Here is a 57,671-nt window from a genome sequence, read left to right as displayed (position 1 = left end):
AAATAATTCTTTTTTATCTAAATAAATGAAAGCACTAAACCAAGAATTCCAATATGCAACCGCATAGAATAATACCATTGTGGCAATTACCGCTTTACTTAGCGGCAATACTATTTTTAATAAAATACCGTATGTGTTTAAACCATCAATGGAAGCTGCCTCTTCTAATTCTTCCGGCATATTTTCAAAAAAGGATTTCATTATTAGCATATTGTAAATACTAATTGCTCCAGGGATAACAATTGCCCACATCGTATTACCGAAGCCCAATGCATTGATTAATACATAGTTTGGAATCAAGCCTCCGTTAAAGAACATGGTAAAAACGGCAAACACTGTTAAAAACCTGCGGCCTACCAATCTTCTTTTTGAAAGTGCATATGCAAATATAGTTGTTAAAAACATGGATATGATTGTCCCCACTATTGTATAAACAACTGTATTTTTATAATTTATCCAGAACATATCATCACTAAGAACTTTTTGATAGGTATCTACATTAAAACCTTTTGGCAATAAATTTACCTGTCCTGAATTAATATAGGACTCACTACTAAATGACTGTGCCACAACATTTATAAACGGATATAGCGTACAAAAAATGATTACTAATAGAATACAAACATTAAAGACTTTAAAGATTTTATACTGCTTCGATTCTTTCATCTAGTCTCCCCTCCTACCATAAACTTCTTTCTGTAAGTTTTCTTGAAATACTATTAGCCGTTAAAACAAGTATTAATCCAATAATAGATTCAAATAATCCAATCGCTGCAGCATAACTGAAATTATTAGACTCTAGACCAACCCGGTATAGATAAGTAGAAAGAACATCGGAAGTTTCATATGTTAAAGGATTATAGATCAATAAGATTTTTTCAAAGCCAACCGCTAGAAAGCTTCCTATATTTAGAATTAATAGGGTAACAATTGTCGGTAAGATACCAGGAATCGTAATATGCAGTGTCTGTTTCCAACGATTTGCACCATCTATTTTCGCTGCTTCATAGAGGGATTCATCAATAGTTGTTAAGGCTGCCAAGTAAAGAATGGCTCCCCATCCCATTCCTTGCCATACTTCTGATGTAACATAAATGGTCCTAAACCATTCTGGACTTTGAATAAAGCTTATTTTATCTCCTGTGAAAAATTCTACTATTGCATTGATCGAACCGTTTAATGCGGTTAATTGTAAAACCATCCCTGCAATTATAACGATAGATAAAAAATGCGGTAAATAAGAAGCAGTCTGTACAAACTTTTTGAATTTTTTTGACTTCACTTCATTTAAAAGAAGAGCAAAAATAATCGGCATTGGAAAACAAAATAGCAGTGTTAATCCACCTAAAATAAAAGTATTTTTAAATACATTCCAAAAAACTGGATCTTCAATAAACATTTGAAAATAATACAAACCGACCCATTGCTCGCCATAAATCTTACCGCCTGGCATATACCTTCTGAAAGCGATAACATTTCCTAACATAGGACCATACTTAAAGATTAATAAATAGATGATTGGCAATATTAACAAAGAATAAAGCTGCCAATCTTTTCGTATAGCAATCTTCAAAGTCTTAAATTTGTTTCTTTTTGGCTTACTAGTAGTTTTTACCTGTGCATGAACTACTTCAGTTTCCATTAGGACCCCCCATTTCTGTTATTAGTAACTTTTTAGTCATATACAAATTCTTTAAGAAGTATTTGACTATTATAAAGCCTCATCTTACGAAGATGAAGCAAATACACTTCCTTTATAAAGCGCTTACTTTTACAAATTTTAGAAGTAATGTTACAAATTACGAAATGCTATTATGTAAAGGATATAATGTTATAGAAAATTTGAGATGAAACAATTAAATGAAGAGATTGAGAGTGATAAGATTGTATTTTTTTAGAAAAATACTAGTATGGTAGTATACCTAAAAAGCGATTATCTTTTTAAATATTTAATAAATTTGATACAATGGCTTTTCTTTGAAGTAATGAACTGGAATATGTGGAAAGTATGCTTGAACTAATGATTGGAGGTACTCCATTCCAGGTTCTTCGCTAACTGCATGACCAATCATAATAAGTGCCTTTTTTTCTCTTTGATGGATAGCATCCCTTACATATTCTGGAGCTTCCCATTCTGGACCTTCACCTGCTATAACTAAATCTAGGTGTTGATTCTGAAATAAAGGAATGACTAATTCTCCTCCACCTCGATAACCTGCCAGCACTCCGATTCTTTCGCATTCCATGAACTGATCACCAACAACTTTAACAAAAGGAGCGCCAAGCTTTTCCTTTACATACATTGCTATCTCCATAACCGATTTCTTTGGAATGGTTAAAATAGTTGCAGTAGGCTGGTTCTCTTCAACATATTTCTCCCATTCAAGCTTTCGAATCAAACCGACCATAATTCCATCTGGAGTGTAGCGATGAAAATAATCATGAAAGCGAAAAATATTAATATTTGCTTCTTCTATTACTTGGAGTTTTGCATTACAAATTGGATCTTCAGCATATGCCTCTTTCCAATTATCATGACTATAAAAGGGACCTTCATGTGTAATAATCATATTTGCTCCAATAGAAATTGCTTTTTCTAATACTTCTTGCGTAAGCATGAATGCGATTACAATTCCTTCAACATCAACATTAGCTGAACCTTTTACTAATATATCCGTTGTTGATTCAAATCTTCTTGCAGGTTCGATTAACTTTTCAATTACTCTTTGAATATTCGTCATTCTATCTCCCCCATCAAGTTAATCAAATTATACCATGATTAAGTTCGTTCATTCAATATACAAACTGTTTTTTTACAAGTTTTTCTATAAATTTTTCTTTCACGATAAATTTCGTCTCAAACTCTACTTATTCCGTGATGATTGTTTGTTTTCTGGTTTTGCAATCGCTGAAAAATGAATAGACCACCTGACATTAGTATACAAGCTATTGAAACACCGCTGAAAAATGGTAGAAGACCAGGTAAATAAATTAATAGAAAAATATCTGCAGCTACTCCAAGGATTACTAGAATCAATAGATGGAGATTTAATACCCCTAGAAAAAAAGAATATTTAAAATACGCGATAAAATTTAATTGAAAATGAACATATACAGGAAAGAAGAATAAAAGTGTAATAATATACAAGCAAGAAATTAGTAATAAGATACTTGTTGATATAATACTGATTATTCCCTCTAGATTTAAAATTAGATAGTAATCTAGATACAACATCGCTCCAGCCATTGCAAATACTATGCCAAAACCATTACTTTTGATAAATTCACTTTTATAGACAGAGAAGAATGTTTTCCAGATGGGTATCTCGGTTTCTTTCATAAACCATTTCCGAACAACAGTAAATAATGCTACTGTCGCAGGCATAAAACCGAATAAAATTAATCCACTTAATAGGAACATAATCCATAGTAAATTAATATAGGCTAGCTTCATAATCCATTCACAGATGGTATATAATTTTCCCATTGGTTTTGTTGACATGCAATTCCCCTCTACTTTCTTCTTTCCTGCTAACTTTCTGCCTAATCTTTATTATCTTTCTTGCAAACTAAGAGTAAATCTCTCTGGCAAATAACTGTAAATAAAGGAAATGGGGCTACATAAGCTCCCATTCCCCCTTTCCCTAGGAATGCTTTTTTCACCATAGTTACTTTTTAATGCTGTTCCTCCAACCACAAGATGCTAGTTACTCCCCGTGGATAGTATTTACTTCCTGCGATTTCACCTGCTATTATTTGATCGCTCCAGCTCCAAACAGATAACTCAGGATGTGTTAGCCATTCTACATGTGCAGCATCTGCTTTTGCCCCTTTTTCATCCCATTCCCAGTCTAGAATTTCTCGAGCGATAAATTGGCATAAATAAATTTTGCTTAGCCATGAATTATTACTTGTAGAGGAGATTTTCCATCCTCCATCCTCAAATAGACAAACACCTTCTGTTAACACTGTTTCAAGATGTGTCTTTAATGCCTGAATATAGGTGCCATATCGTCCGTGTTCATCTAACGCTTCCTTACAATTTGTTAAGTATGGGAAAATCAGTCCTTCTATTGCAGGGATAATTTTCGAGTCATTTCCTTCTCCAATGACAGCTGGAATATACCCATCTTCGGTAACATGCTCGACAATAGTTGCTGCGCATTTTTCTGCTTGCTCACCTGCAAGCTTAGCTAAATCTTCTCTTTCATTTTCCGTAAATATTTTTTCAAGTGCAATATAGGAAGCCCATATTTTTCCTGCAAGATAAATATTGTTTCGCGCTTGCCCTAACGACACGTCAAGACTGTCATAAGTGGTAATTTCCGCACCGCCCATTACCCTTGAAGAATCTAGCCCCATTAAACCATTTCGCTTATCAGGTTCTGGATGATCTCTGTTTAGTATACTTTTAAAACATTGTTCCACTATCTCCAGATTTGCATCCAACCATTTTTGATCACCTGTATGATGAACATAAAGGGCAGCACATAATACCCAGTTTACTAGCTGTTCATGGGTCATATGCGAGAAGCAACCATCAAGTCCATACAACTCATAGGATGAGTATTGCGGACGAGAAATTGTATTTGCTACACCCATATCATGAGTAAAACTTATCCCACCAGGATATTCTGTATCATCATTTGGAAAACGAACAGTATCTTGATAACTAAATCGTTGGACAAACATATCTAATTCATTTTTTACTGTCCATGGATTCATTCTTAGCTCAAAGAAAATTTGATCAACCGTTAAATCAAATGTATTCATCATTCTATATTCCCCTTCATTCACTACCCAGAAGGGTTCACCATTATAATCTAACAATTGTGTAGATCCATAATAGCTGCGAATCGAGTGAATCAACATAAATTTTTGATCTTCCGATAAATGATTTGTACTATCTATTTTTTTATTCGCATTTTTCGCTCTGTCTGCAAGTAAATCGAAGTTTTCAAGCGCATATTCAGCAACAGACTCGATATTATTAAAGAAGTTTGTATAGTAATAAGAAGTATCCATTCCTGCAGTTACAATCCCACCTCTATAAAAACAGATGGCAAATTGGTATGTTCTTTTTTCTCCTGCTGGAACATCCATAACAAGTGCTCCTAAAGGTCCTAATCCAAATGTCCAATTCTCTTCTTCAGGAGTTGTTAGAATATTTTCCAAACTAAAGTGCATTGCTGATTTCACATCAGAATTATTGGATACAATAGCAGTCAATCTGCCTTGACCAATACCTGCAAAACCATCCATTGTATCATCGACTCTTCGCATCGATGAATAAGGATCACTCCCCTGATAGCCGAAAAAAGCACGTCTATTTCTTGCTCCGTTTGTATTATCTACTGTCAATTCAGCAAGTACAGCTGGCAAAATAGTACTTTTCAATTCTTCTTCATTTGCAGCTTTTGGATCTGGAACACCTTCTACTTGGGAATAAATAGTAAAAGTTAGATCCTCTGATTCCCATGTATCTGTTCCAAGTTGAAAATTACGTTTTATTTTATCTTTAGAGATAGGAAAAATTATATTAGGCTTATCAGGATCTGGGTCCATATTTTCAATATCATATCTCTTACTTTCATCATCGGCTTGATATGCAAAGAACGGAAAAGCTTCATATGTCCCTTCTTTATCTAAAGCTTCAGCACCAATATAAATATTTTGCTTTGGAGAACGACCTAATTCTAAATCTAATCCACCACCAGCTCCAGGAAATCCTAGCGTAAAGCTAGAGAACGCTCCTATTGGAGAATGATGAGCATTAAAAAATAAATTTTTTGGCATCGTGATTATTTCCTCCTTTTTATCCTTTTACAGAGCCGGCAGCTAATCCTTCGACAATCTTATTACTTAGGATGATGAAAGCAATTAGAATTGGAATAATACTTATCATCAAGGTAGCGCCAATAGCTCCCCAATCTGTTAAATATTGACCTACGAAATTATTAACACCTACGGTTAAAGTCTTCCATTTATCAGAACTAATGAACGTATTAACGAATACAAATTCATTCCAGTTATAAATCATATTGATAATAACAACTGTTGCCATAACAGGAGTTGTCATTGGTAGTGTGATTTGAAAGAATATGCGATGGATCGAACAACCATCCATTACAGCTGCTTCTTCCAGTTCACGTGGTAACGCTTGATAGAATCCTAATAAAATCATGATGGTAAGCGGTAGGTTAAACGCTGTATACGATATGATAATTGAAATCGGATTATCGATTAGTTGCAATTGATTAAAGAAACTAAATAAAGGAATTAAGGTGGAATGCAATGGAATCATAATTCCAACCATAAACAATCCAAGAACAAGTTTACTTAGTTTCCAATGCATTCTTGTTATTGCAAAAGTAACAAAGCTTGCTAGAATTACCGTTAAAACTACTGCGACAATAGTAATCCACACACTATTAAAGAAATATTGGCTTATATTCCCTTGAGTCCATACTTTTACATAGTTCTCCCACTGTGGATCTTTTGGAAGAGCAAATGGAGATAAGCCAAAAACTTCTTGATTCGTTTTTAAAGAAAAGAAGAATAACCAAATAAGTGGATATATTTGAAAAATGGCAATTATTCCTAGTACTAGATACAAAATTCCGTATCCTATTTTACTTCCAATTGATCCTCTTGTTTTAGGAGATGTGGATAAATTAGTTTTATTATTTTTTTGTACAACTACTTCACTCATGATCCTCTCTCTCCTTTAATACTGAGCATCTTCTTTTGATGCTGTTAATTTTTGTATCACCCATGTCATCACTAGGCAGATTACTAATAACGCAAAGCCAATAGCACTACCATAGCCAAAATTATATGTTTTAAATGCTTCCTTATACATATAAGATGCCATTACTTCACTAGCACCATTAGGTCCGCCGCCAGTCATTACATAGATTAAATCAAAGTATTTTAATGAACCTACAATTGCTAAGACTATCGTTACTTTTATTACTGGAGCAATCAGTGGGAGCTTTATTTTATAAGCAATTTGTAAGGGGGTAGCTCCGTCAATTTTAGCTGCCTCAATAATTTCATCTGGCACCCCTTTTAAAGCTGCATAATAAATAATGATATAAAATCCTGCATATTGCCATACAATTGGAATGAATATCGAATATAGGACCAAATTAGGATCTGCAAGCCAAATCGGTGTATTTTCCACTCCAAACATTTCCAAAAGCTTGTTCAGCATTCCGTTTGTTGGATCGAAAATTTTTAACCATAACTGAGCAATCGCTACAGAGGATAATAGCATTGGAATTAAGTAAATTTTGCGTAAAAATCCTGCTCCCTTAATCTTACTTGCTAAAATTAACGAGATTACTAAATATGCTACTAGGCTTATTGCAGAAAATACTGCTAATAAAACCGAATGATACGTACTAGTCCAGAACATTTTATCTTTCATGAGCTCTATATAATTTTCTAGCCCAATAAAGGTCTTAGCCCCTATACCGTCCCAATCCATTAAGCCATAATATCCTGTTAATACAATAGGAATATAGATTAAAATTAAAATGAGCAACAGTGCAGGGAGCACATACAGAGTGATTACCCATTTATTCGACATCACATTTTTCATTTTTCTGCTCTCCCTCCTTATTGATTTGTAAGGGCTTTGTCAAATGATAATATTGGGTCTTCTAATGTGAATTTTTTCTCAAACCAATATTATCGTTCAACAAAGCCTTCTCTTAAAAATCAATAATGTGAATATCCTAATCAAATGATTATTTTTAAATAGTGGAATCCATCTATTTCCCTATGATGGATTCCACTATTTATTTGTTATTCTTCCTCAGCTAACGCTTCTTCTTGCTTTGTTGTAAATTCTTTTGGTGTTGCCTGACCGCCAAATAGTGATTGGATCATATCTAAATGAACTTGAGCAACACTTGAGCTCATTTGAACGTCAGCATATAATGTTAAGTTAGATGCTTCTCCTAGATCATTTAAAATATCAATATACATTGGATCAAGATCAATATTGGAAGTATCTACAACAGTTGCTGGGATAACTCCTGCATCTTTAACAGAGGTTTTGCCCCATTCTTGGACTAGATATGCTACAAAATCTTTCGCTTCTTCTTTTACTTTAGATTTTTCAGAAACAAACAGTCCAACACCAGGACCACCTACAAAGCTGTTAATATCGCCTTTACCGCCTTCATAAGTTGGGAATTTAAAGTATCCAACTTTATCTTTAAATTCTTGTGTAACATCTGGGCTTGTTGTATAGTTTGGCAACTCCCAAGTAGCCATTAAATACATAGCAGCTTGTTCGTTCATAAAGTATCCTTTTGCCTCGTCATTGGATAATCCGTTAAATCCTTTTACAAATGCACCCATATCTACTAATTTATTAATTTCTTCTGCAGCTTGAACAAGTGCTGGATCTTCAAAGCTTCCACTACGATTAATCGCATTTGTTAATACTTCTGGTCCACCAATTCTATCTGCTAAGTACATATACCACATTGAACCAGTCCAACGATCTTTATTACCTAAAGTTATTGGAGTAACATCATTATCTGCTAGTGTTTTTACAACATTCAAGAACTCATCATATGTTTCAGGAACTTCTAAATTATATTTTTCAAAGATTTCTTTATTGTAATATACAGGTGTAATATTTAATTCAAGTGGAAGTCCATATGTTTTACCATCCATAGCAAAGGCTTCTGTTGTACCTGCTACAAATTGATCTTTAAAATTGCTATCAATGACATCATCTAATGATGCGAACATTCCACCCTTAACAAATGGCTGCATGTATCCTGCTGCCCATGTAACTCCAACGTCTGGAAGCTCATTAGAAGCTGATAATACTTTAATTTTATCTTTATATTGCTCATTTCCTAGTATTTCCGTTTGAATTTTCACATCTGGATGGTCTTTTTCATATTGCTTAATGATATCGTTTACAATTGTGAACTGAGCTTTTGAACTTCCCTCTGGCCACAAATGCATAAATTTAATAACTGTTTTACCATCACCGTCTGAAGCGCTTTCATTATTAGAAGAAGTGGATGAAGAACAGCCTGCTAAAACTAAAACCATTAATAAAGCAATCGATAGTAATGCTGACATTGCTTTTCTATGAAACATTATAACTACCCCCTATACATTCTATTTATTTATTTCTTTCTTACAATTAAAGTCTATCATCATTGGATTTCCGAAAAAAGGTAACAATGATTAGAAAAAGTTCAACTATTTTTAGAAAGCCCTTTCAAAATTTACTTTTCGATAGGCACTCGGTGTTATTCCTTCTAATTCTTTAAAAATTTTTATAAAATATTTAGGGGTTTTATATCCTGATTCTTCTGCAATATCAGCAATGGAAAGCTTTGTTGACATAAGTAGATTTTTAGCATGCTGAATTCTCCTTCTCGTTATATATTCACTAAATGTTAAATGAATTTCTTCCTTGAACAGCACGCTAAAATAACTTGGATTTAAAAAAACATGGTCAGCTACTTCACGTTGATTTAAATCTTCTTTTAAATGCTTATCAATATATTTCAATGCCTTCTGTATTGGTTCTCGAGGGGATTCATTCGTTACGGTGGCATCAATTAACTTGTCATCAACAACTTTTGAGATAATATTGGCTCTTTCTCTATTTTTATCGATCGTAATAGCATCTTCCACTGCTTCTATTAGTTTCTTTTTACTTATTGGCTTAAGTAAATAATTGATAACACCTAATCGAAGAGCTTCTTGGGCATACTCAAATTCAGAATAGGCAGAGATAACAATAACTACAGGTAGATGTTCTTGACTTTTTATCGTTTTTAACATCGTTATACCAGTTATTCTCGGCATACGAATATCCGTTATAAGGATGTTTACTTTTTGTTTTTTTATGATTTCAATTGCATCTTCCGCATTTGCTGCCAATAATATTTGAAATTGGCCGTTAGACCAGTTCTCTAATGTTTTTTTTATCCCTTCCCTTGATCTTGGCTCATCATCGACAATCAATATTGTTTTCGTATTCATTTTTACATCCCTCCATCTTTTGGAATTTCAAAAGAAATTAGTGTTCCTTTATTTTCAATACTTTCAATAATTAGTCCCTTATGTTGCCTTTCCTGATAATAGAGTGTAAGTCTTTTATATACATTGGAAAGAGCCATTCCCTTGCCTGCTGTAGATGTAATGCCTCCTTTTTCCATTGATTCTTTAATACTTTTTAATTTAGACGCATTGATGCCAATTCCATCATCTCTAATACTAACTCTTATTCTGTTTTTCTCCTCTGCTTGTTCAACAATAACATCAACTGTACATTGGCCAAGCTTATTTTCTGCTCCATGTAATACAGCATTTTCAACTAATGGCTGTATTAAAAATTTAGGAATTCGTACTTCTTCAAACGCTTTAGGTAGCTTTATATGCCATGTTAACTGCTCTCCAAATCGCATTTTCATTATTTCCATATAGTCCTCGATATGTTCTATTTCATCTTTTATACGGACCCACTCATCCTCTGAGGACCGAGAAATAGTATATCGAAATAAATTAGACATCGTAACAACAAGTTCAGCCAGCTCTTCCTCCTCTTTCTCCTCTAATGTCCAATGAAGGGCATCTAAAGTATTAAATAAAAAATGAGGATTAATCTGAGCTTGCAGTGCTCTTAATTCACTACGGCTTCGAATTATTTCCTTTTGATATACCATTGTAATCAAATGATTGGTTTCTTTTACAAGCTGATTATATGTACTGTTTAATTCGTTTATTTCATTTACAGAAGAGATATTAGGTGTCGATGGCAAAGAGCCTTCACTTGCAAATCTCATCGTATTTGTTAACCGAATAATTGGTCTAGTAATAATATTGGATAGAAAAAAAGAGCAGACGAAATATATTAGTAGTCCAATAAATCCAGCTAAAAGGATGCTTGTTCGTACCACAGTTATTCCTTCTGTTAACGTATTGAAGGGAGTTAGGATTAGTACTGTCCAACCAGTTACATGGGAAAAATTCTTGGTAATCATGTAATCCTTTTCATTTATTCGAACAATTTTTCTATCACTTTCCACGATTGACTTACTTGATTGCTCAAAATTTGTAATAATCGGTTTATTTGTTTCATCTAAAAGCATAAAATATTGATTTGTTTCATCTGTAAGCGTTTGATTTGCAAACTTAAAATAATTACCATAAATACTAAAAAGTAAATATCCTCCATTTGCAAAGCTTCGATTAAATAGGTTTACCCTTCTGATAACCAGAAAATAATTGCTGTCATTGGGATCCTCACCAATCCATACAAGACTTCCTTTTGCGTCATCCGCCTTTTTCACCCATCTAGTTTCAAGACTAGTCATTAGATTGGCATCATCCAGAGGCAAAATTCGCGTATGATTCCTAGTAAATAATTGAAAGGAAAAAATGCCATCTGAATTAGCGGTTATTGTATTAACCGTCCCCATCAAATCTTGTTTCTCTTGAAAAGTTACATGTTTTTGATCATATTCTTTCGTCAAAAGCTTTTGTACTTTATCATTAGTGGCTACAAGCTTTGATGCCATATTTAATTGTTCATATAAGGTTTCGATTCTGCCATTTGCTTCGACTGCCACTTGCTGTATTTGTTTTTCAGCATTATTTTCTAATAATGAAGATACCTGATTAAATATCAATATACTAACAAATAAAAGAACGACTATCATAACAGATAAAAAAACAAACAAGATTTGATTTCTTAATGTATTCCATTTTCTTAATAAATTGAGCATCTATTTATCGCCTTTCTCTTTATTTGCACCATTATTATACCAAATAATCACAAACTTTGTTTATTCGTTATACAAATAAACATTAGTTACAAAAAAAGAGAGTCTGTTCCATTCTTTTGTAAGAAGTTCAGACTCTTTCTTTATTACTATATATCATTATTTATTCCTTTTTGTCTATACTTATTGAATAATTGTTACTCTATTTTTCTTTTGCAACTTTCTTTGTATGCCCCTCATTAAGAGTAGCTTTACGCTTCTTCTTGTAGGAGGAATTAACATAATAGCTCCTACAATATCTGTTAAGAATCCAGGGAAAAGTAATAGTAATCCCCCAATTAAAACGCAAAAGCTATCTAGTATAGCGTCTCCAGGCACGATTCCTTGATTTAATTGAACCTGCACATTACGAATTGCCTTTAATCCCTGTTTCTTTAATAACATAGCTCCAAGAATTCCTGTTCCTATTACAACAAATAAAGTTTCTGGTATTCCAATTAAATTCCCTGCTAAGAGAAAGATTATAAGCTCTATTATTGGCAATAGTAGCAAGCTAATGAAAAAATTTCGCAAAAATTGTCACCGCCCTTCTCTTGTCTACCTACTTATATTATACCTTTATTCCTTTGCTGGTGATAGTAGACCGCCTTTCGTCCTACTGTTTATTTATAGAAATATTATTTGGGGTGATTAGGCTGAGGCGATCTCTAGGAGGTGTAATGTTTCAATGGGCGGTGAGGATGAAACTCTATTTACTCTATTTTTCTTTCCAACTGCTATCATGGCTTTCATCCAAATGCTAATCTTTCCTAGCTATAAAAAAAGAAGAATATCCCTTGCCTTATGAGCAAGAATATTCTTCTTCTTTTAATCATTTTTTATAGTACGCTAGCATGTCCGCTATAAACATATCCACTACGGGAATCAACAGTAATATCTAGTCCATCTTTTAAGATACTTGTTGCGTTTTCTACTCCAACGATAACAGGAATCCCAATGTTTAAACCTACAACAGCTGCATGGCTTGTTAAGCCGCCTTCTTCAACAATTACCGCACTACATTTTTCTAATGCAGGTACCATATCCCGATCCGTTGCATTTGTCACAAGAATTGAACCAAATTTAACTTTATCTAGTGCTTCTTTAGCACTAGTAGCGATTACAGCTTTACCAAATGCTGTCTTACGGCCAATTCCTTGTCCTTTAGCAAGTACATCTCCAATTACATGAATTTTCATGATGTTTGTTGTACCTGCTTCTCCAACAGGAAGACCTGCTGTAATAACTACTAAATCACCATGTGTAACAATAGAGCTGTTAACACCTTCTTGAACTGCTACATCTAGCATTTCATCTGTTGATTCTGATTTTTGGCTTAGGCGTGGATATACTCCCCAAACTAGCGCTAATTGTCTTTGAATACTTGCATCATATGTCACAGCGACAATTGGAGCTTCTGGACGGTATTTAGAAATCATTCTTGCAGTGTGACCGCTACCAGTTGGTGTAATTACTGCTTTTACTTCTAAATTTAATGCTGTATGGGCAACAGATTGTCCGATTGAATCAGTAATGGAATGCTCAGAATCTTTGCTGCGTTTAGATAATATTTCTTTATAATTTAATGCTTCTTCTGCTCTTGAAGCAATATTATTCATTGTTTGTACAGCTTCTACTGGATAGGATCCTGCAGCTGTTTCACCTGATAGCATAATTGCATCTGTGCCATCAAAGATTGCATTTGCTACGTCACTTGCTTCTGCGCGAGTAGGACGTGGATTACGTTGCATAGAATCTAACATTTGTGTTGCAGTAATAACAGGTTTTCCTAAAGTATTACATTTTTTAATTAATAATTTTTGTACTAATGGTACTTCCTCAGCAGGGATTTCTACTCCTAAATCACCACGAGCAACCATTAATCCATCAGAAACCTCTAAAATTTCATCAATATTATCCACACCTTCTTGGTTTTCAATCTTTGGAATAATATGGATATGAGAAGCGTTGTTATCTTCTAATAATTGTTTAATTTCTAAAACATCAGATGCACGGCGTACAAAAGATGCTGCGATAAAATCAATTCCTTGTTCAATACCAAAACGAATATCATTTGCATCTTTTTCAGTCATACCAGGAAGCTTTACAGCTACCCCAGGAACGTTAACACCTTTTTTGTTTTTTAATGTTCCTGAATTTAAGATTTTTGTATGTATTTCACCAGCTGATTTATCTATTTTCGTTACTTCTAGACCAATTAAGCCGTCATCCAATAAAATTTTGCTACCTGGTTCAACATCATCAATTAATCCTACATAAGTAACAGAGAACTTTTCTGTAGTACCTTCCACTTCTGTCATAGAAACGATGATATCATTTCCAGCAACTAATTCAATTGCGCCGTCTTTCATGTTATTTGTTCTGATTTCTGGACCTTTCGTATCTAAAAGAATCGCAATATTGTTTCCAGTAATCTCTGCTGCTTCACGAATATTTTTTATTCTAGCACCATGCTCTTCAAAATCTCCATGAGAAAAGTTAAGGCGAGCAACATTCATTCCAGCTTCCATTAATTGCGTTAATTTTTCCACGCTTTCACTTGCAGGACCAATAGTACATACAATCTTTGTTTTACGCATTAATAATTACCTCCGATAAATAATAGTAAAAAAATAATAGCTAATTTCACAGCATTTTAGGAATTTATGAGTTATCTGTACAATTAAATATACGAGATAATCATAAATTCCTATCGATTTATTAAATAGATAATTCCTTTGATAAGTGATATAAATTACTATCAATCGTATGTTTACGCGCTAAAGCTTCAATGATATCATAATCAACAAGTTGATTTTTCTCGATACCTACAGCTCGACCACCTTTACCTTCTACAAGAAGCTCAACTGCATAAGCACCTAGGCGGCTCGCTAATACACGGTCTTGAGCAGTAGGGGAACCACCACGCTGCATATGACCTAACACAGATACACGTGTATCGAAATCGGTATTTTCTTCAATTAATTTACCAATTTCAACACCACTTGCAACACCCTCAGCAACGACAAGAATACTATGTTTTTTGCCGCGTTCTTGCCCTTTTTTCAATCTGCCAACAATCTCTTCTAAATTAAAGCCTTCTTCAGGGATAAGAATTGTTTCAGCACCACCAGCTAAACCAGCCCATAATGCGATATCGCCAGCATTTCTCCCCATAACTTCAATAATAAATGTTCTTTCATGAGAAGTTGCAGTATCACGGATTTTATCAATTGCATCAATAACTGTGTTTAGTGCTGTATCAAAGCCAATGGTAAATTCTGTTCCAGGTATATCGTTATCAATTGTACCAGGAACGCCCACACAAGGATAACCTTGTTCTGTAAGCGCCTTCGCACCCATATAAGATCCGTCTCCGCCAATAACAACAAGACCATCAATATTATGTTTTTTTAATTGCTCAATTCCTTTTTGTTGTCCTTCTTTTGTTTTGAATTCTTCACAACGTGCAGAAAAAAGGAATGTTCCACCACGATGAATTATATCGCCAACAGAACCAACTTCTAACTTTCTGAAGTTGCCGCTAATTAGTCCCGCATAACCACCAATAACTCCATATACTTCTACTCCATGAAAAATCGCTTTACGAACTACTGCTCTAACGGCAGCGTTCATTCCAGGTGCGTCACCGCCACTTGTTAATACACCAATTCTTTTAACTGTCATTTCCTCACCTCATAATTTCTTAACAAATAAATTATGTAGCATAACATACATATACTATTATATAACAAATTATCTGTCTGCAACATTTTTCACAAAATTTACATATATAATTTTATGTAATGCTAACTTTTGTAAATTAATCTAGAAATTGTTTATCCTCTATTAATTCCCGATATTTGTATCCAATTCTCCATTAAACAATACTACCATATCATGAAGAATCGCGCATCTCAACTTAAACTATGAAAAAAATAAAAGACGGAATAATCAGCAAATTGAAATCGTTTTATAATAATACGTATTTTTGATCTTTCCCTATTTCTATCACTTTAAACCATAAGAACAAAATCATTTAAACAGTTTTATCATACACATTTCACTTTTTTTTATGTATATGTTTTCTTAGTTTATTGTAAAATTATGTCTAGCATTCACTAGTTTTACCCTACATACAACTGAAAGCGTAAATTCTAAATAGTTACTCCTATAGTTTCATCAAAAAGACTGTAGACAGTTTTTATCTATGTCTACAGTCTTAATGCTTGTTATTAGCGTTTTAACTATTTTTATATGCTCCGATATTTTTAAACTTATTATAACGATGATTCACAAGTTCTTCCTTTGTCATCGCTTTTAATTCTTTCAGAGATGCATATAAAACCTCATCGATTTGCACTGCTTGTTCTTTTATATCATGATGTGCTCCACCTTTGACTTCTCTTATAATCGAATCGATAATACCTAATCCTTTTAAGTCTGGAGCTGTAATCTTCATTTTTTCGGCAGCTTGTTTTGCCTGTCCAGCATCTTTCCATAAAATAGATGCTGCACCCTCAGGAGTAATAACCGAGTAAGTAGAATTCTCCAGCATATGGATATGGTTACCAACACCAAGAGCTAATGCTCCACCACTACCACCTTCCCCAATTACGATACAAACAATTGGAACTTGCATGGATGCCATTTCAAATAAATTTTTTGCAATGGCTTCACTTTGTCCTCTTTCTTCGGCAGCTTTACCTGGATATGCACCTTTTGTGTCAATAAAACAAATAATGGGACGATTGAACTTATCCGCTTGCTTCATCAAACGAAGCGCTTTTCGATATCCTTCTGGATGGGGCATTCCAAAATTCCTACGGATATTTTCTTTCGTATCCTTCCCTCTTTGATGACCAACAATTGTTACAGGCAAACCTCTATATTTTGCAATTCCGCCTACAATTGCCTCATCATCTCCAAATCCTCTATCGCCATGCAACTCGATAAAATCTGTAAATAAATGAGAGATATAATCTAGAGTCGTTGGTCTATTTGGATGTCTAGCAATCTGAACCCTATCCCATGGCTTCATATTATCATAGATATCATTTTCAAGTTTTTTTAAGCGAAGCTCCAATTTTTCAATTTCTGTACTTAAATCAACATTTGCATTTTCCGAGAAATCTTTCAACTCTTTAATTTTATCTTTCAAATCATTTATAGGCTTATCAAAATCTAATCCTACCACTCTAAATCACCACCATTTTGATGCATTTCCAGCACTAAGCTAAGCTTTTCTTTTAACTCTAATCTAGGTATGACTGCATCTAATTGACCATGCTTTAGTAAAAACTCTGCTGTTTGAAAATCCTCAGGAAGTTCTTCTCCAATTGTTTGCTCAATAATTCGACGTCCTGCAAAACCAATTAATGCACCTGGTTCAGCAAAATTATAATCTCCAAGCGAGGCGAAACTTGCAGAAACTCCTCCTGTCGTTGGATGTGTCATAATCGTTATATATAAACCACCGTTATCACTAAATCGTTTTAATGCGGTACTCGTTTTAGCCATTTGCATCAAACTTAATACGCCTTCTTGCATTCTTGCTCCACCTGAAGCAGTAAAAATGATAAACGGTACTGAAAGCTCGTCTGCCTTTTCAATAGCAAGCGTTATTTTTTCTCCAACTACCGATCCCATACTCCCCATTCGGAAAGAAGAATCCATTACTGCTATTACTACTTTATTTCCATTTATTTCGCCAGTGCCAGTAACAACAGCTTCATTCATATTCGTTTTCTTAATATCTCCAGCAATCTTATCCTCATAGCCAGGAAAATGTAACGGATTTCCTGTTTTCATGTCCTCATTTAGTTCGATAAAAGTTGCTTCATCAAGGATACTATCCATTCTTTCATATGCTTTCATTGGTAAATGATACCCACAATTCAAACAAACCTTTAAATTCTTCTGTAGCTCACGTGTATACATTATTTTCTTACAATTAGAACATTTTGTCATAATACCTTCAGGAACTTCATTTTTCGATAATTCTGAAGGCAATGTAGCATATTTAAGTTTTTTCGATTTCGAAAATATCCCCTTTATCAATATGGAAACCTCCCCATAAGTAACAATTTAGATTTGAATCGGATTCCTGTCATTTCCATGCACCATTATTCATTTAAAGTTATTGTAACTACCATACACATCCCATAATTTCATTTGATCCTTATCATGTAATGCATCTAAAAGAAGGAGGAAATCTTCCCTCCTCCATTTTTTTGTAGGAATCGTTAAGGAGTGGTAATAGTCATTCAAAATTGTCCATAAACGATGGACCAAAAAATTATCAGCTATTTTGATTAACTGAAAGAAAAATTCACTTTCTGATCGTTCTTGCGCTTTCACCCATTGTTTTAAATATTCAATTTCATCTGCTGTTATTTTTTCCATCGCAATATATAGAGCGTTTAATTGAATATAATTCTTCGTCTCCAAAACATCTTTCTTTGCTTTATCATTCTGCAAGATAAATGTACTGATCAGTTCTACTAGTTTATGACCTTGGAAATCACGAAGAAAGGTTCCTTCCCCTTTTCTTGTTTCAATAAGTCCAAGTAGCTCTAATGCCCTCAAGGCTTCCCTAATAGACGATCTTCCAGCTCCTAGCGTTTCACTTAATACCCGTTCAGATGGAAGCTTGTCCCCCGGCTTAAGACCATTCTGATCAATCATTTCTCGTAAATGATTGACGATATCCACATATAATTTGGATTCCTTTAAAGATGATTCTTTCACCTTATGTCATCACTCACTTCTTTCTTGCCATAATAGGGCAAATATAATTAGAAAATAAATAAAGTATAAGTACAATAATCCAACCCCAAAAAATTCCACTAAGTGGTCTGACCAGTTAGCTTATTAAACAATATACTATCTTTGAAAAGTTGTAAAGTTTTATTCGGCTAAGACAACTTGATTAGTACCAAGCAGTGCAGTTAATTCTTCGATACATTCCTTACTTGGAGAAATTTTATATTCTTCGCTCAAAATTATATTTTTTCCTGTTTCTTCATAATGAATAATAACAGGTGTGATTCCTGGATATTTCCTAATAATCGTAAGAAGCTTTGCTTTTTGGTTAATCATTTTTTTCTCACTCATCACTTTAATAAATAGCTTATGATTTTTTTTTGGAAGTGATTGGACTATCGTTCCAATCGATTCAACCATTTGAATAACTAGTTGTTTCGTTCCATTTCTGTCTTCACATTTCCCTTCCATATAGACTGTATCACCTATTTTTAGCAGTTCATGATATTTTTTAAAGACAAGTGGAAAAATAACGCCTTGAATGTCACCACTTTGATCGCTTAACTGTATAAAAGCCATCGGTTCGCCTTTTTTTGTACGTATTGCATTCAATTCTGTAATATATACAATACATCTTTGTTTCTTCCCTGTTTCTAACTCATTAATGGGAGTAGTTTGTAAAGGAGTCTGATACTGTTTATAAATAGATACAGGGTGGTCTGACAAGTAAAAACCCAATGCATCTTTTTCTAAAGTTAATTTATCCTCGACTTTAAGTGGCTCCACTTCTACATATTTCGGCTTAAAAAAGAAATCATCATCACTAAACAAATCATTTTGGTCTGTATCCTCTGGATGTACTAATTGTGCATGCTGAATGGCAACATCAACGGTAGCAAGCAGTGTAGCCCGGTCTACGCCAAATTCATCAAAGCTTCCTGAATAGATTAGCATTTCCATCACTTTTCTATTTATCGTCTTTGGAGAAACACGAATACAAAAATCAAATAAATCCTCAAATTTTTTCTGATTTCTTGCCTTTATTATTTCTTTCATTACGTTTCCGCCAATTCCTTTTATCGCAACTAAACTATAACGAATTTTGTTCTTTTCGACTCGGAAAAAGTAATTACTTTTATTAATGGATGGCGGAGCCACTTCGATATTCATTTGTTTTAATTCTTGGATATATTGAAGTATTTTCCCTGTATTTCCAATAGACGATGTCAGTAACGAAGCCATAAAATATAGGGGATAATTAGCCTTTAAATAAGCAAGCTGATAAGCAATCATACTATATGCCACTGCATGGCTCCTATTAAAACCATAATTAGCAAATCGTACTATTAACTCATATATTTCATTCGCCGTTTTCTCGTGATATCCTTTTCTTTCCGCACCTTTTACAAAATGAATCTTTTCTTGTTCTAAAATATCTTTTTGTTTCTTGCTCACAGCTCGTCTTAACAAATCTGCCTCTCCTAGCGAAAAACCAGCCATTTTAGAAGCAATTTGCATTATTTGCTCTTGATAAACAATTACTCCATATGTGCTGCTTAATATTTCTTCTAAATCAGGATGATAATAGTTAATCGACTCTTTGCCATGTTTTCTATTGATGTAATGAGGAATATTTTCCATAGGTCCTGGACGATAAAGCGCATTAACGGCTACTATGTCTTCAAAATCAGTTGGCTGTAGCCTTTTTAACACATTGCGCATTCCTTCTGACTCCAACTGAAATATCCCAGTTGTCTCCCCTTTACTTAGAAGACTGAACACAGCTGAATCATCAATCGGTATTTTTCTAATATCAATTTTTTTCTTCGTTGTTTTGTAAATCATTTCAAGAATGGATTCCATAAAAGAAAGATTTCTTAATCCGAGAAAGTCCATTTTTAATAAACCAAGTTCTTCTAAATATTCCATGCTATACTGTGTTAAGTATATATCTTCATGCCCACTTTGAATCGGAATAATTTCCACAAGCGGTTGCTGACTAAGCACTACGCCAGCAGCATGAGTAGAAGTATGCCTTGGAAGCCCTTCAATTTTACAAGCGGTATCAAATAGTTTTTTATTACGAGGAGATGATGCAACAAATTGCTGCAATCTGGTTGATTCTTGATAGCTTTGTTTAAGATTGATTCCTAACTTGGATGGAATCATCCTTGAAAGTTCATCCAACTCTTTTACAGAAAGACCAAACGCTCTGCCAACATCTCGCAAAGCAGCTTTAGCTGCCAATGTCCCAAAGGTAATAATCTGTGCAACATGAAGTTCTCCATATTTATTTTTCACGTATGAAATAACTTTTTCACGCTTATTATCCGGAAAATCAATATCGATATCAGGCATGGAAATTCTCTCCGGATTTAGAAACCTTTCAAAAAGCAATTGATACTTAATAGGATCTACATCTGTAATATGTAAAACATAGGCAACGATTGACCCAGCGGCCGATCCTCTCCCTGGACCTGTTAAAACACCATTTTCTCGTGCGTACTTCATAAAATCCCAAACAATTAAAAAATAGTCGCTATAATTCATTTTTCCAATTATACCAAGTTCATATTCTAACCGCGCTCTATGTTCTGGAGTAGGCTCTAGATATCTTTCATTTAATCCAGCATTACATAATTCTTTTAAATAGCTTAGTGCGTTTTTTTCTGCAGGTACAGTATATTTAGGCAAGGTAGCAAGTATACCTTTCATCTCTATCTGGCAAGATTCTCCTACATTCCAAGTATTCTCAAGAATCTCTGGAACATCATGAAATAGTTCTATCATTTCTTCTTTATTTTTTAAATAATGCTGATTGGAATTCCATTCATTTTGCTCTAAATCTGATAGCTTTTCCGAATTTTTAATTGCCTTTAAGCATTCATAAGCAAAATGATCCTCTTCCTTTAGGTAAAGTACATTATTTGTTGCTACAAGCTTCACTTCTTCTTCGATAGCTAATTTCCTTAATTGTTCATTGAACGTTTCCTCTATGGATAAACCATGTCTTTGGATCGATAAGAAGCATTGGCCACGTTCAAAAATAGTCTTCCATAACAATAATGTATTTCGTGCCGATTCCATATCATCCTTCAGAATACTTTGTTCCATTTCTCCCTCGAATCCTGGGGAAATGGCTATCAAGCCCTTTGCATAATGCTTTAGCCACTTCACCGGAATTCCTTGTGGATTCTTTGTTTGAATGGCACTGGTAATTTTTAATAAATTTTTAAACCCAAGACTATTTCTAGCTAATAAGATTAATGGATATGCATTTTCCTTTTCCCTTTCACTTATTACATCTACTGTTAGTCCAATAATCGGTTTTATTCCTTGCTTCCATGCTTCTTTATAGAAAGAAGCTGCACCATACATAACATTTCGATCGGTTAAAGCAATGGAATGATACCCTTGCAATTTAGCATTGCTGACCAACTCTTTTATCGAAAGAGTACTAGATAAAAGACTATATGCGCTAGAAACCTGAAGATGTACAAAAGACATAAATTCACCACTTTTCTTGTAAATTTTTCAATTTCCTATTAACAGAAAATATATTATTATGCTCATTCCTTTAAAAAGAACGAATTTCAACCGAAAATCTTCGGTTACCGTCCTTTTAGGATAATTTTTAAAAATATCATTTTCCCCTTAAAAATGTTTGGGGAAATAAACCTTTTTCCTTTCATTATAGTTGTTCACAGCAAAAAAAGAAAATATGTTCTCTTTATGGAGCTTTCCGAGTATTTAGAAATATTCCCATTGCATTTATAGGAAATGGGATACGATTTATAATCAAAAAACGATGCAAACATCCCCCCTTTAAAACATATAAAAGGAAGTTGTTAAAAACACTCATAAAACTGATAGTTTGTCCATAGTAATAAGAATAGAAGAATACTAGATAACGGTTTTACCATTTTTCAAAAGTGTTGCTAATAAGCGTGATGAATACGACAAACAATCTTTAGTCCTTGCTAATAACTTTGCGGTCTTTTTAGCAATGGACAAAACTAAAAAAGATAGAGAGGGTAAACATATGAACCAACAGCCATTCTTCCCTACCTTCATTGAAAGTTACTTTATTGCATTAGGCGTTATATTAGGTGGAGCACTTTTAGGCGGTCTCGCCGCATTTCTAACAGGAAAACCACTCATCACAGAAATCATCCGTGTATCTGGAATCATAAAAATCTGGGCAATCGTCACCGCAATTGGTGGTACATTTGATGCGATTGATACAATTGAAAAAGGAATTTATGATGCCGGAACAAAGGATTTATTTAAGCAAATCTTATTAATTGTCTCTGCTTTTGGTGGCGCGCATACTGGAATAACGATTATAAAATGGATAACGCAGGAGTATATTTAAAATGAGAATTCCACCATATTATAAAAATCAGGCAGTGCAGCGTTTTTTTGCCGGGATGGTAATCGGCGGGATAATCAGTTGGTGCATTTTTGTCTTTATTTTTGGCGTATGGCAGGAAAGATATAGTTCAGAAATTAAAACACAAAAAGCTACCATTGAAGATTTAGAAAGAGAGAAGAAAATTTGGCAAGAGGAGTTTGCTGCACAAAACAAAACAACCGAGGAAAAGCTGACAGTTGAAAGCATTGTTGTAAAAATAAACAATACAGATAAAGAAAAATATGACATTAAGCCATTCAATGCCCTTGAGATGGAAGATGCGATGAAAGAAGATTTATCGACCATTATTGCCAAAGACCTTGATATGGTATATAAAAGTCGGGCATTACTGAAAAAATCAATCGAAAACAAAGTAGTAGAATCTGATAAGAAGCGCTATAAATTTAAAGTAACAGAGTTGATTATCTATACAACAGTTCATGTTGAATTAAGTGTTACCTTTGCCGATTAAAAAGCAGCACGAGAAGGAGCAACCTTTCCTTACCAAAGAATTGTTCCGTTCATGAAGTAAATGAAGATAGTTCACTAAAAAACGACACTTACTTAGCTTTTGAAATAAGGTGCTGCTCCATAAAAATGAGACAGCACCTCTTTACTAGTAAAATTTATTTACAAACTTCCTCTAAATCTCTTATTACTGTACCTACTTCATCCCAATGATATATTGTTGCACCTGAAGCTAAAGGATGCCCTCCACCATTATACTTTTTTGCAATACCATTAATAACTGGTCCTTTCGAACGCAGCCTTACTCGTATTTGATCAGACTCCTCTATGAAAAAGGCCCATGCTTTTAAACCTTTTACACTTCCAAGACTGCTAACAAGTAAAGAAGCCTGTGCTGGAGTAGCATGAAATTGATCTAGTATCTCCTTGTTAATCATCATGCTTGCAACACCATTTTCATGAACATTAAAATTCTGGAGCACAAATCCACTCAGCTTTACAATAGAAGGGTCAAGTTCGTACATTTGGTCATATATATCTGTACGCGAAAACGAATACTTGATTAATTCTCCAGCATAATGAAATGTTTTTTCTGATGTGCTAGGATATAGAAATCTCCCTGTATCTCCAACAATTCCAGCATAAAGAAGCCTAGCAGCTTCATCACTCATCTTTAATCCTTGATCTTTTCCAAACAAATAAAGCTCATAAATCAACTCGCTAGTTGAACTAGCTGTAGTCTCTACCCAAGCAATATCCCCATATGCATCATCATTTGGATGATGATCTATCTTAATCAGCATTTTACCTGTTTGATATCGCTGGTCACAAACTCTTTCTTGATTAGCTGTATCACATACAATGACTAAAGCATCTTTAAATGTACTATCATCAATCTCATCTAATCTTCTAAGAAAGTTTAATGAGATTTCTTCTTTCCCTACGGTGTACACGTTTTTTTCCGGAAAAGAGGCTTTAATGATTTCAGCTAATCCCCCTTGAGATCCATATGCATCAGGATCTGGACGTACATGTCTATGAATAATGATTGTATCAAACACTTTAATTGCATCTAGTATTTGCTGTTTCATTTATTTCTCCCTTCCTTAATGACGGTCAATTAATTGACACATCATCATCGCTTTTCCTACAAGGATCCCATGGTTAAATACTTCCACATCTACCTTCCCAAATTTTCGTCCAACTTCTAGAATTTTTGGGGAAATTTCAATAACACTATCCATTTGAACAGGCTTGATAAAATAGATTGTCATATTTTCTACAACTAAATCCCCTTTTTTAAAACCTCTTAGTATTCTATTCGCTGCTTCTGATACAATTGTTGTAAAAACCCCGTATGAGATAGTGCCTAAATGATTTGTCATTTGCGGTGTCACTTCACAGGAAAAGGTAGTTTCCCCCTTATTTTTCCCTTTTGCCAACAATACATGCTTTGTTACAATATCATCAATTGTTTCCCCGATTTGAGGCTGCCTTTGGTTCATTTGCAATGCCTTTAATACATCTTGTCGACTTATGATTCCTTCTAGCTTATTTGCTTCATCTACAACAGGTAGTACTTCGATACCTTCCCATACCATCATATGAGAACAAGAAGCAACACTTGTTTTCCCACTAACAGTCATTGGATGCTTTGTCATGACTTTATCAATAGTCATATCCATCGATTTTCCGATAATATCCTTAGAAGTAATCATTCCTTGCACTTTAAAGCTTTGATCAACTACTGGAAAGCGTCCATGCAAAGTGTCTTTATTATATTGATGCCACAATGCAACATTATCTGTTGTCTTTAAATAGATTGTATCTTTAAGTGGCGTTAAAATGTCTTCCACTAAAACAATCTCTTTTTTTATTAGCTGATCATAGATTGCTCGATTTATCATTGCTGCAACAGTAAATGTATCATAGCTTGTTGAAATAATGGGCAGCTGCAATTCATCTGCTAATCTTTTCACATGATCCTCTGTATCAAATCCGCCCGTTATTAAAACCGCTGCTCCTGCTTTTAAAACATGCTCCTGTGCACGGACTCGATTCCCAATAATCAAAAGATTACCAGCACCCGTGTAACGCATCATTGCATCTAATTTCATCGCTCCGATAACAAAACGGTTCAATGTTTTATGTAAACCAGCTCTTCCGCCAAGAACTTGTCCATCGACAATATTTACTACTTCAGCGTATGTTAATTTCTCAATATTCTCTTTCTTTTTCCGTTCAATTCTAATCGTACCGACTCTTTCAATTGTACTTACATATCCTTTATTTTCTGCCTCTTTAATTGCTCGATAAGCAGTACCTTCGCTTACATTCAATGCTTTTGCGATTTGACGGACAGAGATTTTCTCTCCTACTTGTAATTCATCAATATAGTTTAATATTTGCTCATGTTTTGTAGCCAAATTACCACCCTCTTTTTAAGAACAGCGCATTGCATCCAATCTAACCTTTAAAAAGTCCTGTTCTTTTGATAAGGAAAGGAAACTTCTTGAAGTTTAGGCTAGACGAGAACGACTTGCACTAGACATTTTAATACCTTTTTTTCTATTTATCTGAAATTATTATCATTCAACTATTGAAAAGCTTACATATCTTTATTATAGAGTGAACTACTAGGGTATTCAATGACTTCTCGACTAATCGGTATAAAACATTCCAACATATATGGAAGTTAAAGGGGGGATGGTGTGGATTGAAAGATTTTACTTTAATCAACAATTATTATAAAAAGCAAAAGCTAGTAGAAGGTTCACCATACTAGCTTTTTTCACTTTATTGATAATAATATATTTTTTTCTTTTTCTGTACTTTTTTAGATGATTTTTTCACTATTCTTGATTTTTTGGGAGTATATAGTAATGCAGTTAAATTTCCTGCTATCACCATCAAGGCAAAGGCTAGCCAAGTAATCGAGAATATTCCTTCTGCTCCTTCGGAAAATGGGGAAAGTCTTGGCATGCCATAGTATAAAAAGACTCCACACAATAAGATACATAATAAATATCTATTTTTATTCATAGTCGTAAAACCTCCTTGTTTCCATACTATGCGGACAAGGGTTAAAAAAGTATTTAAAAATCAGCAAATTATTATACTAACAATAATTAGCATAACGATCTGAAAAAATTTAGGGAAGCTCAATATTTACATGCTTGATTTTAGTTGTTACTCTTATAAGATAAGGAATGCATTCACCTAGTCCTACGGATAAAACGTAAGAATAACGAATCCTATATTTTTTAAGAAACACGGAGGTTGGTTTAATTGGAACAAAAATTAGAGTCTTTAGCGAATTGGATGAAGCAAGAAGAAATTGATTTCACTTTTCTCACATCAACAGATAATATTTTTTATTTTAGCGGATTTTATAGTGACCCACATGAAAGATTATTGGCTTTGATTGTGTTCCCAGAAAAAGATCCCATATTGGTTTGTCCTTCTATGGAAAAAAATGATGCGAAAAACGCTGGTTGGGATCATGACATCATCGGATATAGTGATACCGACAATCCTTGGGAAACCATTCAAACTATGGTTGAAGCTCGAACAAGCAGTAGAAATAAAGTAGCTCTTGAGATGGATCATATGAATGTTGCTAGATATCACGCACTGCAGACTTCTTTCCCTACTATCCAATCATATGTTTCTGCCGAAGAAAAAATTAATACCTTACGTATGATTAAAACTGCTGATGAACTAGCAAAAATAAAAGAAGCTTGTAAATGGGCGGATTATGCTATAGAAGTTGGCTGTAATGAAATTGCGGAAGGTAAATCAGAGATGGAGATTCTCGCAAGTATTGAATATGAATTAAAGAAAAAGGGGATCGGCAAAATGTCCTTTTCTACTATGGTACTTACCGGTATAAATGGTGCTTCTCCTCACGGTAATCCTGGAGAAACTCAAATAAAAAAAGGGGATTTAGTTTTATTTGACTTAGGGGTAGTTGTGGATGGTTACTGTTCAGACATTACTAGAACTGTTGCATATGGAGATATTAGCGAAAAACAAAAGGACATCTATGACACAGTTTTAAAAGCACAGCTTGCCGCAATTGAAGTATCTAAGGCTGGAGTTTCATGTGCAACCATTGACCAAGTTGCACGTAACACAATTAGAAATGCAGGGTACGGAGAATTTTTCCCACATCGTTTAGGTCACGGATTAGGTATTAGTGTTCATGAATTCCCTTCCTTAACGGAAACAAATCCCTTGTTACTACAAGAAGGCATGGTTTATACAATTGAACCTGGAATTTACGTTCCTAATGTTGCAGGAGTTCGAATTGAGGATGATGTCTACGTTACAAAAGAAGTTGTGGAAATATTAACGAAATTTCCTAAAGAGCTTCAAGTAATCTCATAAGCTATAACAAACCTTCATGTTCCATAAGGAATAGCTAATTATTTCCTTATGGAACACCCTTCTTTACCTTTCATTCTATTTCATCGTTACTCTTCTATCATACGAATTTTCTATAATCTGTCTCCATTTAGATGCGGTACTTGCACTTATTTAAAAAATACATCATAAAATACCTAGACTTTAAGGGGAAGAAGGGTAAATAGAATGGTGAAATATATGGATTATACAGATCCAAAAACATCATTTACTTATGATGTAAATAAGAGCAATTTTTTTAAAAGAGATAATTACAACTATATTAATGTCTTAGGAGAGCAACAATTAAATTCATTGGAAAATGTATCATTACTAGATATTTATTTAAGTAAAGATATAGTAGTGGAACCACATGTACATCAAAATGCTGCTGAACTCGTTTATTGTATTTCTGGTTCTGCAACGGTGTCGCTATTAAATCCATTTTCGAAGGAAATCCAAAACTATACAATTACAGCAGGTCAAGTCGCGAATGTTCCTCAAGGATGGTGGCATTATGAGATAGCGAATACAAATAATACTCATCTTTTAGCTATATTTGACGCACCTACACCTGAAGCTATCTTTGGCTCTGATTTACTTCGTCTAACACCACCCGAAATAATGGCTCATACTTATTCCATGGACGTAAATAAATGGAAATCTACTATCTCGCCTATTAATCAAACAACCATTCTCGGTCCATCGATTAACAGAAGTAGTCAAAGGGACAATTACCCAGCTCACACTTATCCTCCCCAGCCAACTTATCAACATCCTTACCAATTCCCAAGATATTATTAATAATAGAATCCATACCCTTGATTAAATCTGTGCAATTTCTACTGCTCCATTAAATCTGATTAATCGAAGGAAATTACACCTAGCAATAAAATAGACTGAACACCATTTGTTCAGTCTATTTGTTCTTTCACTCACTATGAAAGTTCACTTTCGACTCTGTTTCTTTTCAGGATCCAAGAAAGCATCAATAGCACCATCATTATAGGATTCCATTACTTGTGCGGTTACTTCTTCTCTTCCTTTTTCATCAAATTGAAAATCATGGTTGGTACTTCCGTTTAGTTTATCCATTTTCTATTCCTTCTTTCCTTAATTTCTTATCTATTATCTGATTGAAAAGTTAAACTTATGCATGAAATGGGTATATAATAGAAGTAGATTAAATAAAGGAGTGAACGCTTATGAACGTAAACTATCAAAACATTATTGTGGCAGTAGATGGTTCAGAAGAAGCAGACAAAGCAATGAAGAAAGCGATTTCAATCGCGAAAGAAAATAACTCTAGGCTTGTCATTGCTCACGTTATTGATACAAGATCGTTCGCAACAGTGGCTGCATATGATCAGTCCATTGCAGCGAAATCAGATGAATTCGCAAATGAGTTATTAGATAAATATGTAACCGAAGCAACAGCTGAAGGAATACAACATGTAGTAAAAGCAATTGAATTCGGATCACCAAGAGCAGTAGTTCCACGAGAGGTTGCAAAAAAATACGAAGCAGATTTAATTGTTTGTGGAGCAACTGGATTAAATGCAGTTGAGAGATTTATCATTGGAAGTGTTTCGGAAGGAATAACAAGAAACGCACCTTGTGATGTGCTAATTGTGCGAAATAGTTAAGTGAAAAATTAAGTATAATAGCAAATGCACAGGGCTATACGGCCCCTTTCTAGCATACAGCAATCAAGAGAAAAGATAAGGATACTTATTATAGGGAATGGATTGTGGCAAGAGGCACCATCGCTCAGCTCACAGGTATTTACACTAAACGTCAAATATCCTTTAAAATGCATATCCTTTCGAACGGTAAAAAGGAATATTCTATTCGATTGCAAAGTTGCATTCAAATAGAATATTCTTTTCACTTTGCAAACAAATTATTACTTCACTTCTTCTTTTTCTAAAATGCAAAGCTTTGCCTTTTCGATTGCTTTCTCGATTTGTTTAAATCCAGTTCCTCCCGCACTATTTCGTCTTTCTACTGCTGTTCTTGGATTTAGGACATGGTAAATATCATCTTCAAATAAGCTGCTTGCCTCTTTTAACTCATTTATACTTAAATCCTGTAAATAGCAATTTTTATTCACACAATACAAAACCAATTTTCCCACTACTTCATGTGCTTCTCTAAATGGCATCCCTTTATCTGATAAATAATCAGCTAGTTCCGTTGCATTCGAAAAGTCATTTTTTGTTGCCTTTTCCATTCCTTGTTCATTAACCTTCATTGTTTGAATCATCCCTGCAAAAATACGCAACGAGCCGACAACTGTTTTTACTGTATCAAACATTCCCTCTTTGTCTTCCTGCATGTCTTTATTATAGGAAAGAGGTAGTCCTTTCAGTACAGTTAATAATCCCATTAAGTTACCATAAACCCGTCCCGTTTTTCCTCTGATTAATTCGGCCATATCCGGATTTTTCTTTTGCGGCATGATACTACTTCCCGTCGAAAAACTATCGTCCAATTCAATAAATTTAAATTCTTGAGAAGACCAAAGGATAATTTCTTCACTAAAACGGGAAAGATGCATCATTAAAATAGAGCTAGTTGACAGAAATTCTAGGATAAAATCACGATCACTTACTGCATCCATGCTATTTTCATAAATGGAATCAAATCCAAGTAAATCAGCACTATATACACGATCAATAGGAAAAGTTGTTCCTGCTAGAGCACCTGCACCTAGTGGAGACAGATTGATTCTTGCCAAATTTTCCTGATATCTTTGTTTATCTCTTTCAAACATCCAAAAATACGCCATTAAATGATGTGCAAAAGAAATAGGCTGTGCACGTTGAAGATGTGTATAGCCAGGCATTACTGTTTCGATGTGATTTTCTGCCTTTTCTAAAAGAGCAACCTGCAATTCATTTAATAATTGAATGATTAATTTCACTTGTCTTCGTAAATAAAGATGCATATCTGTAGCTACCTGGTCATTTCTACTTCTTCCAGTATGTAGCTTTCCACCAACAGGACCAATTAAATCCGTTAACTGACTTTCTAAATTAAGATGAATATCTTCTAGTTTTACAGAAAACGTTAATTCATCATTTTCTGCTTGTTTTTTTAGTGTTAGCAAACCATCTTTAATTTTTTCCGCATCTTCAACAGGCAATATTCCTGTTTTAGAGAGCATAGCCACATGGGCTATGCTCCCTTCGATATCTTCTAATACTAGTTCTTGATCAAAGGAAATGGAGGCACCAAATTCATCCACCCATTCCTCCGCAGATTTTGTAAATCTGCCTCCCCATAATTTCTTCACACAGTCACCTTCTTGCCATTTTCCACAATGCTTTGAACCTTTGTTGGAAGTCCCCAAAGTTTAATGAAACCTACTGCTGCTGCATGATCAAACTCATCGTCTGAAGTATACGTAGCAAGTTTTTCATCATATAAAGAATTAGGTGATTTTCTTCCTTCTACTATCGCATGTCCTTTAAATAATTTCACACGAACAGTTCCCGTAACATTTTTCTGTGTTTCTTGCAAGAACGCTTGTAAAGCTTTTGTTATTGGAGAGAACCAAAGTCCTTCATAAATAACTTCTGTAATTTTCTTTTCAATTACTGGTTTAAAATGCGCTACTTCTTTGACAAGTGTGATATCCTCTAATTCTTTATGTGCTTTAATAAGTGTCAAAGCACCTGGACATTCATACACTTCTCTAGATTTAATTCCTACTAATCTATTTTCTACATGATCTATTCTACCAACACCATGTTTTCCAGCAATTTTGTTAAGCTGAAGGATTAGCTCAGAAAGGGAATAAGAGATGCCATCAATGCTAACTGGAACACCTTCTTTAAATTCAATTTCAATAACATCTGCTTGATTAGGTGCATTTTCAAGACTAACCGTTAAATCATATGCCTCTTCTGGAGGAGCAGCCCAAGGATCTTCTAGAATACCACATTCATTGCTTCTTCCCCATAGATTTTGGTCAATAGAAAATGGACTATCTAAGTTAACAGGTATCGGAATATTTTTATCTTTTGCATAGGCAATTTCTTCTTCACGAGACCATCCCCATTCACGAACAGGGGCTAGTACTTTTAAATTTGGGTTTAATGCTTGAATCGATACTTCAAAACGCACTTGGTCATTTCCTTTTCCCGTACATCCATGTGCGACTGCGACAGCATTTTCCTTTTCGGCCACTTCTACTAATTTTTTCGATATTAAAGGTCTTGATAATGCAGAAACTAGTGGATATTTCCCTTCATAAAGGGTATGTGCCTGCATAGCAGTAAGTGCAAAATCCTGTGCGAATTCTTCTTTTGCATCAATTACATAAGATTGAACAGCCCCAACTGACAATGCTTTTTGTTGAATAAAGTTTAAATCTTTTCCTTCCCCAACATCTAAGCAGCAAGCTACTACATCATAACCTTGATCTTGTAACCACTTTATTGCGACAGATGTATCTAATCCACCTGAATATGCTAAAACAACTTTTGGATTTGCCATTACCTAATTCCTCCTATATGCGAATAAATATTCATTTATTTATATTTTTATTCAAAAACTATATGTATCACTTTAACAACTTTTTCTAATAATTTCAATAGAATTTTTATAAAAATATAAATTATTTCATTTTTATACATACCCATTTCTTTGTCATCCTAATTTATCTCATTGTACAGCTAAATCATTTTAAATCCTTCTATCTCGAAGTCTATAATTTATGCATGAATTTATACATTTTCTCATTAGAAGTATAGATACTTTTATTTACAATGAAAGATATATCTTTATTCAAACAAAAAAAGGTCAGCAACCTCTTATATAAGAGGTTGCTGACCTTACTCATCCATTACTTATGCAATTCACTTACTACATGGCTTAATTCTGGAAGAACTAGCTTCTTCATCGCAAGGCGTACTGCCCCAGTTGATCCGGGAGTTGAAAAAACGACCTTATTATGGATGGTACCAGCAATTGCTCTTGATAAAATGGCACTAGAGCCGATATCTTCTGTGTAGCTTAGCATGCGAAAAAGTTCTCCAAATCCATACAATTCTTTTGTCAGAAGTGGCTTTATCGCTTCAACTGTCACATCTCTTGGAGAAATGCCCGTACCTCCGTTGAGAAGGATACAATCAATTTTCTCTGATTGTACTCCTTTAACTATTTCCTGTTGAATTCGTTGTTTATCATCATTAATAATAATGTAGTCTTCTATTGAGTGATTATCTTGTTCTAATAATTCAATCATCAGTTTGCCACTCTTATCGGTTTCGGTTGTTCTTGTATCACTAACCGTTATCACTTTACAGCCCACTTGCCAGTAATGATCGTTGATATGTGTTTGTTTATTCATACCTTCCTCCCTTTAATTCTATCTGTTTATCTCTACTGTATAATGCTGCTCATCCACTTTATCCAATAATAAATCTGATTTTTCCCTAGTAAATAAATGAAGTCGGTGCATTGGTCTTGTCATTGCTACATATAATAGCTTTAAATCTATTTCTTCTTGTGTAAAACTCTCGCTTAGGGTGAAAAGAAATACTGCATCAAATTCTAATCCCTTTGAAAGATAGCTTGATACAATGATCAAATAATTTTTTTCTAACTCTTCATTTTCTCGTAAGAATTGAACATTTGGAATTTTTCTGTTTTGCATTTCTTTGAATATAGTCTTACACTCTGCTTCTGTTTTGCCAATGATAGCAATAGAGTGAAAATCTTCATCCTGTAAACCCTTTGCTAATTGAACTATTTTATCTACTAAAGCTTCTTTATGCTCATACAAATGAACAGTTGGTTTTTCTCCATGACGTACAACAGGTTTCACCTTTGGTAAATCTTCATCTAGTAAATGCAGAATTTCATTTGCCAAAAACATAATTTCGATTGTAGTACGATAGCTTTTTTGCAAGGTCATATAATTAGCTCGTGGAAATACAGCTTGCTGCAGTGTATTCCAGTTTTGTAACCCTCGATACGAATGAATGCCTTGTGCTAAATCTCCAACGAGGGTAAACATATCAGTCTCCAATCCTGCTTTTAGGGCATATAATTGAAATTCGCTATAATCCTGTACTTCATCTATCACGATATTCTTAGCGCGATATTCTTTATCAATACCAAAGATTTTATATTGCAAATAAAATAATGCCCCAAGATCCTCGATCTCTACTTTCTTTTGCTTCAATATCCGCTGCTGAAAGGCAATCATATAATCCAATTGCCTTTCTGTTAAGGCATCCTCTGTATATTTTCGAAGGAGCTCCTTATCAGAAAATAATCGGCTATAGTATCCATATAAATCATTTGTCTGCATCGTTTTCATATAGTTTCTAACGGCAGTCGAAGCTTCTTTTTTGACATTGGCTAATCGTTCTTGCTTTGTATCCAAAAAATAGACTACCCTCTCTTTTCGCTTATCATCCTCTTTAATCCGTAAAGCACGATCCAATGCATCTTCATATTTATCTTCTAGCTTACTTAAAATCACTTTCTTTTTCCGCTTTAAATCTGCTTGCAATATCCCCTTTATTTTCTCTTTCCGTTTGATTAAGGGAAGGTAATCATATTCCTTCTTAAATAATCGTTCTAATTTTTTTGCCCCATATAAAGGGAATTTTTCCACACGGAACTCTTGCTTTGGGCTCATTTCATTGCAAATATCAATCAGATAATTATCCATTACTTTTTTATAAGCTAAAGAACCTTTATAACGAGAAAGCCACTTGATCATTTCTTCTTGTTTATTCTCATGATTAATAAAAGATAGAAGTTTTTTATTGGACTGGATTACTTTCATTTTTTTCCCAATGCATAATAGGACATAGTCCAGAAAAGTCGTTTGGCGTATCTTCTCTACGCCTAAGTCTGGCAATGCCTCTGCTCTATATATCCTATAAACATATTATTTGGCGCAATAATCATTAGCTGCTCTGGTTGAAAGTATCGAGCATAGTTATATATAAAGTAAGATATTCGGTGTAAGGCAATAGTCGTTTTCCCACTACCTGCAGCTCCCTGCACTATAATCGGCCGGTTTAAATCCGCCCGAATGATTTCATTTTGTTCTGCCTGGATAGTGGATATAATTTCAGTTAGACGCTGATCAGCTTTTCCGGCAAGTGATTGCTGTAATAACTCATCCGTTGTTGTTAGGTCAATATCCTGAAAATGAAGCAATTTTCCTTTTTCGATTTTAAACTGTCTTTTTAAGGATAAATCCCCTTCGATTGTTTCTTCATTAACTTCGTAAGCAACTTCTCCAAGACGTCCATCATAATAAACATTCGCAATCGGGGAACGCCAGTCTACTATAATTGGTTTTTGCGTATCTTTTTCGTACAAAGAGGTCTTCCCTAAATAATAAACATCTTTTTGTGATTTGCCCTTCATTTGATAATCAATCCGTGCAAAATATGGTGCATCTAAAATCCGTTTCAAAATATTTAACTCTGTTGTTGCTAGCTGTAAAAACTTACTGTTTGTTAAATAATTGATATAACTTAAACTACTATCAAGAGCTTCTTCATTACTAATAGCATCTCTTACGGTTTCCTGTAATGCACCTTGATTAATTTGAGCCTCTTTTAAGACGATATTCATGTAGTTTTTTGTGTATTCAAGTCTACTTTTTTCCTGTTCCAGTTCATCTAATGAGTAATCTTCCATGTTTATTCCTTTCTCCATTTATCCATTCTCTTTCCGTTTACTTAATAAATAGCATTTTTGATAATAATGATGTGCTAATTCTGTAATATTTCTCGTAAATCGATAGTTTGCCGCAGTCCCAATTACAGCTCCGGTAAGGGACCCTTTATAAAACTGAAGAAAACAAAGCTTTATTAGCTCTGTCATTAACGTATGCAACATCTTTTCTTGGACAATTTCATCGTTTCCATTATAAAAGAAAACATGTTGTTCCTTCTCCTGCTCAATCATTAATTCATCCCAAGCTTGCACTCGGTAAGGATATGGCAAGCATCCTGCACAGAATACTTTCAATGTAGTCATAATTTCATTCGGACTATCTGCTGGTCTCCCATATATTGAAGCTAGAACCTGTACAGAGCGAAGATTGATAATAACCATGGAAAGAAAATCTCCCAATAGAAATCCTGTATGCTTCGATGCTAATGCTCCTTGAGCGGAAGCAAGTATTCTATAATTTGCCATTTGTTTATTTGCAATTGCATGTAATTGGTCAATATTTAATTTTTTCATGTCTTTTAATGTGAAGATGGATTCATTATGCACTCTTGCCTGATGCATTAATTTTTGTGCGGTATTTCGTTGAAAGGTGGAATTAAATAAGATGGCATGAAGATGAAATAGGATGTTATCAAGTGATTGTAATATTATTTGTTTATGCATATCTGGAATATAGGATAAACTGGCATTAATATAATCGGAATAAATATAAAAGAGTTTATTTGGTCGCTGGTTGATTAATTCATTTTCCCATTGCTCTATTTTATCCAAATAAAAGTTTTCTGCTTTCGATAGCATGTAATCCCCCCAGTTTCATAACGAATCATTCCTTATTTTACTAAAAGAATCTAAGGAAAGACAATATTTTTGTTATTTCAAATTGGATTCCTTTTTTTCATACAGGAAAAAGACAATCTACCTCGTATATTGTTCTACGAGTAGATTGCCTTTTAATTAATAATGATACAAACAAGATTTTTTATTTAGTTAACTTAGATACCAGCTAATCTGCAAACGTCTCTTGCAATCATTACTTCTTCATTTGTTGGGATAACCATTACTTTTACTGGAGAGTGAGGGTAGTTAATGAATGACTCTTCCCCAGAAATTTTGTTTAATGTTGGATCCCAGTAAACGCCCATAAATTCAAGACCTTGAAGGACTCTAGCACGAACGATTTCGCTGTTTTCACCGATACCAGCTGTGAAGATGATTGCATCTACACCATTCATGCCAGAAGCATAAGATCCGATGTATTTATGGATGGTATCTGCAAAGATTTGTAAAGCTAGTTCAGCACGGTCATTTCCAGCTTGTGCTTGTTCTGTAATATCACGTAAATCACTTGAGAAACCAGAAATCCCTAAAAGGCCACTCTTTTTATTTAATACTTGGATTACTTCCTCAGCAGATTGATCCGTTTTTTCCATAATAAATGGAATTAACGCCGGGTCAATATTACCTGAACGTGTTCCCATTGTTACACCTGCAAGTGGAGTGAATCCCATAGAAGTATCAACAGATTTCCCACCTTCAATAGCCGCAATACTAGCCCCATTTCCTAAGTGACAAGAAATTAAACGTAGTTGTTCAATTGGACGACCTAATAATTCTGCCGCACGTTGTGACACATATTTATGGCTTGTTCCATGGAAACCATATTTACGAATTCCGTATTGCTCATAATATTCATATGGAAGGCTGTATAAATAAGATTTTTCCGGCATTGTTTGATGGAACGCTGTATCAAATACTGCTATAGCTGGCACATTTGGTAATACATGTTGGAATGCACGAATACAAGTTAAGTTTGCTGGTTGGTGTAATGGTCCTAATTCGCATAAAGCATCAAGTTTAACCATTACTTCCTCTGTGATTAAAACAGAATCAGCATACTCTTCCCCACCATGTAATACCCGATGTCCAATTCCATCGATTTCATCAAACGATGCAACAATTCCAAGGTCTGTTAATTTTGATAATAGAATTGTTACCGCTACTTCATGATTTGGGATATCAGATATTTCTTTGATTTTTTCGCCATTAAAATTAATATTGAATACTCCATCATTTAATCCAATGCGCTCTATTAAACCTTTTGTAATTACTTCTTCACTTGGCATTTCGAATAATTGAAACTTTAATGAAGAACTACCAGCATTAATCGCAATAATTTTTGCCATAAAATGTTTTACTCCCCTTTTGTATAACAACTTTTTATTTACTTTGTCTGACATTGAACAGATCGAATCATACAACAGACAAGATTTACTTCTTTCAGTTTTTCATTAAAACATTCTACTAGAAACATTTCAAGCACATTATGCCTAGTTATTCATTTTTTTTTGGATTTTCGTCGATATTTCAAAAAAAAGACAAATTTTTGTCGATTTCCTACTATATAATAGAGAGAATCTGTTTTATAACAATAATTGATTTACCCAGAAAATTTTCCGGTTAATCTTTTTTATTTGTTTGAATCCAAGTGTCCAATTCATTTAAAACTTTTTCCATTCCACGCATATTGGAGAAGCTAGGCACTTTTGCAAGTAAAACTTGTTTCGGTGCAACTATATTATTCCCCTTTTTCTGCAGAATCAATATACTTTTTGCCGACTGTTTATTTTTGAAAAGCGTTTCCGGCAATTGCATAATCCCCTGTATGTGTACTTCTTCTTTTATATAATCATGCAGATTTGCGGCTTGTTCGGATTCAAATAAATTGTTTGGTATAACGAAGAATGCATAGCCACCTGGTTTTAGATAATTCATGCTTTGCTCTATAAATAAATGATGTGCATATGTATGCCCATTATTTGATTTGACTTTAAATTCATTAGAACGAACATCATTCGGATAATAACCAACTGGTAAATCACTTACAACAACATCTACTGGATCAATAAATAAATGCTCTAAACTATCTTGGTTAAAAAATTCAATTGGCTGTTCCTGTAGATTTGCATTTACAAGTGCTAGTTGTAATAATAAGTCATCAACATCTACACCGTATGCAGCTATATTCTTCCCTTGCTGGTGATTCATAACAGTAGTTAATAAATTACCGGTTCCAACCGCTAAATCTAACAAACGCAGTTCCACTTTCGTACAAAACTTTTGCACTAAATAGCCAAAAAGAATGCCGATAGAATCAGGTGTCATTTGATGATTTGGTTGTGTATTTTCTTTCATCCCTTTTAAAATGACAAGTTGAAAAGCTTTGCGAATTTCTTCTTTTGTGTATTTGGCCAATTTGATTTCTTCATAGGCGTTTCTTAATCTTTTCTTACTTAATTCACTTAATTCTTCTTGTAATATAGCTTCTTGAAAGATATTTTCTCCTGTTAAAGCTAATGATTCTAAATACGTATATTCCAATTCTTCTTGAATAATTAATGCTGTTTCATTAAATACTGTAAATAATTCTTCTACTGGAGAAATGTTCATCTATTATCACCTAATTTATTGTAGATTTCTAAACATAAATTTTCCGTTACATAACTATCTCTGAATTTTGCATAATAGGATACAGCCAAATAAAAAGAGCCTGTCCTTTATATAGAAGGCCAAACTCTAGCTTATCATACGGTTAAAAATTTAACCAGATAATCGATTGTATTACCTATAAGTTATTATCGTTATTTCGCTGCTTTCACTGCTGCTATCGCTGCCTCGTAGTTCGGATGGTTGCTGCCCTCACTAACATATTCAACGTAAGTTACAGTATCAGTTGAATCAACAACAAAAATAGCACGAGCTAACAATCGCAATTCTTTCATCGCCACACCATATGATTCTCCAAAAGATAAATCCCTGTGATCTGATACAGTAATAACATTGTCCAAGCCACTTGCAGCACACCATCTTCTTTGAGCGAAAGGTAAATCAGCACTTACTGTTATTATCTCCACATTCTCAAGTCTAGCTGCTTGTTCATTAAATTTTCTTGTTTGAGTATCACAAACACCTGTATCAATAGAAGGGATAACACTAAAAAGGCGGACCTTTCCCTTTGAGCTTGCTAATGTTACCTCTGACATATCATTTGCTAACACGGTAAAATCTGGAGCTTTGTCTCCGACTTTCACTTCATTTCCAATCAATGTTACCGGGTTATGCTTAAACGTTATATTTGCCATTGCCTCTCCTCCATTTTCGATTTCATTCTATGTATTTACTACCATAATATCGATAGTTTTTTTTATTTGCAAAAAAAACGTACTTTCTTAAGAAATATAATTGGCTTTTTTTATAAAAAAAAGGAAACGAGTCCACTATTTTGTGTGAACTCGTTTAAACTACATCTAATTGATTTTTTTAAAACTCAATATCTTCTTTCGGCTGGTTTGTATGAGCGTTGTTGTTGCTTGATTCAGAAGATGAATCTTTTTTAGCGAACATTTGTTGAATCTTATCAACAGCTTGTGGAGCAATGTCCAATATTTTTTCGTATAGATGGGTACTTTCATCTAAATGCACCATTTTTACGCCCTCACCATTTACAATAAGAAAAGCAATTGGAGTAATACTTACTCCCCCACCACTTCCCCCTCCAAAAGGATGTTTAGTCAACGAATCATTTAATGAATGATTTTCAAGTGTGAATTCACTACCACCAGCAGCAAATCCAAATCCCACTTTAGATACGGTTAAGATGACACTGCCATCAGGTGTTTCAACAGGATCGCCAATAATCGTATTGACATCAATCATTTCTTTTAAGTTTTCCATTGCAGTTGTCATTAAGCCTTGAATTGGATGATCTGACATTTTCCCATTCCTCCGTTGCTATTGTTTACTTGGAATAGATGGTTCACTTGTTTTAAACTTTGGAAAACCATCTTTCCAATATTTAACCAGTTTAATTCCTGCCATCATAGCATGCCCTATCCGAAATTGAATCATACAAGAAAATAATGTTTCAGAGGCCATTCCTTGAAATTGTGGATATATGTTGATTTTGGGCATGTCTTTAAGCTTCATATAATTACTAATAATGCCAATAATACTTCCTTTAACAGCCCAAATAGCACCAGAAATCATTCCAGTATGTGCTGCATCTCCTAGACCAACAATCGAGCTCCATTCGATATGCTTAATTGTTAGTTTTGCTAAAAATGACCTTACTATGCGATGAAACTGTACAACATGGTTTAATAATTCTTTTGAATTAGATAAAAAAATTAATAAATCAGAGGCGGAAAATTGCTTTGTTTCCTCTACAGTTTCCTGTTTACCCTGTAATTCCGTCTCCTCTTTCATCACCAGTGTTGGAGAGTCCTCATCTATTTTTATCAAAGGAATGGTTTTTTTGTATTTTATGAGTCCAAACAATGCTCGAAGCTCTATCTTTAAATCATCATTATCTTTCTTATGATAATAGCGTATATGTATCGTTAATTTTAAAAAACACAGAAAAATAAGCACTAAAAAAAGAGCACCAATAATAAGACCAATTATGGAAAGAACTTTCACTTTGGTAACACTTCCCTTCAGCCTATTATTATTGGATAAAATATGAAAAAATAAACCTATTTCTTCCTGATTCTTTTCTATGCTATGGAATTAGTATTCAAAAATAAAAACTAGGATGTGACAAAACGAAATAACCAATTTACTTTTTTAAAAATCATCTTTCCAAAACACAAAAAACGAACACTAATGCATACCAACTGCATAAATGTCCGTTTTTATTATTAGTTAAAACTTATGTCCCAACCTCGGTTCCTATTATCGATCATGAATGACTGCTGTATCAGCAAATAAATCATGAAGACCTTGTTTCTTCGGCAAGAAGGCAACTAGCGCATATAAAATAATAAAGCTGCCAGAGATAAATCGACCAATCCATTCACGGAAAAGGATAGTGTCCCATGTTAATCTTTCTTTGTTCATCGGTATAACCTTCAAGCCAAAAATCATCTTTCCTAACGTTTGTTTTAAAAACAGTGTCATTAAAACAAAATATAAATAAAACGTAATGGCCGTACAAATGTTAACGGTAGAAAAAATACTCGATTCATGTAACGGTACATCTATTATTCTTAAAATCGGATAAATAAGAATACGATTAACGCTCGATACAATCACTATATCTGCTAAATAAGCCCAAAAGCGCATCCAAAAGCCGGCATATACATACGAAACTTTGCCTTTAGAATCTAACTTACTATCACCAACATTCAGATTTTGTTCCTTTGATTCAACGGTTTCATTTAATGATACCGTTAATTCGGATAGTTCCTCGTCCTTCAGGGAAGATTCTGATTCTATATTTTCACGGTTATTACTCATTTGTCCCCCTCCTATTCTGCATATAAATACATTAGTCGAGGCGAGTTAGCATTGGTGACAATCTTTAGTATATTTGCTAATTCTTTATCCTCACTTGTAATTAATTTTTTGGCAGTCATTCCAAATAGGGAAGCAAAACCAGTATTGTCGGTATAGGTAACGACAGCTGCGTCCTTTAAATCATAGTCATTTTTCATCTGTTCTACTACATCATCAAAATAGCCAAAATCGTCGATTAAATTTAGTTCCTTCGCCTGTCTACCATCGTAAATCCGTCCATCAGCGACTTTCTTCACTTCTGCCTCTGTCATTCCTCGACCATCAGCAATGACTTTAACAAAACCGGCATAAGAATTATCAATTAAATTTTGTAAAATCTCTCTTTCATCTTCTGTCATTTCTCTTGTAGAACTCATGATATCCTTATATTTCCCACTCTTAATTGTGACAAACTCTACTCCATACTTTTCAGCAAGCCCTTCGAAATTATATCCACTCATAATAACTCCAAGTGAGCCTGTTAATGTTTCCGGACTAGCAAAAATTTTATCAGCAGGTGCAGAAATGTAGTACCCTCCAGACGCTGCCATAGATCCCATTGATACGTATATTGGTTTTTTTGATTCTTTTTGAATTTCTACTAATTTATCATGGATTTGTGCACTTTCTACAACTCCTCCACCAGGAGAATTTACTTTCAAAATTACACCTTTTACACTAGGATCCTCTTTTATGTAATCTAATTTTTCGATAAAGGAAGTATGATTATAACCTACTGTCGAAAAAAGAGATTCGGCATCTCCAGTATCTTGAATGGTCCCAGACACTTCCAGTACAACTATCTTCTCAGAGAAATCTCCGTCCTCTATGTATTCTTCTACATATGGCCCTTCCCCTTCACTAAGAAATTGTCCAAATAAATCTTCTACGTCCGTTGTGAACGCTACAGATACCATACTGGTAATAATGGAAAAGACAAAAATAATACCAGCTATCCCTAAAGCTGCCCAACGTTTTCCACTCATTACTTATAACCCCCTATTATTTCTTTCTATTTCTTATACGTATAAGTACCGATATTGTTTCAGGAAAATGTCGGATTACTTAAATAGATTCTTTACGCTATTCCCTTTGCTTGCTGTTGCTTTTTTGAATTAGAGAATAGTTTTGTTTGTGATAAAGAATAAATGGATAATGCTGACCAAATAAATATAAATGCCAATAAATGAGAGGTTGTAAATGGTTCATGATAAACGAATACCCCAAGTATTAGTGTTAATGTAGGTGTTAAATATTGAATGAACCCGAGCATGGATAGCGGAATCCTTTGCGCTCCTTTTGCAAAAAACAACAATGGCACTGCTGTTAACACACCAGAAATAATTAATAAGAAGTCTAAACTAGTAGATACAGCTAAAAATGCATGATCTCCTTTTAAAAATAAATAGCCAATATACATTAAGGCAAATGGAGTAATAAACATGGTTTCCAAGGTTAATCCTACATCCGAATTAATTTTGATTAATTTCTTTGTTAATCCATATAAGCCAAATGTTAATGCTAATGAAATAGCAATCCATGGAAATGCTCCATGAGCAAAAGTAATAATACAAACTCCAATTGCAGCTAATCCTACAGAAACATACTGTATTTTAGACAATTTCTCTTTCATTACAAAAATGCCTAATAATACACTTACCAGTGGATTTATATAATACCCTAGACTCGTTTCGATTATTTTATTCGCATTTACAGCCCAAATGTAGATAAACCAATTGCAGCTTACTAATATAGATGCAATAAACAGCATGATACCCTGTCTTTTCTGGTGCTTAAATGATTTTAATGTTTGAAAGAATAATTCCCATTTACGAGTAAATGTTAGTAAAATGCACATAAAAATAAATGACCAAAAAATTCGATTTGCGAGAATTTCATCTGCCCCAACTCCTTGCAGATGCTTCCAATATATCGGGAATAGTCCCCATATTAAGTAAGATATACCAGCAAATATTACCCCGTTTTTAATGTTGTTTTTCTCCATCTTCATCGCTTCTTTCCATATTCGAAATATTCCATATTATATATATTATTTTGGTAACTGGCAATCTTTTTTAGAAATGTTTGTCAAATACAGCCAAAAGAGACTGGGACAAAACTAAATAACTAATCTTTAAAGACGAACAATCTCTAATTTAGCTCTTAAATAATGCTACACTATCTATGTTTTTAAATATAGTTAAGTGTATAAAATAAGTCGTTCATTGTGCTACAGATGCACGGATGCGCCGGAGAGGAAGCTGAGCCTCACTACGCGACCACTGAAAAACAGATAGCTATTGATGATTGGTCGTAACCGCCTTTTAAACTTAGATGTGCAAATTGTTTTCCAAGGTGACCACATGACTCATTGGGGCGAGCGCTGAGCCGCTTCGTCGCTCCGCTCCTGCAGGGTCTCGGACTTTCTCGCTGCTCCCATAGGAGTTAAGCGGTCACCTCTCCAAACCAACTTAATATTCGCTTTCAAATAAATAAATTCTTATTTAATTTGGAAAAACTATACTTTTTCAGTGCCCTCATCACTGCGTTGCTGGTTCTAAAGCGTCTCTAATTCCCGCAAAAGTCGAGCGTCCTCTGCTCCATTTCACTTCGTTTTTAAACCTTTTTCTAAAAAATAAATACGAACTATAATGTAATCTAATTACATTATAGTTCGTATTTGTTGTTGGTTGAAATACTTATGTCCCTGCCTCTTTCACTTGTTATTACTTTAATCGATCATACATTATTTCATTTCCAACAATTGTTTTTGTTACTTCTATTTTATCTATTTCACTTGGACTTACTTCAAAAATATCTTTATTCAATACAGTAAAATCTGCTAAATAGCCTTTTTCAATTTTCCCTCGATCTTCTTCATGACAAATGGCATAAGCACTTCCTTTTGTATAAAGGCTCACTGCTTCATATACTGTTAACGCCTCTTCTGGAAGGTATCCGTTTCCTTCTATGTCTTCTGCATTAGTTCTTGTAATAGCTGCTTGAATTCCTACTAAAGGATTTGCACTTTCAATTGGAGCATCAGAACCCCCTGCACAATGTAATCCCTCTTTTAATAATGTTTTCCAAGCATAACAATAGGCAAGATTTTCTTTCCCCAGTCTATCTATTACCCAAGGAAAGTCTGAAGTTACAAAGCTAGGCTGGATATCTAATATTAACGGCAAGTCTTTCATACGTTCCATTAAATCCTTGCGAAGCATCGTTGCATGAATAAGGCGATCTCTTCCAAATCCTTGTAAAGGATGTTGTTCAATAGCTTGTAAGACCATTTCAAAAGCTGCATCGCCTATTGCATGTACAGCAATCGGAACTTCTCTCTTCCTTGCCTTTTCTACTAATTCATTTAATTGTTCTTGTGAAAAAATGCTTACTCCATTTGTTGAAGGATCATCAAGGTATGGTCTACTTAAAAGAGCGGTTCTTCCACCAAAAGCACCATCAGCAAATATTTTCATACTGCCAAGCTCCACCCATTCGGTACCACCTAGATATTTCCCGCCATCATGTATCATCTCATCAAATACTTCATGATGCACAAGCAAATGGGCTCTAAAGTGATTTCCTTCTTCTTCAATTACTTTTTTATAGGAACGATATGTTCCTTCATAGCCATGATAATAGTGTAAGTCTTCAGTATGAGCTCCAGTTAGTCCTAACTTATAGGCATCTTTAATACCTGCTCGCAATGCTCTTTCCACATATTCATCGGTTACTTTAGGCAAGACTCTTGTTATTAACTCTTGTGCTTGATCTTTAAAAACTCCAATAATCGTGCCTTCCTCATCCTTCTCCATAACTCCACCAATTGGAGAGGAAGTATCATTTGTAATATTGGCAATTTTTAAAGCATATGAATTTACTGCAATTGCATGCTTACATATACGATTTAGGAGGACTGGATGGTTTGGAACATACTGATCAATATCTATAGAAGTCAGTACCTGTTGCTCCTGCCACATATTTTCATTCCATCCATCTCCTATAATCCATTGCCCTTCTTCTATATTCTCTGCATAATTAGCTAGCAACCGCAAAGCTTCCTCTTTTGATGTGCAAGTGGATAAATTTAATCTTAATAGCTTTTCCCCATGCCCAACTAGGTGCATATGACTATCTACAAATCCCGGAAGGAGAACTTCACCTTCTAAGTCTATTTTTTCTTGTATCCTTCCTTCGTATTTTTCTTCCAAGTACTTTTTATCGCCGAAATCCACGATATATTGCTCCTCTGTAAAAATTGCCTCAACTACTTGTCCTTCCTCTTTAAGCGTATACATCTTCCCACCATAAATCAGTTTCCCCATGCAAATCCTCCTACTATCTTAAATTTCGATTGAATGGCAATAAACTCTATAAATCATCAGTTCTGTTTTATTAAAAAGGACACTAACTTTAGTGCCCTTTTTAATACCTTTCGCACTCTGTTTTGAGAACGAGAAGTTTATTTTCTTCTTTAGTTGCTACGCTCTTCTTTCTCTCGTAATTCCACTCTTCTAATTTTCCCTGAAGTCGTTTTAGGCAATTCTTCCATAAATTCGATTTTACGTGGATACTTATATGGAGCCGTTAATTTTTTTACATGTGTTTGCAGTTCTTTTATTAATTCTTCTGTTCCTTCTATTTTATCTCGAAGAACTATAAATGCTTTCACGACATTTCCTCTAATTGGGTCTGGACTTGCCACTACCGCACACTCTTTAACTGCTTTATGCTTAACTAAAGCATCTTCTACTTCAAAAGGTCCAATCGTGTAGCCAGAGCTAATAATAATATCATCTCTTCTGCCTTCGAACCAAAAGTAACCATCCTCATCTTTCTTAGCACGATCACCAGTGATATAGTAATCTCCACGGAATTGATTTTTTGTTCTTTCTGGTTCTTTTAAATATTCTTTAAATAATGCAGGAGTATCTTTGTGTACTGCGATATCTCCAACTTCCCCTACTGAACAAATTTCTCCATCTTCATTTATGATTTCGACGCTATTTCCTGGAGTTGGTTTCCCCATAGATCCAGGGCGTAATTCTACTCCCTTTGTGATCCCTACTAATAACGTATTTTCCGTTTGTCCATATCCATCACGGACATCTAGTTGGAAATTCGCTTTAAATACATCAATAACTTCTCTATTTAGTGGTTCTCCAGCAGAAACTGCGCTTCGTAATTGATCTAATTGATACTTTTGAATATCTTCCACTTTTGCCATTAAGCGATACTCTGTTGGCGTACAGCAAAAAACATTTACTTCATATTTCTCCAAAAGCTGCAGATATTTATCCGGGTTGAATCTTCCATGATAGACTAGTCCAATTGCACCAGATCCTAAAACAGATAATAGTGGGCTCCAAACCCATTTCTGCCATCCTGGACCTGCCGTTGCCCATACAAGGTCACCTTCTTCAATATTCAGCCAATTTGGTGCTGCTGTTCTGAGGTGAGCATATGCCCAACCATGCGTATGTACGACACCTTTTGGATTTCCAGTTGTTCCTGATGTATAGGAAATAAATGCTGTATCTGACTTATGTGTACTTACCAGTTCTAGTTCATCTGAAACCTCCAGTACTCGCTCATCTAAAAGCATCCAACCTTCTTTTGCTTCACCTAATACAAAACGTTTAATAGTATGTATTTCTTCCACTAATTCTAATTCCTCTAAAAATGGATAATAGCTAACTACCCCTTTTACTTCTCCATGCTTAATGCGATATTGTAAATCTTTTGCGCGAAGCATTTCTGAACTTGGAAGGACAGTTATTCCCAGTTTTAAAGCTGCTAAGTATACCTGATAGGCTTCTATTATCCTTGGAACAATAACAAGAACAACATCTCCTTTTTGTAGGCCCTCTTCTTTGAAAACATTTCCTATTCTATTTGCTGCTTTCATTAAGGAGGAATAAGTAACTTCCTTTGTTTCGCCCTCTTCATTCTCCCATTTTAAAGCAAGTCTATCTGTATTTTGGGCAAATTTCTCAATCTCCGAAACAAAATTATATTGTTCTGGAGCAATTAAATCCTCCGTCCGCATATGTAGTCTCCTCCTGTTTCTAAAAGTAAATACTTAACCCATTATACTACCCTATCTCCAATTTTTGAATTAATTAAATTTCGTTCCTTTAAGGAGCCAATCTTTTACCAATAAAAGCAAAAAATAGGCCTACATAAAGAAGAAGCAAGGCATGATGCCTTGCTTCTTGTAGCCATTACTATTCAATTATTTAGAGAAACCGCCGCCTAATTGTTGTTCAGCCATTTGCACTAAACGTTTAGTGATCTCACCACCAACAGAACCGTTAGCACGAGAAGTTGTTTCAGCACCTAAGTTTACACCAAACTCAGTAGCAATTTCATATTTCATTTGATCTAGAGCTTGAGAAACCCCAGGTACTAATAATTGATTTGAATTGTTGCTGCTTGCCATGTGTATCACCTCCTTGTGATAATAGAATGTGTAATACACATAGCATTCATTCGTTCTTTTTACTGGTAATTGTTCACAAAAAAACAGGAAATTTTTGTATCATACCACTTCTCCCTTATGGCGGTCATGCAAAACACTTTAAAAAAGTGAATCTATTTCGGTCTCCTTCTTCTTCTCTTCCCTTTTAAGGATAATCGTTTCAATATGATTAACTGCTTCTTCAATCAATGGTTCAAAGTCAGTAAAGCTTTCATAATATTGTATTTTTTCTTTTTTTGGTTTAGTCTTAGGCGATGCCGGCACAAATACCGTGCAGCAATCCTCATATGGACGAATAGAGATATCATGTGTATCAATTTTTTTTGCCCATTCGATTATTTCTGTTTTATCTGTAGTTATTAAAGGTCTTAAAATAGGTGTGTTTGTTACATCGTTGATTGCATACATACTCTCTAATGTCTGACTAGCAACTTGCCCTAAGCTTTCGCCCGTGATAATAGCCAGCGCTTCTTTTCTTCTGCGAATTTCATCTGTTATTCTTAGCATAATTCTTCTCGTTGCGGTCATTGTATAATTTTCTGGAATCTGCTTATGAATTAACTGCTGAATAGTTGTAAATGGAACAATATGCAACACAAAGTGACCATTAAAACTTGCAAGCTTTTCCGAAATATCAATTACTTTTTGTTTTGCTCTTTCACTTGTAAACGGAGGACTAAAGAAGTGTACCCCTTCAACTTTTAATCCTCTTTTCATAGATAAATATCCTGCTACCGGGCTATCTAATCCACCAGATAACATTAGCATTGCTTTCCCGCTCGTTCCTGAAGGAAGCCCCCCCGCCCCTGGAATATTTTCACAGGAAAGATAGATTGCTTCTGTTCTAACTTCAATCTGAACATTTATATCAGGATTTTTAACATCAACTTTTAAACCAGAGATATTTTTTAGCAAATGCCCACCAATCGCCTGATTAATTTCATTTGTATCTAGTTCAAATTCTTTGTCAGCTCGTCTTGCACTTATTTTAAAGGTACATCCCTCTTTATATAAAGAAGAAACAATATCTAAAGCAGCTGCTTTTACTTTCTCTATATCCCGCTCAAGCTTTACTGCTGGGCTAAAGGATTGAATACCAAAGATGTTTTTAAGCACTTTAGAAATTTCCTCTTCCTTTTCACCATTTAACATTACATACATTCTTTCTCTTTTTGCTTCAATTGAAACAGATGGATAGCCCTCTAGAGACTTTGCAATTGTTCGTTTTAGTTTATCTACAAATTGCTTTCTGTTTCTCCCCTTCGTAGATAGCTCTCCATAACGTATTAAAATACGATCATATTTCACTTCATTACCCCTCTCAACCATTCCTGAATATCTTTTATAGCTGCAATTACGCTTTCCATTTCTTCTATTGTATTCTCATAGGATAAGCTAATTCGGAACGAGCTTTCTGCAAGCTGTTCTGGTACTCCTATTCCTAATAATGTTTTACTAATTTTATTTGTCTTTGATGAACAGGCACTTGTAGTGGATATATATATATCACGTTCTTCTAATGCATGAACAAATACTTCTGCCTTTATTCCTTCGATGGAGAAGTTAACAATATGAGGTACACTTTTCTCTGCTGCTGGCGTATGAATGGAGATACCTTCTATCTTAGATAATTCCTCACGCAAATAAACATTCAACTGTTTCAGAATAGGCAGTTTCTCTTTTTGATTTTGCAGCTGCATTCGTAATGCCTTGGCAGTAGCAACTGCACCAGCAACATTCTCCGTTCCGCTGCGAAAAGTATTCTCTTGCCCGCCACCTGCCAATAAAGGTTCTATTCTTTTTCCTTCTTTTATATATAAAACCCCATTTCCTTTTAAGCCATGAAATTTATGGGCAGAAATGGTATAAGCATCTATGTTTGCCTTATTTATTGAGAGGGCTTTTTTCCCAATTCCTTGAACACCATCTACATGAAAAAATATATTTGGATAATTGGTTAATCGTTTACCGATTTCCTCAACTGGCTGAATAGATCCTATTTCATTATTTACATGCATAATAGAAACAAGGATGGTTTCTTTGCGTATATTTTTGATTATATCCTCGATTGATACTTGACCAAACTCATCGACAGGGACATAAGAAATAGTGAAACCGTCATCTTCTAATTGCTCCATTACTTTGTGAATGGAATCATGTTCAATTGCTGTGGTAATAATATGATTCCCTCTACTTTTATATGAACGAGCAATTCCTTTTAAAACGGTATTATTTCCTTCTGTACCACCTGAGGTAAAAAATACTTCATTGCTTTTCACTTCTAAAAGTCCCGCAATTTGTTCTCTTGCTTGTATTAACAGCTTCTCTGATTCCATTCCTATTCGATGGATTGAGGATGGATTTCCAAAATATTTTTGGGATACAGTCGTAAAAGACTCAATAACCTCTGGAAAAGGCTTAGTTGTTGCACTATTATCTAAATATATCATTACATTGGAATTTCCTTTCCATTATAAAAATTCGTTAATCCGCTTTTCCTTTAGCGACAATCATTTTCACTCACATAACGTTATAATTGTTACGTCTTTAACTCTCTACTTTATCCTCTATAAAGCGGAATAATATTCACTAATCGAAGTTTCACTTTATTATGCTACCAAAAAACTTTTTCAAATAAAAGAATAAGCTTCATAAAAATTCATTATATCTATTCTTACTGGAAATAAAATGTTAACTCTTTCCATAACCGGAGAAATTTTTCGCTTTCCACAAAAAAAGTCTGAGACATGTCCCTCAGACTTTTTTCTACTTATAATGGAATTAGATGTTACTCATCATTACTTTTCATTTTCTTTCCATTCATGTGACCAAGCTTGAATCTTATTAGTACTTCCAGGCTCTATCTCTTCAATGGTTGCTGCAGCATATTGCAATGCTTCTTTATAGCGATAATTTCTAAAATGTGCTTCTGCCTCTAATAAGCCTTGATGGACTTTTTGATATTGGCGACGATACCTGTTCCCATATTGAATGATTTTCTCTGCTAAATAAACGGTTTCTACCAATTCAAGTGTTGCATTAACTAGCACCGTCACTTTTTCTTCTGTCACTTCTATTATGTTCTTCACTTCAACCATATTTAATGGTGTTCGATCTAACATTCTTTTTGCTTCATCAATACTTTCTTTTGCTTCTCGTACTAGCTCATTATACTCATCTGTCACACCTGGCAAATTGCTATTAGTAACACTTCTAATAGCTTCTGCCACTTGTTTACTTAGTTCTCTTATACGATTATGTGCAGAAACTTCATCTTTACGTAGAGCATGCAGCCTATCAAATAATTCTTTTTGTTCTAAAGAGGCATTTTCTAATTGCCCTTTCAGTTCCTTAAGTTCTTCTCCCAACAGAGTATGTGCTGCTGATTCAGTCAAGAGCTTATGTTCTAATACTTCATATTGCTTATAGAGATGATTTAATTTCTTCTCAAGCTTAAATTGCAGTTCAATATCTTCATTATCTAGATTATAGTTTGTCTGCAATAATCCAACTTCTACTTGAAGCTGTGCGTTTCCTTGCTGAACATCTTCTAAGATTTCCTTGGTTACGTTGATATTATTACTACAATAATTTTTTGCAAGTACTTCTTTTTCTAATAAATCATATAGCAAATCCAGCTTTTCCTGTATTTCTGCAATAACCTTTTCTACTGCCTCAACTTTTCCTTCTCTTAAATCATTTTCAGTTGATGCAAGTTCATTCATTAAGTTTTCGATTGCTTCTTCCATTTGCAAATGTTCCAAGATGTATCCTTGCTCCAACATATCTACATAGCCATCTTTTAACTCATCAAGTTGTTCTGGCAATTTTGTCTGACATTCAATCAGTAATGGAGGAATTTTTTCCATCAGATAAGTAATCGTTGTTAAACGTTCTTGCATTTTATAAACAATCTCTCTTGCTTCCAAATAATCCCCATTATTCGTTTTTTCATCATAAGTTATAAATAATTCCGCAACTTCGTGAAGCATTGTTTCAATCTTTTTCTCTGTCTCACCATAAGTATGACGATGTGCTAAAAGATTTTTTTTGCTGACACGGTAGGATTCTTTAAGTTCTTCAATTTCCGATCTGTTCTTTTCTTCACTACCAACTAGATTATTAAGTTCTTCTAATATAGTATCAATTCTTTTATCTACACTTTCCATTTTAAAGCGAATAGTATCTTGTGTCTTCTTGGCTTTCGGAAAGTTATATTTATCAATATAATTTTCCGTATCAAAAAGCAATTCCTCAATAGTAGGCAATTCGGTAGTAACAATGTCATCCCATTCTTTTCTCCATCTTTCGAACAACTCTTCGGTTTGTCCAATCATATTCAATTGTTTAACCTTTGCAAGCTCTTCTAATACGGGACGATTCATCATGTCTATTTTCCAATTTTCTAATTCATCGACACCATTATAATATTTTCGTTTAATAAAATATCCCGCTACAAATAGGCAAATAACTAAACCTATTCCACCAATTATGTAATTCATTTGAAGCCCCCTGTTCATACACCGGCCATAATTCCGTATCTATTTTAATTAAGCTAATAATTATCTAATAGTAAAGAGCAGTATTCCACAAAAATAATACGCATAAAGGTAACTGCCGTAAAAAAAAGATTACTTTTTCAAAATCCAAGCAAAATGTTTTAAGCTATATTAGATATCTCCCTTTTTGCAGGTAAATTTCTTTGTATTTATGATAACATGTAAACGACATTTTTTGACTATTATTTTACGTTTTTTTCATAATTTCGTTTACTTTTTTCAAAGTTCGCTAGATAACTTAAATTATATAAGTATTTTTCAAAAATAACACGTATAACTACTTCTTTATTAGTCTTCCTGCTATATTAGGTATATATCAATATTAGCAAATATAGAAAGGGTGATTATTCCCATGCAAAAAGACGGACATATCCATACTCCATTTTGTCCACATGGTTCTAAAGATTCTCTTAAACAATACGTAGAACAGGCATTAGCCCTTGGTTATAAAGAAATGACATTTACCGAGCACGCCCCCTTACCAGAAGGGTTTATCGATACAACACCAACGCAAGACAGCAGTATAACAATCGAAACATTACCCATTTATTTAAAAGAAATACAGTGTATCAAAGCAGAATATGAAGAAACAATCAAGATAAATGTAGGACTAGAAATTGATTATATGGAGGGATTTGAACTAGAAATAAAAAACTTTCTAGCAGATTGGGGTCATTTATTAGACGACAGCATTTTAAGTGTACACTTCCTGAAAAATCCTTTAAACAATCACTATGATTGTGTCGATTACAGCCCCGAGCTTTTTGGAAATATTGTAGAGCAGTACGGAGGAATATCAAAAGTATATGCTACTTATTACCAAACACTTTTGAAATCGATTCAAGCAGACTTAGGTCCTAACAAACCAAAACGAATAGGTCATATGACGCTGATACATAAATTCCAGCATTTGTATCCCATTGACCAAGACTTTCAAACTGTTATACTCACCATTTTAGACGAAGTGAAAAATAACAATTATGAACTGGATTATAACGGAGCAGGAGTAAATAAGCCATATTGCAAAGAACCATATCCTTCAAAGTGGATAGCTGAAGAAGCGGTTAAACGTGGTATCCCCTTAGTATATGGTTCTGATGCTCACCAGGCAAAAGATTTAGGACAAGGCCGGAACGTTATGTTATGGAATAATCGATAATTCATTTTCATTCATACAAACAACGTCATGTATCCATCGATGGATCTCTTCTGAATATTTTCTTTTGAAATAATCTTCATTTAGAAAAATATGAAGAACCTCGGTAACATAGAAAGAGTGAATAAAAGGCATGGAGAGTAGCCCTTTTAATTGAATGATACTATAGGAAATAGACTGTTTCCTAAATTCTTTTTTCTCTATCCCTTTTTCCAAAATTTGTGTAAAGATATATCTTTCTTTCACATAATAAGTCGACATTATTTCCCTTACAACTTGTGAATCAATCGTAACTTCTCTTAATATAAATCTGGTTAATTGAGGATTTTTGCATTGATAGGTGATAATACTGTCTACTAATTTTTTTAACTTTTCCGTTGGATTGCAGGATTGTAAATAAACTTGTTCTAACAATTCTAAATAGGTTTCGAAAAAATTCATATAACAATATTCTAACAATCCTTGCTTACCATTAAAATAATAGGAAATATTTGCTGTATTCACTTTAGCCAGCCCAGCTATATCTCGGATAGAAGTACCATGATAACCTTTCTGATTAAATAACGAAATGGCAGCTTCTACAATGGCATCCCTTGTTGAAATTTCTTTCATCTAGCCTAACCTCTTTTCTGTTGCGAATCCTTAAAAAGTATGGTTGAATTATTAAAAACTTCGCTTTATGATAAAGACTGTTTTTTCAAGGAAGAGTGTGTATGAGTTTCCATATCAGTATTTTGGAGAACAGCCATTAAATCTACAAATATGCTATTCCTTACACTTCTTTATAAAGAGGGAGAATCCTTTAAAAGATTACCGACAAAGTATGGGTTCCTTCTGTATTTATCGTCAAAAAACAACAAAAAAAATGAGAAAGATTGGTGATATACATGTTTAGCGTCGAAACATATAAAGGTAAACGAGAAGAACAGTACCAATTAGTTGAAAAACAATTACGTGCTTTATTAGAGGGAGAACATAATACAATTGCAAATCTTTCTAATGCATCAGCATTATTAAATCAATTTCTAGAAAAAACCAACTGGGTGGGCTTTTATCTAGTTGAAGACAATGAGCTTGTTCTTGGACCATTCCAAGGCTTACCTGCTTGTGTCCGTATTCCATTGGGAAAAGGTGTTTGTGGTACCGCAGCCTTTAATAAAGAAACAGTAAGAGTTGAAGATGTTCATCAATTTCCAGGTCATATTGCCTGTGATGCAGCCTCTCAATCCGAAATCGTCATCCCATTAGTCAAGGAAGACGGTACTTTAATAGGCGTCCTTGATATTGACTCTCCAGAAAAGAATAGATTTGATGAATTAGATCAAAAATATTTAGAGATTTTTGTATCTACATTAGTTAAGTTTATAAAATAAATCGGGATGTACTTCCAAATATAAAAAGGTGTCCTGCCCTTCTTCATGAGAGGCAGAACACCTTTTTTATTCGCTAACAAGGAGAGTATTTTGGATAACTACCTTGTCTTTTCCTGTTTCCTTTGCTATATACAATGCTTTATCTGCACGCTTAAAAAGCGTATTATACGTATCATTAGTTTGCTTATTCCAATAAGAAACTCCACAGGAAATGGTAACAGATGGCTTAGAATAATCCCTTACCTTTTTCACCAATCTTTCAGCAATCGTAACACCTAAAGAAAGAGTGACTTTTGGCAAATAAATAGCTAGCTCTTCTCCACCCCATCTGGAACCAACATCTGAACTCCGAATATTTTCTTTAATAATATTCGCCACTTGAATGATAATATCATCGCCAATTTGATGTCCATATGTGTCATTTATTAATTTAAAATCATCAATATCGATTAAAATAAATGTTCCTTCCTTATCTTCTATTAAGGACCTTTGAATCTTTTCATCCAAATAACTTCTAGAAAAAAGTTTTGTTAAATGATCTGTTACGACCATTTTTTCCAACTCCTCTCTTAACAAGGAATTAGTTAAGGCAAGAGTAGAATGATGTATTAAAGACTGTAACAGTTTAAATGTATCAAATGAAAAATGGTATGCATCTGGGTGCATTACTATAGCAAACCCCTTTAATACCCCTGTTTGCATCATAGGCACAGCCATTACAGACTTATACCGAACATCCTCAAGCTGCATACTGAAATCTCCTAAAAAGAGGGAATCTTTCTCCATTTGAATTTTCTCTTTAAAATAATCAATATAATTCTTCGATTCCGGCTCAAAAAAGAAAGAAGAGCTTCCTTGTAGCACTTTTGTTGAATCATTTTCGATGGAAAACAGAATAAATCCTACTTCCTTTGCATTAAAACTCGCAGATATTCTTTCACAAATATATGTCATCATTTCATTTAAGCGTAAATTAGAATTTAATTGATCCGACGCCTCATTTATTAACTGTAAATCAGTAACTAATTTTTTTGATTGCTGATACAGCTGAGCATTTTCCAATGCACCTCCTGCCGTATTTGCCAATAAAGAAATAAATTCCACTTCATTTTTCGGAAAAGAGCTAACATCTGGAACAATAATTTGCAGAACTCCGTATACTCCTTGTTTTCCTTTTAAAGGAGCATAGATAACAGAACTTTTTTCTTCTTTCAAATTTTCGAATTGCAATTCAGCCGTAACATATGCTTCCATAGCGGCCATGTTTTCACTGTCATATTCTAAATCCTTTATTGGCAGATCCATTGGACTATTATTATCATGTGATAGCAAAAGATAATAATGATACGAAGGATACACTTTTTTTAAGGTAAAAATAACCTCTCTTAATACATCTTCCATTTTCATAGAGGAATGAAATTTTTCAGTCACTTTAAATAACTGCTTATATTTCTTCTTATCTCTATTAACATTTAACATATTTTGCATATTTCTAAATAATATTCCGACTTCCTTTGCTACCATATCGAATAAAGAAATTTCTCCATTTGGCTCGTCCAATAATTCCTTCTTGATCTTTATTGCTAGAATATAGTCAAGTTTCTCCTTACTTTTCAGGGCTAGCATCATATAATCATGTATTGTATCTTCCGTAATAGGCAACCGGAAAAATTTATACCCACTTGCCAATTGTAAATTTTCCTTTATACAGGTATTCTTTCCTAAATCATCTCTACTAGCTGTGGTGGATACGATTGACCAATTCAAATCCCATTCTTCACTGGTATATAGAGTAACTTCAACAGCCCCAAATACTTCTTTTATCGCTTGGAGCGCTTCTTGGATAATTATGTCGTAATCATCGTTTATTAATTTAATATCATACAATTCAAAAAAACGACTTTTTAATATTAATATTTTTTGGTGGCCAAGGAAGTCCATGTATTTATCACCTAATTCACCTAACTATTCATTCTTTGATTTAGTAATTCTTATTTAAAATATAAATACGAGATAAATTTAATAAAGAGTAAAAATTAATCGAAGCACTTTTCCAAGGAACAATCTTTATTTTATATCTCAACTTTCGCACCAAAAAAATAAGTGCAAATCGTTAGTTGTATTGCGTCTATGGTCTATTAAATATGTTGCTTGACAGTGTTTAATAAAATGAAATAACACCTCATTCT

General features: G+C 34.2%; 50 protein-coding genes (1 of these 50 running past the window's edge). 7 read left to right on the top strand and 43 right to left on the bottom strand.

Features of this window, described 5'->3' with window-relative positions:
- From ACTQ5K_RS15445 to dnaE, 17 genes are all read right to left on the bottom strand, one after another.
- A protein-coding gene (locus ACTQ5K_RS15445) for a carbohydrate ABC transporter permease (protein WP_031534880.1) crosses the window boundary here: on the bottom strand, positions 1-666 show its 5' portion. It extends 204 nt beyond the left edge of the window; only the first 666 of its 870 coding nucleotides appear in the window; its start codon is at positions 664-666; its stop codon lies beyond the left edge, outside the window.
- Positions 667-679: 13 nt separating this feature from the next.
- The gene (locus ACTQ5K_RS15440) at positions 680-1,642 is read right to left on the bottom strand and encodes an ABC transporter permease (RefSeq protein WP_441994047.1); all 963 of its coding nucleotides are present in this window, start codon (positions 1,640-1,642) and stop codon (positions 680-682) included.
- 307 nt (positions 1,643-1,949) lie between these two features.
- On the bottom strand, positions 1,950-2,741 hold the full coding sequence (locus ACTQ5K_RS15435) for a Nif3-like dinuclear metal center hexameric protein (RefSeq protein WP_441994046.1): 792 nt from the start codon (positions 2,739-2,741) through the stop codon (positions 1,950-1,952).
- Between the two features lie 116 nt (positions 2,742-2,857).
- The gene (locus tag ACTQ5K_RS15430; RefSeq protein ID WP_441132199.1) at positions 2,858-3,502 is read right to left on the bottom strand and encodes a YesL family protein; all 645 of its coding nucleotides are present in this window, start codon (positions 3,500-3,502) and stop codon (positions 2,858-2,860) included.
- Positions 3,503-3,675: 173 nt separating this feature from the next.
- Positions 3,676-5,796: a glycoside hydrolase family 52 protein gene (locus ACTQ5K_RS15425; RefSeq protein ID WP_441132197.1), complete on the bottom strand. Its 2,121-nt coding sequence runs from the start codon at positions 5,794-5,796 to the stop codon at positions 3,676-3,678.
- Positions 5,797-5,815: 19 nt separating this feature from the next.
- Complete coding sequence (locus ACTQ5K_RS15420; protein WP_441132195.1) at positions 5,816-6,712, bottom strand: carbohydrate ABC transporter permease; 897 nt, start codon at positions 6,710-6,712, stop codon at positions 5,816-5,818.
- Between the two features lie 15 nt (positions 6,713-6,727).
- Positions 6,728-7,606 carry a carbohydrate ABC transporter permease gene (locus tag ACTQ5K_RS15415; protein WP_441994045.1) on the bottom strand — a complete coding sequence of 293 codons (879 nt, stop codon included), beginning with the start codon at positions 7,604-7,606 and terminating at the stop codon, positions 6,728-6,730.
- 206 nt (positions 7,607-7,812) lie between these two features.
- Entirely contained in the window at positions 7,813-9,132 is a 1,320-nt protein-coding gene (locus tag ACTQ5K_RS15410; protein WP_441132192.1) for an extracellular solute-binding protein, read from the bottom strand.
- Positions 9,133-9,243: 111 nt separating this feature from the next.
- A complete protein-coding gene (locus ACTQ5K_RS15405; protein ID WP_441132191.1) occupies positions 9,244-10,029 on the bottom strand; it encodes a response regulator transcription factor in 786 nt (261 codons plus the stop codon).
- Positions 10,030-10,031: 2 nt separating this feature from the next.
- A complete protein-coding gene (locus tag ACTQ5K_RS15400; protein WP_441994044.1) occupies positions 10,032-11,774 on the bottom strand; it encodes a sensor histidine kinase in 1,743 nt (580 codons plus the stop codon).
- 180 nt (positions 11,775-11,954) lie between these two features.
- Complete coding sequence (locus ACTQ5K_RS15395) at positions 11,955-12,344, bottom strand: FxsA family protein (protein WP_441131626.1); 390 nt, start codon at positions 12,342-12,344, stop codon at positions 11,955-11,957.
- 305 nt (positions 12,345-12,649) lie between these two features.
- Positions 12,650-14,410: a pyruvate kinase gene (gene pyk / locus ACTQ5K_RS15390; RefSeq protein ID WP_441131625.1), complete on the bottom strand. Its 1,761-nt coding sequence runs from the start codon at positions 14,408-14,410 to the stop codon at positions 12,650-12,652.
- A gap of 121 nt (positions 14,411-14,531) precedes the next feature.
- Positions 14,532-15,497 carry a 6-phosphofructokinase gene (pfkA, locus tag ACTQ5K_RS15385; RefSeq protein ID WP_441131624.1) on the bottom strand — a complete coding sequence of 322 codons (966 nt, stop codon included), beginning with the start codon at positions 15,495-15,497 and terminating at the stop codon, positions 14,532-14,534.
- 556 nt (positions 15,498-16,053) lie between these two features.
- Positions 16,054-17,007 carry an acetyl-CoA carboxylase carboxyl transferase subunit alpha gene (accA, locus tag ACTQ5K_RS15380; RefSeq protein ID WP_441131623.1) on the bottom strand — a complete coding sequence of 318 codons (954 nt, stop codon included), beginning with the start codon at positions 17,005-17,007 and terminating at the stop codon, positions 16,054-16,056.
- Positions 17,001-17,870, bottom strand: a complete 870-nt coding sequence (accD, locus tag ACTQ5K_RS15375; protein ID WP_441131622.1) for an acetyl-CoA carboxylase, carboxyltransferase subunit beta — start codon at positions 17,868-17,870, stop codon at positions 17,001-17,003. Before accD ends, accA begins: the two co-directional genes overlap by 7 nt.
- A gap of 69 nt (positions 17,871-17,939) precedes the next feature.
- Positions 17,940-18,560: a FadR/GntR family transcriptional regulator gene (locus tag ACTQ5K_RS15370; RefSeq protein ID WP_441131621.1), complete on the bottom strand. Its 621-nt coding sequence runs from the start codon at positions 18,558-18,560 to the stop codon at positions 17,940-17,942.
- 159 nt (positions 18,561-18,719) lie between these two features.
- Positions 18,720-22,082, bottom strand: coding sequence for a DNA polymerase III subunit alpha (dnaE, locus tag ACTQ5K_RS15365; RefSeq protein WP_441994043.1), 3,363 nt, complete (start codon positions 22,080-22,082; stop codon positions 18,720-18,722).
- Between the two features lie 535 nt (positions 22,083-22,617).
- On the opposite strand from dnaE, the gene ACTQ5K_RS15360 reads away from it, so the two are divergent.
- Positions 22,618-22,950 (top strand): YtrH family sporulation protein, encoded by a 333-nt coding sequence (locus ACTQ5K_RS15360; RefSeq protein ID WP_284561240.1) that lies wholly within the window; start codon positions 22,618-22,620, stop codon positions 22,948-22,950.
- Between the two features lies 1 nt (position 22,951).
- The gene (gene ytrI / locus ACTQ5K_RS15355) at positions 22,952-23,461 is read left to right on the top strand and encodes a sporulation membrane protein YtrI (RefSeq protein ID WP_284561239.1); all 510 of its coding nucleotides are present in this window, start codon (positions 22,952-22,954) and stop codon (positions 23,459-23,461) included.
- Between the two features lie 154 nt (positions 23,462-23,615).
- Here ytrI and ACTQ5K_RS15350 read toward each other — a convergent pair whose 3' ends face one another.
- From ACTQ5K_RS15350 to ACTQ5K_RS15340, 3 genes are all read right to left on the bottom strand, one after another.
- Positions 23,616-24,548, bottom strand: coding sequence for a DHH family phosphoesterase (locus ACTQ5K_RS15350; protein ID WP_284561238.1), 933 nt, complete (start codon positions 24,546-24,548; stop codon positions 23,616-23,618).
- Positions 24,549-24,563: 15 nt separating this feature from the next.
- A complete protein-coding gene (locus ACTQ5K_RS15345; protein ID WP_031534921.1) occupies positions 24,564-25,883 on the bottom strand; it encodes a CBS domain-containing protein in 1,320 nt (439 codons plus the stop codon).
- A gap of 370 nt (positions 25,884-26,253) precedes the next feature.
- Positions 26,254-26,499, bottom strand: coding sequence for a hypothetical protein (locus tag ACTQ5K_RS15340; RefSeq protein WP_284561497.1), 246 nt, complete (start codon positions 26,497-26,499; stop codon positions 26,254-26,256).
- A gap of 246 nt (positions 26,500-26,745) precedes the next feature.
- Here ACTQ5K_RS15340 and ACTQ5K_RS15335 point away from each other — a divergent pair, with 246 nt between their 5' ends.
- Together ACTQ5K_RS15335 and ACTQ5K_RS15330 are read left to right on the top strand one after the other, a co-directional pair.
- Complete coding sequence (locus ACTQ5K_RS15335) at positions 26,746-27,846, top strand: M24 family metallopeptidase (protein WP_284561498.1); 1,101 nt, start codon at positions 26,746-26,748, stop codon at positions 27,844-27,846.
- A gap of 204 nt (positions 27,847-28,050) precedes the next feature.
- Positions 28,051-28,665 (top strand): cupin domain-containing protein, encoded by a 615-nt coding sequence (locus tag ACTQ5K_RS15330; RefSeq protein ID WP_284561499.1) that lies wholly within the window; start codon positions 28,051-28,053, stop codon positions 28,663-28,665.
- A gap of 144 nt (positions 28,666-28,809) precedes the next feature.
- Here the strand turns inward: ACTQ5K_RS15330 and ACTQ5K_RS15325 are convergent, their stop codons facing one another.
- Entirely contained in the window at positions 28,810-28,956 is a 147-nt protein-coding gene (locus ACTQ5K_RS15325) for a hypothetical protein (protein ID WP_284561500.1), read from the bottom strand.
- 110 nt (positions 28,957-29,066) lie between these two features.
- Between ACTQ5K_RS15325 and ACTQ5K_RS15320 the strand changes: the two genes are divergently transcribed.
- On the top strand, positions 29,067-29,507 hold the full coding sequence (locus ACTQ5K_RS15320; RefSeq protein ID WP_031534929.1) for a universal stress protein: 441 nt from the start codon (positions 29,067-29,069) through the stop codon (positions 29,505-29,507).
- A 260-nt stretch (positions 29,508-29,767) separates the two neighbouring features.
- On the opposite strand, the gene argH is transcribed toward ACTQ5K_RS15320, so the two are convergent.
- The 20 genes from argH to ezrA all read right to left on the bottom strand — a co-directional run bounded on the left by argH (position 29,768) and on the right by ezrA (position 52,896).
- Positions 29,768-31,159 (bottom strand): argininosuccinate lyase, encoded by a 1,392-nt coding sequence (gene argH, locus ACTQ5K_RS15315; protein ID WP_284561501.1) that lies wholly within the window; start codon positions 31,157-31,159, stop codon positions 29,768-29,770.
- Complete coding sequence (locus tag ACTQ5K_RS15310) at positions 31,156-32,364, bottom strand: argininosuccinate synthase (protein WP_031534933.1); 1,209 nt, start codon at positions 32,362-32,364, stop codon at positions 31,156-31,158. Before ACTQ5K_RS15310 ends, argH begins: the two co-directional genes overlap by 4 nt.
- 349 nt (positions 32,365-32,713) lie before the next feature.
- Positions 32,714-33,220 carry a MogA/MoaB family molybdenum cofactor biosynthesis protein gene (locus ACTQ5K_RS15305; protein WP_441131619.1) on the bottom strand — a complete coding sequence of 169 codons (507 nt, stop codon included), beginning with the start codon at positions 33,218-33,220 and terminating at the stop codon, positions 32,714-32,716.
- Between the two features lie 18 nt (positions 33,221-33,238).
- Positions 33,239-34,744, bottom strand: coding sequence for a HelD family protein (locus ACTQ5K_RS15300; protein WP_441994042.1), 1,506 nt, complete (start codon positions 34,742-34,744; stop codon positions 33,239-33,241).
- Entirely contained in the window at positions 34,732-35,556 is an 825-nt protein-coding gene (locus ACTQ5K_RS15295) for a UvrD-helicase domain-containing protein (RefSeq protein WP_441994041.1), read from the bottom strand. Before ACTQ5K_RS15295 ends, ACTQ5K_RS15300 begins: the two co-directional genes overlap by 13 nt.
- Complete coding sequence (locus ACTQ5K_RS15290; protein ID WP_441131617.1) at positions 35,557-36,375, bottom strand: EcsC family protein; 819 nt, start codon at positions 36,373-36,375, stop codon at positions 35,557-35,559.
- A gap of 194 nt (positions 36,376-36,569) precedes the next feature.
- On the bottom strand, positions 36,570-37,760 hold the full coding sequence (locus ACTQ5K_RS15285) for an acetate kinase (RefSeq protein ID WP_031534942.1): 1,191 nt from the start codon (positions 37,758-37,760) through the stop codon (positions 36,570-36,572).
- A gap of 274 nt (positions 37,761-38,034) precedes the next feature.
- Entirely contained in the window at positions 38,035-39,024 is a 990-nt protein-coding gene (locus ACTQ5K_RS15280; RefSeq protein ID WP_031534944.1) for a class I SAM-dependent methyltransferase, read from the bottom strand.
- Positions 39,025-39,215: 191 nt separating this feature from the next.
- Complete coding sequence (gene tpx / locus ACTQ5K_RS15275; RefSeq protein ID WP_031534946.1) at positions 39,216-39,716, bottom strand: thiol peroxidase; 501 nt, start codon at positions 39,714-39,716, stop codon at positions 39,216-39,218.
- A 178-nt stretch (positions 39,717-39,894) separates the two neighbouring features.
- Positions 39,895-40,347 carry a GerW family sporulation protein gene (gene ytfJ, locus ACTQ5K_RS15270; RefSeq protein ID WP_031534948.1) on the bottom strand — a complete coding sequence of 151 codons (453 nt, stop codon included), beginning with the start codon at positions 40,345-40,347 and terminating at the stop codon, positions 39,895-39,897.
- Positions 40,348-40,365: 18 nt separating this feature from the next.
- Positions 40,366-41,052: a DUF2953 domain-containing protein gene (locus tag ACTQ5K_RS15265; protein WP_031534950.1), complete on the bottom strand. Its 687-nt coding sequence runs from the start codon at positions 41,050-41,052 to the stop codon at positions 40,366-40,368.
- Positions 41,053-41,307: 255 nt separating this feature from the next.
- Positions 41,308-41,871, bottom strand: a complete 564-nt coding sequence (locus tag ACTQ5K_RS15260) for an RDD family protein (protein WP_031534952.1) — start codon at positions 41,869-41,871, stop codon at positions 41,308-41,310.
- A gap of 11 nt (positions 41,872-41,882) precedes the next feature.
- Complete coding sequence (gene sppA / locus ACTQ5K_RS15255; protein ID WP_031534954.1) at positions 41,883-42,896, bottom strand: signal peptide peptidase SppA; 1,014 nt, start codon at positions 42,894-42,896, stop codon at positions 41,883-41,885.
- A gap of 92 nt (positions 42,897-42,988) precedes the next feature.
- Positions 42,989-43,915 carry an EamA family transporter RarD gene (gene rarD / locus ACTQ5K_RS15250; protein WP_031534956.1) on the bottom strand — a complete coding sequence of 309 codons (927 nt, stop codon included), beginning with the start codon at positions 43,913-43,915 and terminating at the stop codon, positions 42,989-42,991.
- 721 nt (positions 43,916-44,636) lie between these two features.
- The gene (locus tag ACTQ5K_RS15245) at positions 44,637-46,238 is read right to left on the bottom strand and encodes an amidohydrolase (RefSeq protein ID WP_031534958.1); all 1,602 of its coding nucleotides are present in this window, start codon (positions 46,236-46,238) and stop codon (positions 44,637-44,639) included.
- A gap of 149 nt (positions 46,239-46,387) precedes the next feature.
- Positions 46,388-47,962, bottom strand: coding sequence for an acyl-CoA synthetase MbcS (gene mbcS / locus ACTQ5K_RS15240; protein WP_031534960.1), 1,575 nt, complete (start codon positions 47,960-47,962; stop codon positions 46,388-46,390).
- A gap of 186 nt (positions 47,963-48,148) precedes the next feature.
- On the bottom strand, positions 48,149-48,355 hold the full coding sequence (locus ACTQ5K_RS15235; RefSeq protein WP_031534962.1) for an alpha/beta-type small acid-soluble spore protein: 207 nt from the start codon (positions 48,353-48,355) through the stop codon (positions 48,149-48,151).
- A gap of 138 nt (positions 48,356-48,493) precedes the next feature.
- Positions 48,494-49,702 carry a tRNA uracil 4-sulfurtransferase ThiI gene (thiI, locus tag ACTQ5K_RS15230; protein WP_031534964.1) on the bottom strand — a complete coding sequence of 403 codons (1,209 nt, stop codon included), beginning with the start codon at positions 49,700-49,702 and terminating at the stop codon, positions 48,494-48,496.
- Positions 49,699-50,844, bottom strand: coding sequence for a cysteine desulfurase family protein (locus ACTQ5K_RS15225; RefSeq protein WP_031534966.1), 1,146 nt, complete (start codon positions 50,842-50,844; stop codon positions 49,699-49,701). Before ACTQ5K_RS15225 ends, thiI begins: the two co-directional genes overlap by 4 nt.
- A gap of 348 nt (positions 50,845-51,192) precedes the next feature.
- Entirely contained in the window at positions 51,193-52,896 is a 1,704-nt protein-coding gene (gene ezrA, locus ACTQ5K_RS15220) for a septation ring formation regulator EzrA (protein WP_031534968.1), read from the bottom strand.
- 409 nt (positions 52,897-53,305) lie between these two features.
- On the opposite strand from ezrA, the gene hisJ reads away from it, so the two are divergent.
- Positions 53,306-54,112, top strand: a complete 807-nt coding sequence (gene hisJ, locus ACTQ5K_RS15215; protein WP_031534970.1) for a histidinol-phosphatase HisJ — start codon at positions 53,306-53,308, stop codon at positions 54,110-54,112.
- Here hisJ and refZ read toward each other — a convergent pair.
- Positions 54,095-54,721 carry a forespore capture DNA-binding protein RefZ gene (gene refZ, locus ACTQ5K_RS15210; protein ID WP_031534972.1) on the bottom strand — a complete coding sequence of 209 codons (627 nt, stop codon included), beginning with the start codon at positions 54,719-54,721 and terminating at the stop codon, positions 54,095-54,097. The two genes, hisJ and refZ, sit on opposite strands and share 18 nt — an antisense overlap.
- Before the next feature lie 275 nt (positions 54,722-54,996).
- Here refZ and ACTQ5K_RS15205 point away from each other — a divergent pair, with 275 nt between their 5' ends.
- Positions 54,997-55,482 carry a GAF domain-containing protein gene (locus tag ACTQ5K_RS15205; protein WP_031534976.1) on the top strand — a complete coding sequence of 162 codons (486 nt, stop codon included), beginning with the start codon at positions 54,997-54,999 and terminating at the stop codon, positions 55,480-55,482.
- 66 nt (positions 55,483-55,548) lie between these two features.
- On the opposite strand, the gene ACTQ5K_RS15200 is transcribed toward ACTQ5K_RS15205, so the two are convergent.
- Positions 55,549-57,423 carry a sensor domain-containing diguanylate cyclase gene (locus ACTQ5K_RS15200; RefSeq protein ID WP_031534978.1) on the bottom strand — a complete coding sequence of 625 codons (1,875 nt, stop codon included), beginning with the start codon at positions 57,421-57,423 and terminating at the stop codon, positions 55,549-55,551.
- Positions 57,424-57,671 lie beyond the last annotated feature (248 nt).

Origin of the sequence: Niallia sp. Sow4_A1, assembly GCF_052116745.1 — a bacterium.
Lineage (GTDB): Bacteria > Bacillota > Bacilli > Bacillales > Cytobacillaceae > Niallia > Niallia hominis.
Note: the sequence above shows the minus strand (reverse complement) of the source record. Positions and strands in the feature narration are given on the sequence as shown.

What these genes read in the sequence shown, in the direction of transcription:
- ACTQ5K_RS15320 (WP_031534929.1), top strand. Translation starts at nt 29,067, where the DNA reads ATGAACGTAAACTATCAAAACATTATTGTGGCAGTAGATGGTTCAGAA.
- ACTQ5K_RS15440 (WP_441994047.1), bottom strand. Translation starts at nt 1,642, where the DNA reads ATGGAAACTGAAGTAGTTCATGCACAGGTAAAAACTACTAGTAAGCCA.
- ytrI (WP_284561239.1), top strand. Translation starts at nt 22,952, where the DNA reads ATGAGAATTCCACCATATTATAAAAATCAGGCAGTGCAGCGTTTTTTT.
- ACTQ5K_RS15310 (WP_031534933.1), bottom strand. Translation starts at nt 32,364, where the DNA reads ATGGCAAATCCAAAAGTTGTTTTAGCATATTCAGGTGGATTAGATACA.
- ACTQ5K_RS15435 (WP_441994046.1), bottom strand. Translation starts at nt 2,741, where the DNA reads ATGACGAATATTCAAAGAGTAATTGAAAAGTTAATCGAACCTGCAAGA.
- rarD (WP_031534956.1), bottom strand. Translation starts at nt 43,915, where the DNA reads ATGGAGAAAAACAACATTAAAAACGGGGTAATATTTGCTGGTATATCT.
- mbcS (WP_031534960.1), bottom strand. Translation starts at nt 47,962, where the DNA reads ATGCGGACGGAGGATTTAATTGCTCCAGAACAATATAATTTTGTTTCG.
- ezrA (WP_031534968.1), bottom strand. Translation starts at nt 52,896, where the DNA reads ATGAATTACATAATTGGTGGAATAGGTTTAGTTATTTGCCTATTTGTA.
- dnaE (WP_441994043.1), bottom strand. Translation starts at nt 22,082, where the DNA reads ATGTCTTTTGTACATCTTCAGGTTTCTAGCGCATATAGTCTTTTATCT.
- ACTQ5K_RS15420 (WP_441132195.1), bottom strand. Translation starts at nt 6,712, where the DNA reads ATGAGTGAAGTAGTTGTACAAAAAAATAATAAAACTAATTTATCCACA.
- ytfJ (WP_031534948.1), bottom strand. Translation starts at nt 40,347, where the DNA reads ATGTCAGATCATCCAATTCAAGGCTTAATGACAACTGCAATGGAAAAC.
- ACTQ5K_RS15285 (WP_031534942.1), bottom strand. Translation starts at nt 37,760, where the DNA reads ATGGCAAAAATTATTGCGATTAATGCTGGTAGTTCTTCATTAAAGTTT.
- ACTQ5K_RS15430 (WP_441132199.1), bottom strand. Translation starts at nt 3,502, where the DNA reads ATGTCAACAAAACCAATGGGAAAATTATATACCATCTGTGAATGGATT.
- ACTQ5K_RS15200 (WP_031534978.1), bottom strand. Translation starts at nt 57,423, where the DNA reads ATGGACTTCCTTGGCCACCAAAAAATATTAATATTAAAAAGTCGTTTT.
- ACTQ5K_RS15280 (WP_031534944.1), bottom strand. Translation starts at nt 39,024, where the DNA reads ATGAACATTTCTCCAGTAGAAGAATTATTTACAGTATTTAATGAAACA.
- ACTQ5K_RS15325 (WP_284561500.1), bottom strand. Translation starts at nt 28,956, where the DNA reads ATGGATAAACTAAACGGAAGTACCAACCATGATTTTCAATTTGATGAA.
- ACTQ5K_RS15260 (WP_031534952.1), bottom strand. Translation starts at nt 41,871, where the DNA reads ATGAGTAATAACCGTGAAAATATAGAATCAGAATCTTCCCTGAAGGAC.
- ACTQ5K_RS15305 (WP_441131619.1), bottom strand. Translation starts at nt 33,220, where the DNA reads ATGAATAAACAAACACATATCAACGATCATTACTGGCAAGTGGGCTGT.
- ACTQ5K_RS15400 (WP_441994044.1), bottom strand. Translation starts at nt 11,774, where the DNA reads ATGCTCAATTTATTAAGAAAATGGAATACATTAAGAAATCAAATCTTG.
- sppA (WP_031534954.1), bottom strand. Translation starts at nt 42,896, where the DNA reads ATGAGTGGAAAACGTTGGGCAGCTTTAGGGATAGCTGGTATTATTTTT.
- ACTQ5K_RS15330 (WP_284561499.1), top strand. Translation starts at nt 28,051, where the DNA reads ATGGTGAAATATATGGATTATACAGATCCAAAAACATCATTTACTTAT.
- pfkA (WP_441131624.1), bottom strand. Translation starts at nt 15,497, where the DNA reads ATGACAGTTAAAAGAATTGGTGTATTAACAAGTGGCGGTGACGCACCT.
- ACTQ5K_RS15340 (WP_284561497.1), bottom strand. Translation starts at nt 26,499, where the DNA reads ATGAATAAAAATAGATATTTATTATGTATCTTATTGTGTGGAGTCTTT.
- ACTQ5K_RS15410 (WP_441132192.1), bottom strand. Translation starts at nt 9,132, where the DNA reads ATGTTTCATAGAAAAGCAATGTCAGCATTACTATCGATTGCTTTATTA.
- ACTQ5K_RS15235 (WP_031534962.1), bottom strand. Translation starts at nt 48,355, where the DNA reads ATGGCAAGCAGCAACAATTCAAATCAATTATTAGTACCTGGGGTTTCT.
- ACTQ5K_RS15415 (WP_441994045.1), bottom strand. Translation starts at nt 7,606, where the DNA reads ATGAAAAATGTGATGTCGAATAAATGGGTAATCACTCTGTATGTGCTC.
- ACTQ5K_RS15295 (WP_441994041.1), bottom strand. Translation starts at nt 35,556, where the DNA reads ATGGAGAAAGGAATAAACATGGAAGATTACTCATTAGATGAACTGGAA.
- ACTQ5K_RS15350 (WP_284561238.1), bottom strand. Translation starts at nt 24,548, where the DNA reads ATGAAACAGCAAATACTAGATGCAATTAAAGTGTTTGATACAATCATT.
- tpx (WP_031534946.1), bottom strand. Translation starts at nt 39,716, where the DNA reads ATGGCAAATATAACGTTTAAGCATAACCCGGTAACATTGATTGGAAAT.
- pyk (WP_441131625.1), bottom strand. Translation starts at nt 14,410, where the DNA reads ATGCGTAAAACAAAGATTGTATGTACTATTGGTCCTGCAAGTGAAAGC.
- ACTQ5K_RS15425 (WP_441132197.1), bottom strand. Translation starts at nt 5,796, where the DNA reads ATGCCAAAAAATTTATTTTTTAATGCTCATCATTCTCCAATAGGAGCG.
- ACTQ5K_RS15225 (WP_031534966.1), bottom strand. Translation starts at nt 50,844, where the DNA reads ATGATATATTTAGATAATAGTGCAACAACTAAGCCTTTTCCAGAGGTT.
- hisJ (WP_031534970.1), top strand. Translation starts at nt 53,306, where the DNA reads ATGCAAAAAGACGGACATATCCATACTCCATTTTGTCCACATGGTTCT.
- refZ (WP_031534972.1), bottom strand. Translation starts at nt 54,721, where the DNA reads ATGAAAGAAATTTCAACAAGGGATGCCATTGTAGAAGCTGCCATTTCG.
- ACTQ5K_RS15290 (WP_441131617.1), bottom strand. Translation starts at nt 36,375, where the DNA reads ATGCTATCGAAAGCAGAAAACTTTTATTTGGATAAAATAGAGCAATGG.
- ACTQ5K_RS15205 (WP_031534976.1), top strand. Translation starts at nt 54,997, where the DNA reads ATGTTTAGCGTCGAAACATATAAAGGTAAACGAGAAGAACAGTACCAA.
- ACTQ5K_RS15360 (WP_284561240.1), top strand. Translation starts at nt 22,618, where the DNA reads ATGAACCAACAGCCATTCTTCCCTACCTTCATTGAAAGTTACTTTATT.
- ACTQ5K_RS15405 (WP_441132191.1), bottom strand. Translation starts at nt 10,029, where the DNA reads ATGAATACGAAAACAATATTGATTGTCGATGATGAGCCAAGATCAAGG.
- ACTQ5K_RS15245 (WP_031534958.1), bottom strand. Translation starts at nt 46,238, where the DNA reads ATGGGGAAACTGATTTATGGTGGGAAGATGTATACGCTTAAAGAGGAA.